This window comes from Priestia aryabhattai B8W22, from assembly GCF_000956595.1.
Taxonomy (GTDB): domain Bacteria; phylum Bacillota; class Bacilli; order Bacillales; family Bacillaceae_H; genus Priestia; species Priestia aryabhattai.
In genome coordinates this window covers 230,686-276,959 of the sequence record NZ_JYOO01000002.1, presented here as the reverse complement: position 1 = coordinate 276,959, position 46,274 = coordinate 230,686, and the positions used below count along the sequence as shown (strand labels likewise).

Below are 46,274 nucleotides of genomic sequence, written 5' to 3'. Positions count from 1 at the left end.
ATGGCCAAATGATAGGAGGCTGCGTATATTCTTGTTTCATAAACTGAGAGCGCAGAGGCTCTTGAAACGGCATACTATAAACATGTGTGGCTTTAATATCGGTATCAATTTCTTTTAGTTTACATTGCGATACAGTGGATACAATAGGAAGGGACAGCTTTTTCTTAATTGTTTTTAAATAGGCTTGTCCTGTCTTTGACATTCCCAATAAGCGAATATAAGGGTCAGCTTGCTGCATCTCACTTTTTGTTGTATTGGTTAAAAGGTGAACGCACATGCGCTGTAAACGGGTTCTCGTATATCGCTTCGTTTTAACATTTGTTAAAAAATCTTCAAATGAAGTAGATGAAGAAATATAAGATAGCAGCCGGTGTTCAATACCTTCTTCTATTTCATAAATACGCTGTAAGTCATAAAGTGGAGTAGTTAATAATTTGTATTTCAAAAATGGGAAATAGTGCTCCCAATGATGAAACTGTCCGTGTGCTTGTTTGTAAGCTGCTAATTCGTTTGCTGTACTAACTGGCATATGCTTGCTCAGGTCCCCATGGCTGCTGGTGTCAAAAATAGCTTTACGTATGCTTGTGGCACTTGAAATAAAAGAGGAAGACAGTGAATCATCGTGATAATGTGATTGAATTCGAGTGATTGTATATGGTTTAATAGATGCATGCTGTTTTTTAATGGCAGCTACATAGCTCATTCCAAGCACATTATTTGGCTGAGATAGATCAATAGGAGCCTCCGTAAAAAGCTGTAAGAAAGCATTGGAAGCTGCTTTTGGATAACTGTTTCCTTTTTTCATCTCTTGTTGAATTAAAGCGGATAGTTCTGATTCATGAGCTTCGAGCAAATCAGAGGTGCGGGTAAATGAGTCAATATTGCCATTTTCGCTCCCAAAGCATACAAAGTCAGCGTGAAGAGATTCTAAAATAGAAATAGCGCCGCTTGCGAATGTTTCAGCTTTTTGAGTAGAAAAAGCATAAGGTAATTCAACGACTAAGTCTGCACCAGCGGCTAAAGCCATTCTTGTGCGGGACCATTTCGATACAAGAGCAGGTTCTCCGCGCTGCAAAAAATGCCCGCTCATCACAGCAATCACACAATCTGCTCCGGTTTGTTGTTTCGCTTGCTGCAAATGATAAGCATGTCCGTTATGAAAAGGATTATATTCGACAATTATTCCAACTGCTTGCATAATGTCTCCTTTTAATTTATTATTTTTAGTCTAGCTCTTTGTTTTAAAAACATTTTTTTATGAAAGTAAGAAATTTTTACAAAAAAGCATATTTAAGTACATTATAGTGTAAAGAAAAAATATTGACAAATAATCTTGTGAAAGCTATAATAACCTTTGTTGCCTTGAGGTGATTAACAATGAAATGGACAATACATCAATTGTATCAGTTGCAAAATAAAGGTCTAACATTTGACGAAGTGATTGACGGCAAGGAGTTTATGAATGCTGATCCTCAAATTCGTAGAATGTCAGATGTAAACGTGAAAGGAAGAGCCGACATTAGCTCTTCGAAAGTAACGTTTCACCTTAAAATTTCAGGAGAAATGACGTTACCTTGTGCTCGTACATTAGTTGACGTTCCGTATCCGTTTGAAATTAACGCAACCGAAACGTTTTTATTGAATGTGAATGCTGATTATGAAGAAGATGCTGAAGTACGTGTTGTAGAGGGAGAAACGGTTGATTTACAACCTTTGATTCAAGAGTTAATTATTGTTGAAATTCCTCTGCAGGTATTTAGTGAAAATCAGCAAGCGGCAGGAGCAGCTCCACAGTCAGGAAAAGACTGGGAAGTTGTTACCGAAGAAGAACAGCAGGAAAAAGTAGATCCCCGCTTAGCCGTACTCGAAAATTTCTTTAAAGACAAAAAGAAATAAAAATGCGAAGATCCGGCTTTCGGGCCTTCATATGATTTTAAAATTCTTTTAAGGAGGTGGGAATAATGGCTGTACCTTTTAGAAGAACATCTAAAATGAAGAAAAGAACGCGTCGTACGCACTTTAAATTACAAGTTCCTGGTATGGTAGAGTGCCCAAATTGTGGTGAAATGAAACTATCACACCGCGTATGTAAAGCTTGTGGTACTTACAAAGGAAATGACGTAGTAAGCAAATAATTGCTTATTTAAATAAAAGACCCTTTTAAAGGGTCTTTTATTTTTTTGCCTTTTTTCCTTCTCTGCCCTTTGGAAGAGAAGGATTTTTCTTATAGAACAAGAACTCTTTTTAAATAAACAATTACTGTTATAAAAGGATTCATACCTTGTCTATAAGGAGGAAAAAGCATGAAAAAAAGCGAGCTGTTTACTACAAGCCAAGGCATTGCTACATTTGTGATTAATCGTCCTGAAAAGCGTAATGCTATTGATTATGATGTGATGAATGAACTGCAGCAAGCTGTAGAGTATGTGAAACATAATCAGTTAGTAAAAGCTTTTGTAATTACAGGTGCTGGTTCAGACGCATTTTGCAGTGGAGGAGATTTAAGCGTATTTCATGAGCTAAAGACTTCGAAAGAGGCGTCTCAAATGTTAACGAAAATGGGGAAAATTCTTTATGAGATCTTAACGCTCCCAAAACCAACAGTTGCCCTTTTGAATGGAACATCGGTTGGGGGAGGATGTGAGCTTGCGATTGCATGTGATTTCCGTATAAGTGCAACACATAGTGAAATGGGCTTTATTCAAGGGAATTTAGGAATTACAACAGGCTGGGGAGGAGGAACCATTCTTCTGGAAAAGCTGCGTTATCAAGAAGCGATGGAAATGATCTACAGTGCTCAGCTGTATGGAGTAGAACGAGCAAAGCAAATTGGGTTTCTTTCCTATGTCACGTCGTTTAAAGAGCTAACTATGAGGTGTGAGGAGTGGTTAGCGCCTATTACTCATAAATCGACCCAAGTATTGCAAGCTTACAAAGAAATCGCTATTGAAAAATGGGAGCAAAGCCGGGTTTGGAATCGAATGGAACAAGAAATTCATCGCTGTTCGATTTTGTGGGAGTCTCCTGAACATGAAGAAGCGGTTCAAAAGGTCATCGTTAAAAAAACATAGTTATGAACTGCATTTCCATAGCAATATAGTTAATAAGCGAAAGATGAAAGAATCACGGGTTTCCCATTTTGCTTCGAAGTATATGAAAGATTTTCTTGATTGAGAAGAGGAACAATAGTCTATCTTATCTAGTAGGTGCATATTCATTTAATAAGTACGGATAAGGAGGGATAGAAAAATGACTTCTTCTCGTCAAGATGCATGGACTCATGATGAAGATTTATTACTCGCAGAAATTGTACTGCGTCATATACGTGAAGGTGGCACTCAGCTAGCTGCATTTGAAGAAGTGGGGAAGAAACTTACACGAACATCAGCAGCTTGTGGCTTCCGCTGGAATTCTTTTGTGCGCAAACAATACAAAACTGGTATTGACCTTGCGAAAAAACAGAGAAAAGAATTAAAAGCAAGAACTGTTTCAAAAGACGACGAGCAGCCTGCACGCTTATCATATATGGAAGCAGAGAAACATATTTCGCTTAATGAAGTAATTAAGTATTTAGAAAATGTAGATCAAGGGCAAAAACACTCGTCGGAGCTTCTCGAAGCTAATGAAGAACTGCAGCAAAAGATTGAACGTTTACAAGAGAAAGTAACGATTTTGGAAAAAGAAAAAAAAGCTTTGCAAAACAACTTGTTAATTGTGGAAGATGATTATAAAGCTCTTATTGAAATTATGGAGAGGGCTCGTAAAATGGTTGTATTAAAAGAGGATGAAAAAAGTAGAAAAGTGAAATTTCAAGTGGATAAAAATTTAAATTTAGAAAAAGTTCAAAAGTAAAGCGATAGCTTGAATGCTTCCTACTTCATGTTAATTATATATACCACATAGATATAAAATAAACAGCTGAAAATCAGCTGTTTATTTTTGTTCGCTTACACCGTTTGGTAGCCAAATAAGAGGGTTTTCTCCCAAATCGCGATCGATATCATACGTTACAGGTACGAACCCCATTTTTGACCAAAAATCACTCGATTTTACTCGCGGGCTTGTTTTGATAGGTAATTGAAAGGACTTGGCATATTCAACGAGCGTTTGGCCTAATCCTTTGCGCTGAAAATCGCTGAGCACTTCAAGTTTCCACACTTCAATATACGTTTGAGGCGGCTCGAAATATTGATCGTACTGTTTGTTTCGCTTATAGAGACTCATGCGAGCCACTAAGCTATTTCCAAAATAAATGCCGTAAAACGGAGAATTTATTTCATTATCGGAAATCTTAGCATGTAATTCTTCTAGCATTGAAAGTTCTTGAATGCCATATTCTTTGAATTTCTTGAACTCTTCTAGCGTTTTAAAATTAATTTTTAAATGCTTCACTTCGTAATTCATCCCATATCCCCCTTGTTATGTCTCCTTGCTAGATGAACGAACCAAGCCAGTTCGTTCATCTAATATTATATAACAAAAATACAAAATATTCTGTTTTCAGGATTGGTGAACGAATAGTCAATGCGTATAAAGAAAAATGAATTCTTTCGGTTAAATATGAAGAATACATTACTATAAGCATCACTTTTTAGAAAGGAAGCAAAAGGGAAGCAGAATTCAGATAGAAAGCGTTTTCAAAAAATGTAGAGGAGTTTTAAAATTATTGTAGAATTATATGGGGGAAAGTAGAAATTTGAGGAAAGGGGAGAGAAAGGTGAAAAAAATACTGATTGCAAATCGAGGAGAAATTGCTCTTCGTATTATTCATACATGCAAACAAATGGGCATTGAAACGGTGGCTGTCTATTCTGATGCAGATGCAGAGCTTCCGTATGTTCAAGCGGCTACGAAGGCACGTCGAATTGGAGAACCTCCTGTGCAAAAGTCATATTTGAATGTAGAAGAGCTGCTGCGAATTAGTCATGAAGAAAAAGTAGACGCCATTCATCCTGGATATGGATTTTTATCGGAAAATAGTGCATTTGCTAAAAGAGCGATTGATGAAGGCTTTTGCTTTATCGGTCCTTCTCCCGAAATCATTTCGATAATGGGCGACAAAATTGCTGCCCGCGCTGCGATGAAAGAAGCGGGTGTACCGGTTGTTCCAGGCAGCGAAGGAGACGTCACTTCCGTTGAAGAGGCTTGTAAAGTAGCAGGTATGATTGGATACCCGGTTATGCTAAAAGCAAGCGGAGGAGGCGGAGGAATTGGAATGGTGCGCTGTGATAACGAAGATGCAGTGAAACAAGTATATGCCTCAACAAAAGCAAGAGCAAAAGCATATTTTGGTCATGAAGGAATGTTTATTGAAAAGCTGATCGTAAACGCAAGACATATCGAAGTGCAGGTGTTTGGAGATCAGCATGGTAATATTGTTCATCTTTTTGAACGAGATTGTTCTGTACAAAGAAGAAATCAAAAAGTGATTGAAGAAGCCCCGGCGCTTTCTTTAAAAGAAAATACGCGACAAGCTATGCAAAATCAAGCCGTTCAAGCGGCTAAAGCAATCGGCTATTATAACGCAGGTACGGTAGAGTTTATCGTGGACGAAGAAGAAAATTTTTATTTTCTTGAAATGAACACGCGGCTTCAAGTTGAGCATCCGATCACCGAGCAAATTGCAGGAGTCGATTTAGTTAAGTGGCAAATCTTAGCGGCTCGCGGTGAGAAGCTTCCCCGTGTACAAGAGGAAATAGCAGCTAATAACTACGCGATCGAATTTCGAATTTATGCAGAAGATCCGTTTACTTTTTTACCGGCTCCCGGAAAAATTACGGGTTATCACTTACCCGAACGAACTTATGCACGAGTAGATAGCGGTTACAGAAATATGAATGCGGTTACACCTTTTTATGATCCAATGATTGCAAAAGTTATCATTACTGGTCGTACGCGTTCAAATGCAATTGAACTAGCTAAATCATATTTTACAGAAGCTGTCGTAGAGGGAATCAAAACGAATATTCCTCTATTTAAGCAGTTGTTAAATGAAGAGTTATATGAAAAAGGCGCCTATAACACATCGTTATTATCAACCGTATTAAACAAAGGAGGAGCACCGCAATGAGTGAAATCAAAGCGACAATGGCAGGCATGGTATTTAATGTGTTTGTTCAGCAAGGTGCAAGTGTAGCTAAAGGAGAAGTTGTTGTTGTATTAGAATCTATGAAAATGGAAATTCCTATTGAAAGCGATCAAGCCGGTATTGCAGAGACTGTCCATATAGCGGTGGGGGATTTTGTGAACGAAGGCGACGTTTTGGTGACTATTTCATAACTCATAAAGGAGAGATATCATGATACATACAGGTGAATCTCAGAAAAAATATGATGAAAATCGTCAAAAAGTAGAGCGTGGCAACGCGGAAAAATATAAAGAGAAACTTGCAAAACAACAGAAGCTTTTTGTAAGAGATCGTCTAGCCCTTTTATTTGATGACGGGAAATATGAAGAAGACGGCATGTTTGCAAATAATAAAGCCGAAGGGTTGCCGGCAGACGGTGTTGTAACCGCAATTGGAAAAGTAAACGGTGAAACGGTTTGTGTAATGGCTAATGACTCTACTGTAAAAGCAGGGTCTTGGGGGGCCAGAACAGTAGAGAAAATTATTCGGATTCAAGAAGTAGCGGAAAAACTGCATGTGCCTTTGCTGTACCTAGTGGATTCTGCTGGAGCACGTATTACGGATCAATTAGATATGTTTCCAAACCGCAGAGGAGCTGGACGGATCTTTCACAATCAAGTAAAACTTTCCGGCGTCATTCCTCAAATTTGTTTGCTTTTCGGTCCGTCAGCAGCTGGAGGGGCTTATATCCCTGCATTTTGTGATATTGTTGTGATGGTAGATGGAAACGCTTCTATGTACTTAGGTTCGCCGCGTATGGCCGAAGCCGTTATTGGAGAAAAAGTTACGCTAGAGGAAATGGGAGGAGCACATATGCACTGCAGCGTTAGCGGGTGCGGGGATGTGTTAGCTTATTCAGAAGAAGAAGCTATTTCGTATGCCAAATCTTATTTAACGTACTTTCCGCAAAACTATCAAGAGAAGCCTAAAGTACAAAAAGCTAAAGAGCCCAAGCAGACAAAAGCGTTAGTAGAACTCATTCCGGAGAATCAAAATGTTCCGTTTGATATCTATGAAGCAATTGATACCCTTATTGACGAAGGGAGCTTCTTTGAAGTGAAAAAACTGTTTGCCGCCGAACTGGTAACAGGGCTTGCACGAATAGATGGAAAAGTAGTAGGGATTATTGCCAATCAGCCGAAGGTCAAAGGAGGAGTGCTGTTTGTAGATTCAGCAGATAAAGGCGCAAAATTTATTCAACTGTGCGATGCCTTCCATATTCCTTTGCTATTTTTAGCAGACGTACCTGGATTTATGATTGGAACCAAAGTAGAAAGAGCAGGCATCATTAGACATGGAGCAAAATTGATTGCAGCGATGAGTTCAGCTACAGTTCCTAAAATTTCCGTAGTCATGCGTAAAGCTTATGGCGCAGGGCTTTACGCTATGGCTGGTCCAGCTTTTGAACCGGATTGCTGCCTTGCATTGCCTACTGCTCAAATTGCCGTAATGGGTCCTGAAGCAGCGGTAAATGCCGTCTATTCTAATAAAATTAATGAAATTGAAGATCCGAAAGAGCGGTTTATGTTTGTTAAACAGAAACAGCAAGAGTATAAAGAACACATCGATATCTATACGCTGGCGTCTGAACTTATTATTGATGACATCGTTCCTGCTAACGAACTGCGTCGAACTTTAATTGACCGCTTTCGATTATATGAAACAAAGAATGTGACCTTTAGCCGTCGTAAACATCCGGTGTATCCCGTATAATAGAAAAAAACGGGATCACTCTAAATAATTTACAATAAGCCCGGTGATTTTTAATCACGCGGGCTATATGAATAGGTAAAATTTAAAGAATGCATTTAATTCAAAGCATTTTTTTGCTAAAATGAAACTCAATAATAGAAAGAGGAACAAAAAATACGATGAAAACTATAGGTATTATTGGAGGCGGATCATTAGGTCTGTTGTTTAGCGCGTATTTATCAGATTGTTATGATGTAACCTTGTACACGAAAACACAAGCTCAAGCAAAGTGTATTAACGAAAATGGAATTACCTTACATAGACAAGGGGAACATCACACGAAAAAAGTCAGTGCTATCCCTCTGGAAAAAAACATAAAAGAAGCAGATTTAATCATTATCACTGTAAAACAGTATCATTTAAAAGAGATGATCCCTTTTATTAAAACCCTTACTATACATACTCCCCTTTTGTTTATCCAAAACGGTATGAGCCATATTGAAATTCTCAAAAACCTCCCGCAACTTACTCTTTATTTGGGTACAGTTGAACACGGGGCAATGCGTACAAATATGGATAGCGTCCATCATACAGGAATAGGAGCAACCCGTATTGCTTCGTACAGAGGAGAAATGGAGTCTATCTTACCAATTGTGAATTTTCCTTGGATGATTGAAACAGATTGGTATGCGATGCTGGTGAAGAAATTAGTTGTAAATGCGCTCATCAATCCTCTTACAGCGCTGTATCGCGTGAAAAATGGGCAGCTGATTCACAACAGCTATTTTTATAAAATGATGCGTCTATTGTTTGAAGAGATTGCGGATGTATTAAAGCTAGATTCAGCTTTTAATTATTGGGAAAATGCGCTGGGGGTTTGTTCCCGCACGAGTACAAATCAATCTTCTATGCTAAAAGATATACAGGAGGGGCGGCAAACCGAGATTGATGCTATCTTAGGTTATATCCAAACACAAGCTGCTGAAAAAAGAACGTCGACGCCTATTGTTGACTTTTTATATGGGTCAATAAAAGGAATCGAAGAAGAAAAGGGTGAGTAACATGGGAAGTTTTATTGCTGGAGTTTTTGCGACGTTTGTCACTCTGCCGCTCGTCGGTTTTTTTATTCTATACATGCTTTTACGCAAACTGACGAAAAATAAAAGGAAATCTGTCCACATAGCAACGTACATTACTACGGTTTTTCTTATTTTGTCCGTGCATTATGCAGCTGTGGAAATTTTCGGGCACTCTTTTTTGTGGTTGATTGCGTTAGTCCTTTTAGTTGTAGCAATGATTATGATGTTTGTACATTGGAAAGTCAAACATGACTTAGAAATGAAGCTTATTGCGAAAGGGTTCTTTCGGATGAATTTCGTTTTGTTTCTTATTGCACATATTGTATTAAATATAGGTGGAATCGCTTTTCGTATTTCCTCTCTGTAAAGCATGTTACTAGACGTGAGCAGTTACATTATGGATAATGAAGCTATATGTAGAGAATATAAGTATTAGGAAAAGAAAGGAAGTTCTTTCATGGAGATTACAGACGTCTCTTTAAAGGCGGGAAACAAACTAACGAACGATTACATAAAAGGTGAAAAGCAAGCACTTTCCTTTTTTCATTATAATATACACGAAAAAGACGTATATGAAAAACGTTTAGCGGATGTTCAAAAGCAGTCTTATCCAAGAGAACAGCTTGCTGAGTATCTGCTTGATTTTAATAAGCGCTACGGAGCATCTTCTAAGACGATTGAAAATATTGAAAAGCTAAAAGATCCTAACAGCGTAGTAGTCGTTGGCGGTCAGCAAGCGGGGCTGCTTACAGGTCCTTTGTACACCATTCATAAAGTGATTTCAATTGTGCTGCTAGCTAAACAACAAGAGGAAGCTTTAAACGTGCCCGTGCTTCCGGTATTTTGGATTGCTGGAGAAGATCATGATTTTGCTGAGATCAACCATGTATACACAGAGCATAAAAACCAGCTTTTAAAGAAAACGTTAAAGCATTCTTTAAAGAAAAAGCAAATGGTTTCTCAAATTGAGCTAGACCATGAAGCCTGTAGAAGCTGGGTTCGTGATGTTTTTCAAACGTTTAACGAAACGGCGCATACAAATCAGGTGTTACGCTTTGTTTTAGAGGCGTTAGATAAATCACGTACCTATGTCGATTTCTTTGCTCATTTGGTTACCACAATGTTTGCAGAGTCAGGTCTTATTTTAATGGATGCAGCTTCTAGAGAAGTGCGCAGCATTGAATCTTCTTTCTTTGTGACGTTAATTGAACAAAATGACAAATTATCGTCAGCCGTTATGGAACAGCAAACAGAGATTCAAAAACAGTACAAACGAATGATTGAAGTGGGAGAAGAAACGGCCCATCTCTTTTATTCACACAACGAAAACAGAGTACTTTTAGAAAGAGATGCAGAGCAAGAGCAGTTTGTTGGAAAGCTAAATGAACTCGCGCTGTCTAAAGAAGAGCTGGTTCAAATTGCTAAACAAACGCCAGAGCTTCTTAGTAATAACGTTGTGACTAGACCCCTTATGCAGGAGTACTTACTTCCTACCCTTGCGTTTATTGCAGGTCCCGGGGAAGTAGCGTATTGGGCAGAGCTTGAAAAAGCATTTTCTTTATTTAGCTTTAAAATGCCTCCCGTGGTTCCGAGGTTATCCTATGCAATCGTAGAAAGACATATCGAGAAGTATATGGATGAACTTCAGTTAGACCTTTCCAACGTAATGAACGAAGGCGTAGATGCAGAGAGGGAGCACTGGCTTAAGACAGAAGTTCACAACCCGTACGAAATGTATTTTGAAAAAGCGAAAGAAGATTTTGAAAAAATTCATAAAACTCTTCGTGAAAATATTCAAAAAGAAGACAAAACATTTGATGAAGTCATGCTTAAAAATCGAGCGATTATTCAAAAGCAGTTTGAAACCATTCAAAAGATTGTCGAATCCAAACAGCTAACGAAGCACGATGTGAAGCATTCAAAATATGCTCAAATTGAACTTGCTCTTCGCCCCTACAATGCTCCACAAGAACGTATGTGGAATATTATGTATTATTTAAATGGCTATGGTATGCAATTTGTGTCAGATTTACTAAGTGCTGAAGTCGAATTAAATCACCAGTTAAAAGTCTGCTATGTCTAATAAAATCCTGCTGAAAAGCAGGATTTTTATTTTGGAAAAGAGAACAAGTTTACAAGGTGAATGTCAACCAATTGGATCCTTATAAGGTATTTATTTCTAATCACACAAAAAACCTTATATTCCTTACATTTTATTCTACGAATATGTCCTACTTTTAACAAAATGACACTATTTGTGACAAAAAGACAAAATTCTACTTAATTCTTATATAAATAGCTGAAATAATGTTGAACTTTGATATATAATATAAACGTGTATATATATCAAAGAAAAACACCGTTTTTTGCTTTTTGTATACATAACTAAGTAGTTTAGAAAGAAGTAGGTGTCATAATGTTTAATCACACAACTGTTTTGCTTAAAGAAGCAGCGGAAGGCTTAAATATTAAGCCGGATGGAGTATATGTCGACTGCACGCTTGGCGGAGCAGGTCATAGTGAATATATCGTAAAACAGCTATCAGAAAAAGGGAAATTAATTGCGTTTGATCAAGACGATGTTGCTCTTGAAAATGCAAAAGAAAAATTAGCCCCGTATCTAGACAGAGTTATTCTAATCAAAAGTAATTTTCGCTATTTAAAAGAGCAGCTAATGAAACATGGAATTGAAGAAGTAGATGGAGTATTGTTTGACCTAGGCGTCTCGTCTCCTCAGTTGGATACACCAGAGCGAGGGTTCAGCTTTCATCATGAGGCCCCGCTTGATATGCGCATGGATCAAAACTCAAAGTTTTCTGCGTACAACGTAGTAAATGAATGGCCTTATGAAAAACTTGTGAAAATCTTTTTCCAATACGGAGAAGAAAAGTTTTCGAAACAAATTGCCCGCAAAATTGAGGCATATCGAGAGTCTAAACCAATTGAAACAACGCTAGAGCTGGTTGATCTTATTAAAGATGGTATTCCAGCGCCAGCTAGACGAACGGGTGGACATCCGGCAAAACGGATTTTCCAGGCTATTCGAATTGCTGTAAATGATGAGCTGCAAGTATTTGAAGATGCAATTGAACAGGCTATGGATGTGATCAAAAAAGGTGGACGTGTAAGTGTTATTACCTTCCATTCACTTGAAGACCGGATTTGTAAAGTAGCGTTTAAAAATGCAAGCACGGTTCCGCAGCTTCCTCATGGACTGCCGGTTATTCCAGAAGAATTTAAGCCTAAAATGAAAGTCATTACAAGAAAACCTATTTTACCTTCAGAAGAAGAGGTAGAAGAAAATAAGCGAGCGCGTTCGGCAAAGCTTCGAATTGTTGAGAAATTAGTCTAATAAAAGGGTTTAAACAAAGAGGAGGGGACGAGAATGAACAATGTAGCATACAAAGTAAGAGAGCAAGATCAGCAGCAGAAGCAGCAAAAGACGGTACGTCAAGTTGTTCGAAAGACAAAAAGAAAAATCACGGTTGGTGAAAAAATTGTGTATTCTGGGTTTGTCGCACTCATGCTGTTTGGGTCTGTGCAAATCATTTCAAATCAATCTTCGCTTTATAGCATCAGTGAAGAAGTGCAATCACTCGATGGAAAGATTGACAAGCAAGAAGCAAAAAACAATGAGTTAAAATTACAGGTAACAGAGTTAAGTGCATACGATCGTATTTGGACAAAAGCAAAAGAACTTGGACTAAAATTGAATGAAAATAACGTAAAAGTCGTTAACGATTAATTGCGATGACTACGCCAAGAAAAAATAGCAATATTAGTACAGGAGCAGCAATATTAATTTTAATATTTGCATTGCTCTTTTTTGTATTAGCCATCAGGTTCTTTTACATCCAAACGACGGGCAAAGCAGACGGAGAAGCTTTAGCCGAAATTGCACAAAAACAGCATACGCGAACGTCTAAAATTGAAGGACAGCGCGGTACGATTTACGATCGAAATGGAGAAGCAATCGCCCAAGACACGGGTGCTTATACGGTTGTGGCGATTTTAGATAAAAAACAAACAAAAGACAAAGATCACCCGCAACACGTGGTAGACCCAGAAAAGACGGCTCAAAAATTAGCCCCATTGTTGAAGATGGATGAGTCTAAACTTGAAAAAATGATGTCTAAAGACGTCTTCCAAGTCGAACTTGGCCCAGGCGGACGTGACATTGATAACGTGCTAAAGCAAAAAATTGAGAAACTAAATCTCCCGGGCATCACGTTTTTACGCGATTCGAAGCGCTTCTATCCAAACGGTGTCTTCGCCTCAAGTATTTTAGGATACGCACAAAAAGATGATACGGGTAAAATCGTAGGGAAAATGGGAATTGAAAAAGTATTTGATAAGCAGCTTTCTGAAGAAGATGGATATGTAAAATACGAAGCTGCTAAAAATGGAATTAAGCTTCCGGATCCAAAAGAGTCAATTGTAGCTCCTAAAAACGGAGACAGCGTTACGCTTACGATTGATGAAAAAATTCAAACGTTTTTAGAGGATGCGATGACAGCTGCTGCTAAAGAATATAAACCAGAAGAGCTAATGGCAACAGTAGTGAATCCGAAAACCGGTGAAATTTTGGCCATGTCAAACCGCCCTTCATTTGACCCGAATATTCGCGATATCACTTCTTATCGTAATCCGTTTGTTGAAAACAGCTATGAACTTGGTTCAACGATGAAAATCTTTACGCTAGCAGCCGCGATTGATGCAGGCGTCTATAACGGTGAAGACCGCTATCAGTCGGGATCTTATAAAGTAACGAAAAACAGCGTTCCGATTAACGATCACAACGGCGGAGTCGGCTGGGGAGCTATTACATTTAATGAAGGAATTCAAAGGTCTTCAAATGTAGCGGTTGCCATTTTAGCCAACGAAAAATTAGGTACCGATCGTTTGTATAAATACTTAGACAAGTTTGGTTTTATGGATAAGACGGGAATTGACTTGCCGAACGAAGCTTCTAGCAAGTTAGTGACGAAGTACCCGAGAGACCGCGTAACCACTGCGTTTGGACAAGCGTCTGCTTTTACGCCTATTCAAGAAATTCAAGCGGCTACGGCAATTGCAAATGACGGCAAGATGATGAAGCCTTACGTGATTAAACAAGTAGTCGATGAAACAAATAAAAAAACGATTAAGAAAACAAAACCTACCGTAGTAGGCCAGCCTATTTCTAAAAAAGCAGCGAACGAAACGCTAGGTATTTTAGAAACCGTTGTTTCTTCTGATGACGGAACAGGAAAACCTTACGCGATTGAAGGATACGATGTCGCTGGAAAGACGGGAACAGCTCAAATTCCTGGTCCTAACGGAGGTTACCTGCATGGACACGGGAAAAATTTCATTTCCTTTATGGGCTTTGCACCTGCTAAAGATCCAAAGCTGCTTGTCTATGTAGCTGTTAAAAATCCAACTCTCACGCCTCAAGAAACGGGTACTGCGCCGCTTACGGCCGTATTTAATCCGGTGATGAAAAACAGCCTGCAGTATTTAGGAGTGGAGCCTCAAAAAACGGATGAAGACGGAAAAGAAACGAAAGAAAAGAAAGTGGATTCAGAAATCACGCTTAAATCTTACGTTAATGAATCAGTTAATAGTGCCGTGAAAGACTTAAAACAAAAAGGGCTTGTTCCTGTTGTAATAGGTAAAGGAGATACGGTAGAAAGCCAATCACCGACTTCTGATACCATTGTCGCTGGTCAACGCGTGTTCATTAAGACAAACGGAAAAGCCACAATGCCTGATCTAACAGGTTTTTCACATCGTGACGTTATTCGCTTTAGTGAATTTGTCAACGTTCGACCTAGCGCACTTGAAAATGGTTATGTTGTAAGTCAAAGTATTAAAGCAGGAGATCCGCTAAAAGCAGGAACGTACCTGAAAGTGGAACTTGAAACGCCTAAAGAATTTTCAAGCACGTTAAATAAGTTAAAAGAAACAGAAAAAAGTGAATCTGACAGTAAAAAAGACGATAAGCAACTTGACTAGAAAATAAGTTCTAGTGAATCCTGTACAAGCATATATTGGAACGAGCCGATTCAGAGGAGGTTCTAATATATGCGGGTATCAGGAGTCACAGTTCGTAAAAGGCTAGCCATTGTTTTGTTTGTCGGTTTTATTGTGTTTTTGATTATTGATACAAGGCTTGGATATGTACAGTTGCTGACTGGGGATACGCTAACTGAAAAAGCCAAAGACTTATGGAGTCGGAATATTCCTTTTGAACCAGAAAGAGGAAAGATACTAGATCGCAATGATGTGGCACTTGCTACAAATAAAAGTGCACCGACCGTTTTAGTTATGCCAAGACAAGTTGAGAATCCAGCTGTTACGGCTGAAAAGTTAGCAAAAGTGCTGGGAGCATCAAAAGAAAAAGTATATGAACAAATAACAAAAGCTTCTTCTAGCGTATATTTGCGTCCTGAAGGAAGAAAAATTTCACATGCGAAAGCAAATGAAGTACGAAATTTAAATTTAAAAGGCGTATATATAGCTGAGGATTCGAAGCGGTACTATCCGTTTGGGAGTTATTTGTCGCATGTATTAGGCTTTGCGGGAGTAGATAATCAAGGGTTAACGGGCCTTGAATTATATTATGATAAAGAGCTAAAAGGACAAAAAGGTTCAGTTAAATTGTATTCTGATGCTAAAGGTAAAAAGATGCCTAATATAGCCGATGACTACACAGCACCTGTGGACGGGCTCGATTTGAGATTGACCATTGATTCACGTGTGCAAACGATTATGGAGCGTGAGTTGGATAATGCTCAGACAGCTTATAATCCAGATGGTATGATTGCCATTGCCATGAATCCTAAAAACGGTGAAATTTTAGGTATGTCAAGCCGTCCGGGCTTTGATCCGACGGATTTTAAAAATGTGAAGCCTGAGGTGTATAATCGCAATCTTCCAATCTGGAGCGTATATGAGCCCGGATCAACGTTTAAGATTATTACACTGGCAGCTGCTCTTGAAGAAAAGAAAGTGGATTTACTAAAAGATCAATTTTACGATGATGGAGCCGCGGAAGTTGGAGGAGCGAGACTTCGCTGCTGGAAAAAAGGCGGACATGGACAGCAGTCTTTTTTAGAAGTTGTACAGAACTCATGTAACCCTGGTTTTGTGGAGCTTGGGGAACGTTTAGGAAAAGAGAAGTTGTTCAAATACATTAAAGAATTTGGCTTTGGTCAAAAAACAGGTATTGATTTACAAGGGGAAGCAAAAGGAATTTTGTTCCCGCTTGAGCGCGTAGGTCCGGTTGAACAAGCTACAACAGCTTTTGGGCAAGGGGTTGCTGTTACGCCTATTCAACAGGTAGCTGCTGTTTCCGCAGCCGTAAACGGTGGAACGCTTTATGAACCTTATATTGCAAAAGAGTGGGTGGATCCAACTACCGGAAAAGTTGTAAGCAGTCATAAGCCGGTTGCTAAGCGAAAAGTTATTTCCGAGGAAACGTCTAAGCAAGTGCGTTTTGCGCTTGAAAGTGTAGTAGCACAAGGAAGCGGAAAAGGAGCTTTTGTGGAAGGGTACCGCGTTGGTGGAAAGACGGGTACTGCGCAGAAAGCTCAAAATGGAAAGTATTTAAAAAACAATCACATCGTTTCTTTTATCGGTGTTGCACCAGCAGATAACCCTGAAATTGTCGTGTATGTTGCGGTTGATAATCCAAAAGGCACCATTCAGTTTGGTGGAGTTGTAGCAGCTCCGATTGTAGGTAAAATGATTGAAGACAGTTTGCGTGTGATGGACGTTAAACCGCGTAAAGGCCAAATCGAAAAAGAGTTAACGTGGCTGGACACACCAATGATAAAAGTACCAAATGTCGTAGGAATGTCAAAAAAAGAGTTACAAGAACAGCTACTTAATTTAAAATTAGATGTGAGTGGCGAAGGAGATAAAGTGGTCAAGCAGTCTCCTGCAGCCGGAACGAAAGTTAAAGAAGGCGAAACGGTTAGAATTTATATGGGAAAATAAAAAATCTCTATAAACCACTATTCTTCCTTGCATGATAATCAGCAGGTTACTCTGCGTGTGAACATGAAATCAACAAATAAGCCTAGGGGGTGTTCCCTCCGGGCTTCTTTTTCTGTAAAATGTAATAGGTTGGGTGCTAGAAAAAGAAGAATAGTTGCCATAGCGTCTTATAACAAACGTTTCACTTTACAAATAGAGAGGACATGGTAGGAATGGATTTACGAGAACTACTAACACATTTACATGATTTTGTTCAGCTTCCTGAACAGAATATTGATATTACGTCAATTGAAATGGATTCAAGAGAAGTTAAGCCCGGAGCATTGTTCATTTGTATAGACGGCTATACGGTTGATGGTCATAGCTTTGCACAGATGGCTGTGGAAAAAGGGGCAGTAGCAATCTTAGCAGAAAAGCCTGTGGATGTAGACGTGCCCGTTGTACGCGTGAAGAGTACAAAGCGAGCGATGGCAGTGCTAGCGGATGCTTTCTACAATCAGCCCACACAAAAAATGCATTTAATTGGTGTAACAGGCACAAACGGAAAAACAACCATTACACATTTGATTGAGCATATCTTTAAATCACAACATAAAAAGACGGGTTTAATTGGAACGATTGAAATTCGTATTGGTGATACGTCTTATGATGTGAAAAACACAACGCCTGAATCGCTGACTCTTCAAAAAACATTTAATCAAATGGTGGAGGAGAATGTAGAAGTAGCGATGATGGAAGTATCCTCTCACGCGCTTGACTTAGGACGCGTACACGGGTGCGACTTTGATGTGGCGGTATTTAGTAACTTAACGCAAGATCACCTGGACTATCATCATACAATGGAAGATTATCGTCGTGCGAAAGGGTTGCTATTTGCACAGTTAGGAAACGCTTATAACCATACTCGTCCTAAATTTGCTGTTCTCAATGCCGATGATGCGGCAACCGAGGAATATATTAAAAACACGGCTGCTACAGTGATTACGTATGGTATTGACCGTGAAAGTGATATTCGTGCAACAAATATTCAAATTACAAACAGCGGCACAACGTTTGACTTGACAACACCCACAGAAACGGTTCGTGTAGAAATGAAGCTTATTGGTAAATTCAGCGTCTACAACGTATTAGCGGCTACAGCTGCATGTTTAGTATCTGGTATCCCTCTGTCAGTTATTGTCGAGGAAATAAAAGTGTTAGAAGGTGTGTCTGGGCGTTTTGAAGTGGTTGATGCGGAGCAAGATTTTACGGTTATCGTTGATTATGCCCACACGCCGGACAGCTTAGAGAACGTGTTAAAAACTGTAAAAGAATTCGCAAAACGCAATATATATGTTATTGTTGGTTGTGGCGGAGATCGAGATCGTACAAAACGACCAATCATGGCTCGGATTGCAGCTGAATACAGTACACAAGCTATTTTGACATCTGATAATCCACGAAGTGAAGATCCATTGGCTATTTTGAAAGATATGGAAGAGGGTTTGGATACAGATAACTATGTGACGATTGCTGATCGTGCAGAAGCGATTCGCTATGCAGTGGAAGCAGCGCATGCAGATGATGTTATTGTCATTGCTGGAAAAGGGCATGAGACCTATCAAATTATTGGTAAAAAAGTATTCGATTTTGACGATCGAGAAGTAGCACGCAAAATGATTGAGGAGCGAAAGTAGTAATGAAATGGGTAGAGAACAAAATGAGTCGGAATGAGTTGGAAGTTAAGGAGGGGACATCGTGCTAGAACAATCAATTTTATTGACAATCGGCGTAGCCTTTTTGATTACGGTTGTATTGTCGCCGATTTTTATTCCCTTCTTAAGAAGATTAAAGTTTGGTCAAAGTATTCGTGATGAAGGCCCGAAATCTCACCAGAAAAAATCAGGTACACCTACAATGGGCGGTATCATGATTTTATTATCTATTATTGTGGCAACTCTTATTATGGTCAATCAGTATGCAGAACTTACATATAAGACGTTTCTATTATTATTTGTCACAATCGGATTTGGTTTATTAGGATTTTTAGATGATTTTATAAAAGTAGTGTTAAAGCGTAACCTTGGATTAACATCTAAACAAAAGTTTTTAGGTCAGGTTGTCATTTCAATTATTTTTTACTTTATTGCAAGACAGTTTGAGTTTTCAACTGAAGTGACGATTCCAGGAATTAAAGACCCAATCGATTTAGGTTGGTTTTATGTTGTTTTCCTTATCATCTGGCTTGTTGGTTTTTCAAATGCGGTTAACTTAACGGATGGATTAGACGGACTTGTATCTGGTACAAGTGCGATTGCTTTTGGTGCATTTGCAGTTCTTGCCTGGAATGCAGAGCAGTTTGAACTATCTATTTTCTCAGTTGCTGTAGTAGGAGCTGTGTTAGGATTTTTAGTTTTTAATGCCCATCCTGCAAAAGTATTTATGGGAGATACGGGTTCTTTAGCGCTAGGAGGAGCTATCGCTACGGTGGCTGTCTTAATGAAAATGGAATTCTTGCTTGTTATTATCGGTGGTGTGTTTGTCATTGAAACACTATCGGTTATTATTCAAGTCGCATCTTTCAAAACAACAGGAAAACGTGTGTTTAAAATGAGCCCGCTTCATCACCATTACGAGCTAAGCGGCTGGTCGGAATGGCGCGTAGTTATGACTTTTTGGGCTGTAGGACTATTATTTGCAATGCTTGGAATTTATATCGAGGTGTGGATTTAAATGAAATCAGTCAATACGTATCAAGGTAAACAAGTACTTATTTTAGGATTAGCCAAGAGCGGTTTCGCAGCCGCTCAGCTAGTTAAACAGCTTGGTGCTAAAGTAGTCGTTAATGATCAAAAACCGTACGAAGAGAACACAGCAGCACAGGAATTAGAAAAAACGGGCATTGAAGTTGTCTGTGGGCATCATCCGCTTGAACTTTTAGACAAAGCGGATGTTATTGTAAAAAACCCTGGCATTCCGTATTCAAATGTTCTATTGCAAGAAGCATTAAAGCGAAATATTCCGATTTTAACAGAGGTAGAATTAGCTTATGAAATTAGCGAAGCTCCTTTTATCGGAATTACGGGAAGCAATGGGAAGACAACAACAACAACGCTAATTTATAAAATGTTAGAAGAAGATCAAAAGCAGCCGTTGATTGCTGGAAATATTGGAACAGTAGCTTGTGAAGTGGCGCAAAAAGCAACAAAGGACAATGTCATTGTCACGGAGCTTTCTTCTTTTCAGCTGATGGGAATTGAAAAATTCCGTCCGAAAATCTCTTTATTATTGAATTTGTTTGATGCTCACTTAGACTATCATGGCACAAAAGAGGAATATATCAAAGCGAAAGCAAATCTCTTTAACAATCAAACAAGTGAAGATTTTGCCGTTATTAATGCAGATGATGAGCTAGTGATGAAAGCTAGTGCAGATATTAAAGCCACAAAAGTACCTTTTTCGGTTACAGCTCAAACGACAGAAGGAGCGTACATTAAAAACGAAACGATTTTCTTTAAAGATGAAGAAGTGATGTCGTTAAAAGATGTGGTGCTGCCAGGCAAACATAATCAAGAAAACATTTTAGCAGCTGTGTCCGTTGTGAAGCTGTACGGCTGTTCAAATGAAGCTATCTACCGCGTGCTCACAACGTTTGCTGGTGTTAAACACCGCGTTCAATACGTTACGACAATCAACAAACGCAAGTTTTATAATGACTCTAAAGCTACGAATATGCTTGCTACAAAAGTAGCTCTTTCCGCTTTTTCGCAGCCGACGATTCTACTTGCAGGCGGACTCGATCGCGGCAATGAGTTTGATGATTTAAAAGAAGAGTTTAAGAATGTGAAAGCTGTTATTACGTTTGGGGAAACGGCTCCTAAAATTGAACGCGTAGCCAAAGAAGAGGGAATACAAATTGTAAAACGTGTCGATAATGTTAAACAAGCAGTTTCAGAAGCATATGCTTGTTCAGATGAAGAAGATGTTATTTTATTATCTCCTGCTTGTGCAAGCTGGGATCAATTTAAAACTTTTGAAGAACGTGGTGACATCTTTATTGAATCTGTGCATAAACTGAAATAAGGGCTTGTCTAAACACCTAGAAAATACACTAGCCCTAATCTATTTTTAGAGGTGTGTGACAGTGTCGACAAAAAGGTCTACCCCAGATTTTTTTCTCATAATCGTTACGCTTTCCTTGCTAACCATCGGCCTTATCATGGTATACAGCGCAAGTGCGGTATGGGCTACATACAAGTTTAATGATTCTTTTTTCTTTGCTAAACGCCAGCTCTTATTTGCAGGGCTTGGAGTATGCGCGATGTTTGTCATCATGAATATTGATTATTGGATGTGGCGTACGTGGGCAAAGCCAATTGTAATCATTTGCTTTGTTATGCTGGTACTTGTATTGATTCCGGGAGTAGGGCTAGTACGGAATGGGTCGCAAAGTTGGATAGGAGTTGGAGCGTTTTCGATTCAGCCTTCAGAATTTATGAAGTTTGCTATGATTATATTTTTAGCGAAATATTTATCAGAAAACCAGAAGAAAATTACATCCTTTAGAAAAGGAATGTTACCGGCGTTATTACTGGTTTTCTTACCGTTTGGCATTATTATGATGCAGCCGGATTTAGGAACTGGAACGGTGCTTGTTGGAACTTGTTTAGTCATGATTTTTGTTTCAGGAGCAAAAGTAAGTCACTTTGCAGGTCTTGGGTTGCTTGGCGTTGCCGGTTTTGTAGGGCTTGTTTTATCAGCTCCTTATCGGATTAAACGCATCACCTCATTTTTAAATCCTTGGGAAGATCCGCTTGGAAGCGGGTTTCAAATCATTCAATCTCTTTATGCAATTGGGCCCGGGGGATTGCTTGGATTAGGGTTAGGGCAAAGTAGACAAAAGTTCTTTTATCTGCCGGAGCCTCAAACTGATTTTATTTTTGCTATTCTAGCAGAAGAGCTCGGTTTCATTGGCGGAACGCTTGTTCTGATTTTGTTTAGCTTATTGCTTTGGAGAGGAATTAAAGTAGCGCTCGGAGCACCTGATCTTTACGGAACGTTTTTAGCCTTAGGAATTATTTCAATGGTGGCGATTCAAGTCATGATTAATATAGGCGTGGTAACAGGTCTTATGCCTGTTACGGGAATTACGCTTCCATTTTTGAGTTACGGCGGATCGTCGCTCACGCTCATGCTGGCAGCAGTTGGAGTTTTGTTAAATGTTAGTAGATATTCTCGCTATTAATTGAAAAAAATTGTATAATGTCAAGTAGGCAATGGTCTACTGAAGTAAACCGTCATCTTAAATCCAAGTGCACGCCGGATTTTGTTGGCGGTTTATTTTCGATTTTTTACAGGTAGATGATATTTTTGTATGAAATGTTTTTAAAATGTAATGTTGTGATAACCAATTTTGAGTCCAACTATGGTATGATGTGTAAGGTTAAATATTTTATCTTAGTGATTAGGTGAACGTATGTGCACTTATGAGCGTAGCGTTTTTTTATGACTGTCAGCATGTGTTTAACTTCTAAATGAAAAACGATAAAAAAACAATCAAAATTACTTTATATAGCAGATGAACGTACATTCTATGGGTGAATGTCATACGATAAATAAAAATGATGAAATTGACAACAGAATAGAGTGCCTTCGTAGAAAAAAGGTATCTTACAAGGTGCTGCTGCTTAGTTATGAATCTGTTCTTATTATTCTTATGCATTAGAAGTAAGGGCGCATTGACATGAAAGTTTTATAACAGCAAAGAGGGTTTTAGGAGGTTCTTATGGAAGCGTTAGTAAAAGAGTTAGTCGAAGCGAATATTGGAAAGGTTCGTGAAAATGAACCGCTAGCAAAACATACAACAATGAAAATTGGTGGTCCAGCAGATGTGCTTGTAGAACCTGATTCTGTTGATCACTTAAAAGTTACAATGGATATTATTAAAAAACACGGCGTGAAATGGAGAGCGATTGGTCGGGGATCTAATCTTCTGGTTTCTGATAAGGGAATTGAAGGTGTGGTCATTAAGCTCGGAGCCGGATTAGATGATTTAACAGTAGATGGAGAGACGGTTACTGTAGGTGGGGGATACCCTAGCATCAAGCTTGCAACAGTTATTACAAAACAAGGTCTGTCAGGCTTGGAGTTTTCAAGTGGAATTCCTGGATCTGTCGGAGGCGCTGTTTATATGAATGCAGGTGCCCATGGTTCTGATATGTCTCATGTAGTCGAAAAAGCGCTGATTTTATTTGAAGATGGCACTCTGGAGTGGCTGACAAATGAAGAGCTTCAATTTTCGTATCGTCATTCAATTCTACAAAAAGACCGTCCTGGAGTATGTGTAGAAGCCGTGCTGCGTTTGAAAAAGGGAACGAAAGATGATATTGTGGCGGTCATGCAGAAAAATAAAGACTATCGCCGCGAAACACAGCCTTGGAATTTCCCTTGTGCAGGAAGTATTTTTAGAAATCCGCTTCCAAATTATGCAGGAGACTTAATTGAAAAGTCCAACTTAAAAGGTTTTTCAGTAGGCGGTGCGCAAATTAGTGAGCAGCATGCGAACTTCATTGTCAATACAGGAGATGCAACGGCTTCAGACGTGCTGAATTTAATTGCTCATGTCAAGAAAACAATTAAAGAGAAATTCGATATTGATATTCATACAGAAGTTGAGATTATCGGTCGCTAATTACTCAGCCCGCCGCTGTATGGTTATGCGTGAAAAGGTAGCTTTTATGTGTTTATTCTATGCTATAATGGGGATATTCTCATGAAGCAAAGATTGGAAATAAATAGATGGTAATTCCTCGTTTATTTTCTCAAATGGATAAGGGTGAAAAAAATGGAAAAAGGTAAGTTAATTGTTTTAGAAGATCGTGTACCGAAGCTGCAAGAACAGCGAAAGCAAAAAGCAAATAGACGGCTTATTTTGTATTTATCACTCTTTTTCATCCTTATTTTATTTATTGTATATTCTCAATCTTCTCTGAGTAATGTTTCTAACATTGAAGTACAAGGGAATAAACATGTAAGTGATAAGGATATTGTCAAAGCGAGTGGTCTGTCCAAAAAAACCAGCTACTGGAAAGCTGATGCTGATCAAATTCAAGAAAAAGTCGAAAAAAACCCTGAGGTAAAGGAAGCTGTCATTCACAAAACATTTCCTAATAAGGTCGTAATCGACGTAAAAGAGTACGCAAGAATTGCATATGTAACCTCGGGGAATAAATATTTCCCTGTGAATGAAAATGGAAAAGTTTTAAAAGAAGTAAGTGCTAAGAAAGTGTCATCCGACGCTCCGCTGCTAATTGACTGGAAAGACGGAGACGCTATACAAAGCATGGTTCAAGAATTAGCTAAAACGCCTAAGAGCATAAAAGGGGCTATTTCTGAGATTTACTATGCGCCGACAAAATCAGAACCTCTTCACATCGAGGTATTTATGAATGATACGCGTGAAGTAAGCGGGAAAATTAGCAACTTCTCTGATAAAATTGTTCATTACCCAGCTATTGCAAGTAAATTGAGTGATGATCAAAAAGGCATTATTGATTTAGAAGAAGGATATGCATTTAAACCTTATAAAAAGAGCAAGCAGTAATTATTTTTTATAAGTGTTAATTAAAGGAAATAGATGAGTTGAGACTGGCAAACTAGCCCTTGTACATTGTATAATCACATGCAAGTATTCTGCATACATATGATTTTCTTCTCCGGTGCTGTGAAATGGAAATGTAATATTTGTTCTAGGTAAGTTTCGCTTTTCTCAGTGTACATCTTAGTGTAGACTTGTAGTTAAATAGCTTTTTTTCAGTGAATTTTAGGCTTAAATCTAAAAAAAAGTCAAAACAAGAACGTTTTGTTCTTTGAAAGAGATAAAGTCTGTGAAAAACTTGAAAAAAATTGATTTTACAAAAGGGAAACAGATGTATTTGTTGAATATTTTCATATAATAAAAAATTAATATTGTTGTTCTTCTTAATTTATTTAAGATGACATGTGCAGAAAGAAAAAGGAGGTGCCAAAGAATGAACAGCAATGAAATATACGTTAGTTTAGACATCGGTACATCCAGTGTGAAAGTAATCATCGGAGAGATGAGTAACGATTCATTGAATATCATTGGTGTAGGGAATGTTAAATCACACGGACTAAAAAAAGGTTCTATCGTTGATATAGATGCAACAGTTCAATCTATTAGAAAAGCAGTAGAACAAGCTGAACGAATGGTAGGCATTACAATTAAAAAGGTTGTAGTGGGCATAAGCGGAAATCATGTATTTTTACAGGATTGTCACGGGGTAGTAGCCGTGTCAAGCGAAAATCGTGAAATTACAAACGAAGATATTCATCGAGTAATTGATGCTGCTCAAGTCATGTCTATCCCGCCAGATCGTGAAATCATTGATGTTATTCCAAAGCAATTTATTGTAGATGGCTTAGAAGGTATTAACGATCCTAGAGGTATGATTGGGGTACGTTTAGAAATGGAAGGCACAATCATAACAGGATCTAGAACGGTTTTACATAACTTATTACGCTGTGTAGAAAGAGCTGGTTTAGAAATCAGTGATATTTGTTTACAGCCTCTAGCCGCTGGTTCAATTGCATTATCTCGTGATGAAAAAAACTTAGGTGTCGCACTGGTAGATATCGGCGGAGGTTCAACAACGGTTGCGATCTTTGACCAAGGACATTTGAAAGTAACAAATGTACTAGCTGTTGGCGGAGAGCACATTACCAAAGATTTATCGATTGGCCTTCGCACATCGACTGAAGACGCGGAAAATATTAAGATAAAGCATGGACATGCTTTCTACGATCATGCTTCTGAAGAAGAAGTATTTAGTGTACCGATCATTGGAAGCGATCAGCATCAGCAGTTTAATCAGCTAGAAATCTCTGATATTATTGAAGCTAGATTAGAAGAGATTTTAGATATGATTACGCAGGAGGTAAATCGCCTAGGATACAAAGATATTCCAGGAGGATTTGTTTTAACAGGCGGAGTAGTAGCGATGCCTGGTATTCTTGAGCTAGCTCAAGTGATTTTAAAGAATAACGTGCGCATAGCAGTGCCTGATTATATTGGAGTACGTGAGCCGCATTATACAACAGGCGTAGGATTAATAAAATTTGCATACAAAAATGCTAAAATACAAGGCCGGGAAATTGGAGCGCCAGTTGTGGAAGAAGAGCCGATTGAGCAAGAAATGATCAAACCTAGCCCGAAACCACAGCAGCCGCAACAATCAGCTGAGCAGCCGAAAAAGAAAAATGACCAAAATTTAATGAAGAAGTTTTTTGGATACTTCTTTGATTAACGTTACGGATTGGTAATTTCGAAGAATTAGGAGGAACTATCATGTTGGAGTTTGATACAAGTGTAGACCAATTAGCGACGATTAAAGTAATCGGTGTCGGAGGCGGCGGTAACAACGCGGTTAACCGAATGATTGAACATGGCGTCCAAGGTGTAGAATTTATTGCAGTTAATACAGATGCACAAGCATTAAATTTATCAAAAGCTGAAACAAAAATGCAAATCGGCGCTAAATTAACAAGAGGATTAGGTGCAGGTGCTAATCCAGAAGTTGGTAAAAAAGCAGCTGAAGAAAGTAAGGAACAAATCCAAGAAGCACTAAAAGGTGCAGATATGGTTTTCGTAACAGCTGGTATGGGTGGAGGAACTGGAACTGGTGCAGCTCCAGTCATTGCCCAAATTGCTCGTGAGCTAGGAGCACTAACGGTAGGCGTTGTTACTCGTCCGTTTACGTTTGAAGGCCGTAAGCGTTCTACTCAAGCGGCAGGCGGCATTGCGTCAATGAAAGAAGCAGTAGATACGCTGATTGTTATTCCAAATGATCGCTTATTAGAAATCGTTGATAAAAACACGCCAATGCTAGAAGCGTTCCGTGAAGCGGATAACGTATTACGACAAGGTGTGCAAGGTATTTCAGATTTAATCGCAGTTCCTGGATTAATTAACTTAGACTTCGCTGACGTAAAAACAATTATGTCTAACAAAGGATCTGCACTTATGGGTATCGGTATTGCGACTGGTGAAAACCGCGCTGCTGAAGCAGCTAAAAAAGCTATTTCAAGTCCACTTCTTGAAACATCTATCGACGGAGCTCAAGGTGTATTAATGAACATTACAGGCGGTACGAACCTAAGTCTTTACGAAGTACAAGAAGCTGCAGATATCGTTGCTTCTGCTTCTGACCAAGAAGTGAACATGATCTTTGGATCTGTTATTAACGAAAACCTAAAAGACGAGATTGTTGTTACAGTTATTGCAACTGGCTTTAGTGACCAAGATTTATCACAGCCAAAACCAGGTCGTCCTTCGTTATCGGCGAATCGCATGCAGCAATCGACACAGCAACCGGCTCCGCAGCCGAAGCGTGAAGTAAAGCGTGAAGAACCTGTACAGCAAGAATATACGCGTCCATCTCAGCCACAGTCTGAAGATGCGCTAGATATTCCAACATTCTTACGAAACCGTAATCGTAGACGCTAAGAAAATAAAAAGCTAAGACCTCTGTTTTATACAGAGGTCTTTTTTTATGCAATGAATCTAGAAAACTCAAAAAGAATATAAAAAACATTCGACATGGTCAATATGATGCCTTCAAAGGGTTTGTGTTTTCTTCCTAAAAGTGGTGTGACAAATATCGAATGATTTCCTCAAAAATACTGCTTGTTTCTCGGCATGAACTGACAGACTTTCTAATAGGATGTACTATATACTAATTTTTAACAGAAAAATTCAGAAAGAATGGAGAGGTTATAAACATTGCCAATCTATTTAGATTTAATATGGATGCTGAATTTTGGGTTAGATACGATCTTACTAATGTTATGTGCTGTTGTACTTAAGCGGAATTACAAGTGGTGGCGGCTTTTGCTTGGCGGCTTTATCGGTTCACTGATTGTCCTTCTTATGTTTACGCCTTTTTCTCATCTTATGGTTCACCCTGCTATTAAAATTTTATTCTCTTTTTTTATGGTATTGATGACGTTTGGTTATAAACGACTGCGCTTTTTCTTTGAGAATTTATTAACGTTTTATTTTGCAACCTTTGTTGTTGGCGGAGGGTTAATGGGCGTTCACTTTTTATTTCAAGATCAGTTTCTTGTTCTTAATCAAATGGTTGATACGAAATCTCCACAGTTTGGTGATCCTATTAGCTGGATATTTGTTCTTATTGGCTTTCCGCTATTATCTTATTTTTCAAAAGCACGAGTTGATGATTTGCGAATGAAAAATATTACATTTGATCAGCTGGTAGATGTAGAAGTTATTTTAAACGAACAGATGCTGTCGATGAAAGGACTTATTGATAGTGGAAATCAGCTTGTAGATCCGCTGACGAAAACCCCGGTTATGATTGTTACAGCAGATTCTTTAAAAGAAATATTGCCTGAAGGCTTAATGGAATTAAGCAAAAATGTCCAATCCTTTTCACACAGCGAAGATATTGATCAAGAGTGGTATTCAAAAGTCCGCTTTGTCCCTTATCGAAGCGTGGGCCAAGCCAATCAGCTGCTGCTTGCTCTAAAGCCAGATATGGTAAGGCTGGTGCATCAGTCCAACACGATTGAAGTCACTAAAGTATTAGTAGGTATTAGTCATACAACGCTTTCAGTGGAGAAGCAATATGAATGTATTGTTCATCCGAAGCTTATCGTTATTGGAGAAGTAAGTTCCGCATCGTAAAAGGTGTGAACAAATAAAGGAGGATACAGAATGGCTACATATCGAATTCGATTTCAATTATGGTGGTACAAATTATTAATTAAACTTAAGCTGAAAACAGATGAAGTGTACTATATAGGAGGAAGTGAGGCTCTTCCACCACCTTTAACAAAAGATGAAGAAGAAGTGCTCTTGAAAAAACTTCCATCAGGAGATGAAGCAGCACGTTCACTGTTGATTGAGCGTAATTTGCGACTTGTTGTTTATATTGCCCGAAAGTTTGAAAATACGGGAATCAATATTGAGGATTTAATTAGCATCGGCACCATCGGTTTAATTAAAGCAGTAAACACGTTTAATCCTGAAAAGAAAATTAAGCTAGCGACGTACGCCTCTCGCTGTATTGAAAATGAAATTTTAATGTATTTGCGCCGCAACAATAAAATTCGATCTGAAGTTTCATTTGATGAGCCGTTAAATATTGATTGGGATGGAAACGAATTGTTATTATCTGACGTGATGGGAACCGAAGAAGATATCATTACAAAAGACCTAGAAGCGAATGTAGATCGAAAACTTTTGTTGAAAGCACTGCACCAATTAAATGATCGTGAAAAGCAAATTATGGAGCTGCGCTTTGGGCTAGCCGGCGGAGAAGAAAAAACGCAAAAAGATGTAGCTGATATGCTAGGCATTTCTCAGTCTTATATTTCAAGGCTCGAAAAACGAATTATTAAACGGCTGCGAAAAGAATTTAATAAAATGGTTTAAGTAAAAAAGCTGATAGCATAAGGGCTGAGAAGCACCTTATACTATCAGCTTTTTTAGTGGAGAATTGTCAGAATTGTAAAAGTGCATATTTTTTCCTCCGGAGGAGATACTGAATTCAGAACATCATCTCCTGTTAGGAGGGAAAGAGTTGACAAGAAATAAAGTAGAAATTTGTGGAGTAGATACTTCGAAACTTCCCGTATTAAAAAATGAAGAAATGCGAAAGTTGTTTAAACAAATGCAGGCTGGAGATGGAACAGCAAGAGAAAAGCTAGTAAGCGGAAATTTACGTCTCGTACTCAGCGTGATTCAACGTTTTAACAATCGTGGAGAATTTGTTGATGACTTATTTCAGGTTGGGTGTATTGGATTAATGAAATCCATTGACAATTTTGATTTAAGTCAAAACGTGAAGTTTTCTACATATGCTGTCCCAATGATTATAGGGGAAATTCGCCGCTATTTACGTGACAATAATCCAATCCGTGTTTCTCGTTCCCTTCGTGATATTGCTTATAAAGCTCTTCAAGTTCGTGAAAGGCTTATGAGTGAAACATCCAAGGAACCTACAGCTGAGGAAATTTCAAAAGTCCTAGAAGTGCCGCATGAAGAAATTGTGTTTGCTTTAGATGCTATCCAAGATCCGGTTTCTCTATTTGAACCTATTTACAATGATGGTGGAGACCCAATCTATGTCATGGATCAGCTAAGCGATGAACGCAACCGTGATTCAACTTGGATTGAAGAAATTGCTTTGCAAGAAGGTATGAGAAGATTGAACGAGCGAGAAAAACTCATTTTACGAAAGCGCTTCTTTCAAGGTAAAACACAGATGGAAGTTGCTGAAGAAATTGGTATTTCTCAAGCGCAGGTTTCACGTTTAGAAAAAGCTGCTATTAAACAGATGAATAAAAATATTCAAAGTTAACAAAAGCTCTCTAGACTGGCAGCCGCTCGCGTTCATACTATCAATACCATTCACTTTATTTGATGTTCAACTTAATAAGCATCGTGTCTATAAAAACGGACACGGTGCTTATTTTGTATGTATCAATGAATACATGACCAAAAGATATTCATATCAGATTTCCTATTGCTGTAAGGACCTCTAGCTACTTGTTGAGAATGTCTCTTGATGAAAAGCTGTGTAATTGGTGAACAAAATGCTTATAGAAAGAGAATGGGAGAGAAAAAATAAGCTTTTCCTTCATGAAATGAAAATTTGAAAATATATATAGGCTAAGCAATAAAGTTGGCTATAGGAGGAGAGAGCATGTTAAAGATTTCAGAATTTCAGCTGAAAGATGTAGTAAATGTAGCTGATGGCAAAAAACTTGGAAATGTAGGGGATATTGATATTGACTTAACAACGGGAAAAATACAGGCCGTCATTATCGGAGGCTCTCGTGTATTGGGCTTCTTTGGAAAAGATGATGAAATTGTGATACCGTGGAAAAACATTGTGAAAATTGGTTCTGACGTCATTTTAGTACGTTATAAAGACGCATTTCAGCCTGAAGAGAATTAGTTTTTTGTCAACAGCACCTAGCAATCTGTGGTACAATATGTGAGAACAAATGAAACAAGGGATGTGTCACATACATGAATCCTGAGCCATTTAAAAAAAGCCATCACGAGTCGTTTATGTGGCTGAGCCCTTGGGTAGAAAAGAATGATATACTTGTTGCTGGTTTCACCACAAAAAATGGTGGCGTGAGTAAACCTCCATTTGCTTCTTTTAACCTAGGGCTTCACGTAAACGATAACGTAGAAGATGTTATTACAAATAGAAAAATTTTAGCAGCCGAACTAGACATGTCTTTTGAAAGCTTTGTATGTGCTGAACAAGTACATGAAGCAACTGTTCAAAAAGTAACAAAAGCCGACTGTACAAAAGGACTCTACAAGTATGAAGAGGGCATAAAAGCAGCGGATGGCATTTATACAAATGAATCTAATATTTTGTTAGCTTTATGTTATGCAGATTGTGTTCCGCTGTACTTCTATGCGCCTGATTACCATTTAGTTGGTCTTGCTCATGCTGGGTGGAAGGGAACAGTAAAAGATATTGCAGGAAATATGATTCGACGGTGGGTAGAGCAAGAAAATGTTCCGGTTGAAGATATTTACGTGGCGATTGGCCCTTCGATTGAAGATTGCTGTTATGTTGTCGATAACCGCGTCATTACACAAGTAAACGAAGTAGTGGGCCAAAATGGATATCAAGAAGTAAGCCCTGGACAATACGCGCTTAATTTAAAAAAAGTCAATAAGCTGCTGATTCAAAACGCAGGCGTATTGCCCGAACGAATTTTAACATCGTCGTATTGTACAAGCTGTGAAGATGACCTGTTCTTCTCACATCGCCGCGACCAAGGGAAAACAGGACGCATGTTTAACTTCATAGGCTTTAAGGAGGAGTAATTACATAGTGACAGCTAGCGTAAGTGAAAATCTAGAAGCAGTTCAACAAACAATTGCTGAAGCGTGTAAAAAAGTTAATCGAAATCGAGAAGATGTAGAGCTGATTGCTGTAACCAAATATGTTTCCACAAAACGAGCAGCAGAAGCAGTGGATGCAGGCATTTTACATCTTGGAGAAAACAGGGATGAAGGTCTTCTAGAAAAGTATGAATCAATCGGTGAGAAAGCGACCTGGCATTTTATCGGAAGCTTACAAACAAGAAAAGTAAAAAATGTGATTGATAAAGTTGACTATATTCATTCACTAGACCGATTATCTTTAGCAAAAGAAATTGATAAACGTGCAGGACATCGTATAAAATGTTTTGTACAAGTTAATGTTGCCGAAGAACAATCAAAGCATGGCCTTGCTGTGGAAGAGGTAATTCCATTTATTCAATCTCTTGAAACATTTACAAATATCCAAGTAGTTGGATTAATGACTATGGCTCCTCACACAGATGACGAGTCCTTGCTTCGCAGCTGTTTTCAAGGTCTAAAGAAATTGCAGAATCGCATACAAGAACTAAACCTCCCGTATGCACCTTGCACGGAGCTATCAATGGGAATGTCAAACGATTATGCAATTGCAATTGAAGAAGGAGCAACATTCATTCGACTAGGAACCACGTTAGTTGGGAATGAACGTTAAGGAGGTGTAGTTCAAGATGAGTATGAAAAATCGCTTTAGAAGTTTTTTTGCTCTTGATGACGATACTGAATATGTAGAAGAACACTACGAACAAGAAGAGTCGGTAGAAGAGCCTGTACAGCAGTCGAGACCAGCGAAAGCTAGTCAGCAGCCAAATCAGCAGCAAAACGTGATTAGCTTGCAAAGCGTTCAAAAATCATCAAAAATGATGCTTTGCGAACCTCGCGTCTATGCCGAAGCACAAGAAATTACGGATCATTTAAAGAATCGTAAAGTCGTAGTTGTTAATTTACAGCGCATTCAACGAGATCAAGCAGTAAGAATTGTCGACTTTTTAAGTGGTACAGTTTATGCTTTAGGCGGGGACATTCAAAAAATTGGAACCGACATCTTTTTATGTACACCTGATAATGTAGACGTAAGCGGAAGCATTTCAGATATGATGGGAGAACATGATACAACAAACGTAAAGAGGTGGTAGTTTTTGGACATCGTTTTTGGGATTCTCGCAAAATTGATTGGGCTTTACTCATGGGCACTGATTATTTACATTTTGATGTCTTGGGTACCCGATGTAAGAGCATCTAAGTTTGGTCAGCTGCTTGGCAGTATTTGTGAGCCTTACTTAGAGCCTTTTCGTAAAATCATTCCGCCTATTGGCATGATTGATATTTCACCTCTTGTTGCAATCTTTTTACTACGATTTGCAGAAAGAGGCGTGTATTCACTTAATAATGTGATGGGGTTTATTTAAAAAAGGAATCGCTGGATTCCTTTTTTACATACCGATAGTAGGAGTAATAATATGTCTATTTATGAACATTTTAGGCAAGAAGAACATGGGTTTATTGATCAAGTTCTTCAGTGGAAAGAAGATGTCCTACATCAATACAGCCCAAAATTAACGGACTTTTTAGATCCAAGAGAGCAGCAGATTGTGACGGCTATTGTCGGGACTGAAGGAGAGGTTCAAGTTTCATTTGATGGTGGACAACCGTTTGCTGAACGCAAGCGTGCGCTGCTATATCCGGATTACTATGTGCCTGGAAGCGAAGATTTTCAGTTGCATATGTACGAACTGAATTATCCTAAAAAGTTTGTGACGATTGAACATCCTCAAGTTCTTGGTTCGGCGATGTCTTTAGGACTGCGCCGTTCAAAATTTGGCGATATTTTGGTCGCGGGAGACGATATTCAGCTTGTAGCCGCAGAGGAAATTTCTTCTTATATTGAGATGAATTTAACATCAATTGGAAAAGCCAAAGTTTCACTTTCTTCTATTCAAAGAGAGCAGCTGCATGTGGTAAAAGAAGAGCTGATTGAACACGTTTATACAGTTTCTTCAATGAGGCTTGATGTTTTTGCTGTCGACCATTCACAATTTATCAAGACAAAAAGTCCAGCCGTTTATTGCAAATGGAGCGGTAAAAGTAAATTTTAAAGTCATTGAACAGCCTTCTTTTGAATGTCATGAAGGTGATATTTTGTCGCTTCGTGGTCACGGCAGAAGTCGTATCGTTTCACTTGAAGGCAAAACCAAAAAAGAAAAAATGGCGAATTGTTGTAGGAAAGCAGAAATAAAGAAATCTACTAGCAGGAAATTTTAAAAATATGTCGAATAAACCATTACTAATGATGTAATGAGACAACACGGAGGTGGCCTAGATGCCTTTAACCCCTTTGGATATTCATAACAAAGAGTTTAATCGCGGGTTTCGCGGATATGATGAAGATGAAGTGAATGAGTTTCTTGACCAAGTAATTAAAGACTATGAGCTGGTAATGCGTGATAAAAAGGAGTTAGAAGGAAGAGTATCTGAATTAACAGATCGTCTTGGACATTTTACTAACATCGAGGAAACGTTAAATAAATCAATTTTAATTGCTCAAGAAGCAGCCGAAGATGTGAAGCGAAACGCTGAAAAAGAAGCGAAGCTTATTATAAAAGAAGCAGAAAAAAATGCGGACCGTATTATTAATGAAGCACTGTCTAAGTCTCGTAAAATTGCGATGGACATTGAGGAGACGAAAAAGCAGTCTAAAGTATTTAGAACTCGTTTCAAAATGTTAATCGAAGCGCAGCTTGAAATGTTAAACAGCGATGACTGGGATCAGCTGATGGATTATGAGATGCCAGCGCTAGAAGAAAAAATTGACTAGTCAAGACATCATCTTGACTTCTCACGTTTTGTTGTCATATAATTTGGTAACAGATGAAATTTCATATCAAACAGTACGGAGACAGGGACAGTAGCTTTTTTAGTTTGTCAAAGCGAATCGAGGATGGTGAGAGCTCGATAACAAACAAAGAAGTGAAAATCACCCTAGAGTACCATTGCTGAACCGATGATAGTAAGCAATGGCGGTTTATTCACGTTACGAATGCAAAGAGGATTTGCGTGCAGCAAATCTACTAGGGTGGTACCGCGGGAGGCCTTCTCGTCCCTTTTTGGGATGAGGAGGTCTTTTTGTTATGGTGCAAAAAGATATGAAATTTACGTTTTTTTTTTGGAGGGTAAAACATGGAATATAAAGATACATTATTGATGCCAAAAACTGAATTTCCAATGCGTGGAAATTTACCGAACCGCGAGCCTAAAATGCAAGAACAGTGGGCTGAAATGAACATTTATGAAAAAGTACAAAAACGTACGGAAGGCCGTCCGCTATTCGTCCTGCATGATGGACCTCCATATGCGAATGGCGATATTCACATGGGACATGCCTTAAATAAAATTTTAAAAGATTTTATCGTTCGCTATAAGTCGATGTCAGGCTTCTGCGCACCTTACGTGCCAGGCTGGGATACACACGGTTTGCCAATTGAAACAGCTTTAACAAAAAATAAAAAAGTAAACCGCAAAGAAATGACGGTAGCTGAGTTCCGTAAGCTTTGCGAACAGTATGCTTGGGAACAAGTAAACGGCCAGCGTGAGCAGTTCAAGCGTTTGGGTGTACGCGGAGATTGGGATAATCCATATGTAACGCTTCAGCCACAGTACGAAGCTCAGCAAATCAAAGTATTTGGCGATATGGCGAAAAAAGGCTATATCTACAAAGGATTAAAACCTGTGTACTGGTCCCCTTCAAGTGAATCTGCTTTAGCGGAAGCGGAAATTGAATACTATGACAAGCGTTCAGCTTCTATTTACGTAGCGTTCAATGTGAAAGATGGTAAAGGTGTGCTTGAACAAGATGAAAAATTCATCATTTGGACGACAACACCATGGACAATGCCAGCTAACCAAGGGATTGCTGTTAATCCTGAGCTTCAGTACAGCGTAGTTGAAGCAGATGGAGCAAAATATGTAGTGGCAACTGAACTTATTGAAACAGTTGCTAAAGAAATTGAATGGGCTGACTATAAGACAATTCGTACAGTAAAAGGTTCAGAACTTGAACGCGTGGTAGCTGAACATCCAATCTACAAGCGTGATTCTTTAGTTGTTCTTGGCGATCACGTAACAACTGATGCTGGTACTGGCTGTGTTCATACAGCACCGGGACACGGGGAAGACGACTTTATCGTTGGTCAAAAATACGGTTTGGAAGTTCTTTGTCCAGTTGATAGTAAGGGTCATATGACGAATGAAGCACCAGGATTTGAAGGATTATTCTATGATAAAGCGAATAAGCCGATTACAGACAAACTAGAAGAAAAAGGCGCGCTGTTAAAATTAAGTTTCATTACCCACTCATATCCACATGACTGGCGTACAAAGAAACCAACAATTTTCCGTGCAACAGCACAGTGGTTTGCGTCTATTAAAGATTTCCGTGAAGATTTATTAAAAGCAGTAGAAAAAACAGAATGGGTGCCTACTTGGGGTGAAACGCGACTTTATAACATGGTGCGTGACCGCGGAGACTGGTGTATTTCCCGTCAACGTGCATGGGGCGTTCCGATTCCAGTATTTTATGCTGAAAATGATGAGCCAATCATTACGGACGAGACAATTGAACACGTATCAAATCTATTTAGAGAACATGGATCAAACGTATGGTTTGAGCGTGAAGCAAAAGACTTGCTTCCAGAAGGCTTTACTCATGAAGGAAGCCCAAATGGCCGTTTCACAAAAGAAACAGACATCATGGACGTATGGTTTGACTCTGGTTCTTCACATCAAGCTGTTCTTGAAGAGCGTGAAGACTTACAGCGTCCGGCTGATTTGTATTTAGAAGGTTCTGACCAATACCGCGGCTGGTTTAATTCAAGTCTTTCTACAAGTGTAGCTGTAACAGGTGAAGCACCTTATAAAGGCGTACTTAGCCACGGATTTGCTTTAGACGGTGAAGGGCGCAAAATGAGTAAGTCATTAGGAAATGTTGTAATTCCAGAAAAAGTAATGAAACAACTAGGTGCAGATATTTTACGTCTATGGGTAGCTTCTGTAGATTACCAAGCTGATGTTCGTGTATCTGATAACATTTTAAAACAAGTAGCAGAAGTATACCGTAAAATCCGCAACACGTTCCGTTTCTTACTAGGAAACCTAGCGGACTTTAATCCAACAACTGACGCTGTAGCCGTTGAAGACCTTCGTGAAGTAGACCGCTACATGCTTGTGAAGCTGAACAAATTAATTGATAAAGTGAAGAAATCTTATGATTCATATGAATTCTCAAGCATTTATCACGCAGTGCATAATTTCTGTACAATTGATATGAGTTCATTCTACTTAGACTTTGCAAAAGATGTATTGTACATTGAAGCAGAAAATAATGTAGAGCGTCGCAGCATTCAAACGGTCCTTTATGAAACGTTATTATCGTTAACGAAATTAGTGTCTCCAATTCTTTCTCATACAGCAGACGAAGTATGGGTTCACATTCCAAATGTAACGGAAGAAAGCGCGCAGCTAGTTGATATGCCAGAGGTTCAAGAAATTGAAGGAGCAGATCAATTAGTAGAGAAATGGGATGCGTTCATGGAGCTTCGCGATGAAGTCTTAAAAGCGCTAGAACAAGCTCGTAATGAAAAAGTAATCGGTAAGTCTTTAGAAGCAAAATTAACGCTGTATCCAACAGCAGATACGAAAGAGCTGTTAGCATCTATTTCTGAAAATGTAGGTCAACTCTTCATCGTTTCAGATCTCGAGGTAGCAGAAGGTGAAGCGCCTGCTGAAGCACAAAAATTCAGCTATGCTTCAATTGTTGTAAGTAAAGCTGAAGGTGAGAAGTGTGAGCGCTGCTGGGTAGTATCACCAACAGTTGGCGAAGATCAAGATCACCCGACTTTATGTACACGCTGTGCGGATGTTGTAAAAAATCACTACGTTCAGCAGTAAGTAACAAAAGCACGTCCTTTTTGGGCGTGTTTTTTGCTGTACGAAATTCCCAAATACAATGGTATAAAGCATTTAAAGCCTTAGGAAAAACTTGTGTTGTAGATTCGATGGAAAACTCGGTAAACCTAACATCATTAATACTTCATCTTATCAGCACAGGAGGCGTTTGCATGTATGAAAATTATCTTTCCATTGGACAGGAATTAGCTCTTATCAAAGAAGAATTACAAGATCGCCTAGTGAGATATGCTACAGAACAATCTGGTTATATAGATGAAAAGGAACGTTACGTAATAGAAATGATTAAAGCGGATTTAAAAGATGTAGAACACGCGTTAGCAAAGCTTGACGTTGGTGCGTTTGGAATTGATGAACTAACTGGCGAAGTGATGTCTATTCATAAATTAAAAGTAATGCCTACAGCCCGCACAAATGAAGATTTATTTGTTTTATGGTGAGAAGCGAGAAAAAAAATGAATTATGTGCTAAAATGCTTTAGTATGGATTCGTTTGATTTTATTGCGGGAGGAAAACGTTTGTGTTTTATTATCTTATCGCTTTAGCTGTTATACTTATTGATCAGGTAACAAAATGGATGATTGTAAAAGAAATGTATTATGGACAAAGCATCACCGTAATTGAAAACTTTCTTTACATTACCTCTCATCGTAACAGAGGAGCCGCGTGGGGGATCTTACAAGGACAGATGTGGTTCTTTTATCTTATTACGGTGGTTGTGGTAGTCGGTTTAATAATTTATATTCAAAAGCTCAAAAAACAAGATAAATGGTTCGGTATTGCGCTAGCATTAATGTTAGGTGGCGCCATTGGAAACTTTATTGATCGAGTGGTCCGTAAAGAAGTAGTTGATTTCGTAAACACATACATCTTTACGTATGATTTTCCGATTTTTAACGTAGCTGATTCGGCACTTGTCGTCGGAGTAATAATCATGTTTATTATGACGCTGTTTGAAGGGAAAATGAAGAAGGAGTACAAAGAATGAATGTAATTGAAACAGTTATAAATGAAGAACAAGCGGGAGAACGTATTGATAAAGTACTTTCGACTGTAAATGCAGAATGGTCACGTTCACAAGTGCAGCAGTGGATCAAAGAAGGTCATGCAAAAGTGAACGATAAAACCGTTAAAGGAAACTATAAATGTAAAACAGGAGACGCTATTATTATTGAAGTGCCTGAACTAGAAGAGCTTGATGTGGTAGCGGAAGAAATGGACTTAGATATTTATTATGAAGATCAAGATGTGCTTGTTGTAAATAAACCTCGCGGCATGGTTGTACATCCAGCTCCAGGTCATCATAGCGGCACGCTTGTAAACGGCCTAATGGCTCACTGTAAAGATTTGTCCGGCATTAACGGCGTTATGCGCCCGGGTATCGTTCATCGAATTGATAAAGATACGTCAGGTTTACTTATGATTGCAAAAAATGATTTAGCTCATGAATCACTAGTTAGTCAGCTTGTAGCTAAAACAGTGACGCGTCGTTATAAAGCTATCGTTCACGGAGTAATTGCGCACGATCACGGTACAATTGATGCGCCAATCGGCCGAGATAAGCAAGATCGTCAAAGCATGACGGTGACTGATGAAAACAGCCGTGATGCAGTGACGCACTTTACTGTATTGCAGCGTTTTAAAGATTTTTCACTAGTCGAATGTAAGCTAGAAACGGGGCGAACACACCAAATTCGCGTTCATATGAAGTATATTGGCTTTCCGCTTGCTGGAGATCCGAAGTACGGACCGAAAAAAACGCTTCCGATTGACGGACAAGCGCTTCATGCAGGTGTATTAGGCTTTATTCACCCTCGTACAAATGAATATATGGAATTTGAAGCACCGGCTCCAAAAGAGTTTAATGAGATGCTAGAGCTTATTGAAAAAAGAAGTTGACAACTGCCATAAGTGATGGCATACTTGTATTAACTTAATAAGAACCTTTAAGAACAGTCCAGAGAGGCTGAGAAGGAAACGGTGCAGAAAAGGCATGTTTATAGCCTTTTTGAAGAAATATGTCTAAAACCAAATCCTCTTGCCTCAAGGCAAGAGGATTTTTTTATGTCAACAACTTGAGGTGAAAAACAGTGAACGTAAAAGCTACCGTACTTGACGAACAGGCTATCCGCCGCGCTTTAACTCGAATTGCACATGAGATTATTGAAAAGAATAAAGGAATCGAAAATTGTGTGCTAGTGGGGATTAAAACGCGAGGTATTTATATCGCAAAACGTTTAGCAGAACGAATTGCACAAATTGAAGGAAACACATTGCCAGTCGGAGAACTAGACATCACGCTTTACCGGGATGATTTATCGAAAGTGACAAGCAATGACGAGCCTCTCGTAAAAGGATCAGATATTCCGACAGATATTGCAAATAAGAACGTCATCTTAGTAGACGATGTGTTATATACGGGCCGTACGGTTCGAGCAGCACTTGATGCACTGATTGATATCGGTCGACCGGAACTCATTCAGCTGGCTGTTTTAGTGGATAGAGGACACCGCGAGCTGCCGATTCGAGCAGACTATGTTGGTAAAAACGTACCGACAGCTAAAAGTGAAAAAATTGCGGTGCATTTGATGGAAGTAGACGAAAAAGACCACGTGTCTATTTACGAAAAATAAATTATATACCCTTTTAAATAGTAGTCCCGTGAGGCTGCAAAAGGGGGGTCACTATACAAGGAAAACTATACTGCGGTATAGCGTCTTCCTTGTATGCTGAAAACCTCTTTGCCTCTGCGTAAAGAGGTTTTTTAATAGTGATAGGAGGAAAAACATATGAGTCAACAACGAGATTTTGTACTTGATATACATGATAAACCAAAAGCAGTAAATTGGTTAACATTGAGTCTGCAGCATTTGTTTGCAATGTTTGGGTCGACGGTGCTAGTGCCGTTCCTAGTGGGATTCAGCCCGGCAATTGCTTTGATTTCAAGCGGGGTAGGAACGCTTGCTTTCCTGCTCATTACAAGAGGTCAAATTCCTTCTTACCTTGGTTCATCGTTCGCGTTCATCACGCCAATCATTTTCGCAAAAGCTTCGTTTGGACCTGAAGAAACGATGGTTGGCTGTTTCTTAGCCGGACTTGTGTATGGAATCGTTGCTTTGATTATAAAAGGAACAGGAATTAATTGGATTATGAAGCTGCTTCCTCCGGTTGTAGTAGGACCAGTTATTATGGTTATAGGCTTAGGATTAGCTAATACAGCAGTAGGCATGGCTATGAACGATGCAAAAGGAAATTACAGCTTAACTTACCTGATGGTTGCGCTTGTGACACTAGCGATAACAGTGGCTTGCTCAATCTTCTTTAAAAACATTATCAGTCTGATTCCGGTACTGATGGGAATTATCGGCGGATACATCTTCGCTTATACACAAGGATTGGTAGACTTTTCAAAGGTAGTGAAAGCAGAGTGGATTGAAATACCTCACTTCTACGTGCCGTTCGTCACATACACGCCCTCCATTTCATTAGGGATTGTGCTTATCATGGTACCTGTAGCAGTCGTAACACTCTCAGAACATATCGGACACATTCTTGTCTTAAATAAGATTGTGGATCGAAACTATATTGAAAAGCCAGGGCTGCACAGATCGATTTTAGGAGACGGAGTAGCCACTATGCTTGCTGCGCTGATCGGCGGACCTCCAAATACAACATACGGTGAGAACATCGGAGTGTTAGCCATCACAAAGGTGCTTAGCGTATTTGTAATAGCAGGAGCAGCAGTCTTCGCGATTTTGTTCGGGTTTGTCGGCAAAATTAACGCTCTTATTTCAAGTATACCAACGCCGGTCATGGGCGGGATTTCAATTCTCTTATTCGGAATCATTGCTTCATCAGGCTTGCGTATGATGGTGGATGCAAAGGTAGACCTTGGATCAAAACGAAACTTAATGATTGCTTCGATTATCTTAGTGTTAGGAATCGGAGGAGCACACTTAGATATCTCGGAACATGTAAAGATTGATAGCATGGCCCTGTCTGCTATCATGGGAGTTCTGCTGAATCTAGTTCTGCCGAAAGAGAAGATAAAAGAAGCAGAAAACGTTCAACAAACGTCAGCACGAAAAATTTCATAGAACGCCTTTTAATTGAAGTCCAGAGAGGTTTCTAAGGGTGTGTAAAAAGCGCGTTATAGACGAAGCTTGTTTTCTTACACCCTTTCTAAGTTAGAAAGGGTGTTTTTTATAAAGAAATGCGAGGAAAGCAAAAATGGAGGGAATCGATATGAAACATTTAGTGACAGTCTCAACACTAGAAACAAATGAAATTCTAGAGATTTTAGACAGCGCTGAAAACTATCGAACGAATAAACAAGGATGGAAACCGGAAGAGAAAATGTTTGTTGCCAACTTATTTTTTGAAGCGAGCACGCGTACTCGATGCAGCTTTGAAATGGCAGAACAGCAGCTAGGATTAACAACAATTCCGTTTGAAGTAACAACTTCAAGCGTCCAAAAAGGAGAAACGCTTTATGACACGATTGAAACATTAGCTTCAATCGGCGTTCAGTCAGTTGTTATTCGCCACCCGCAAGATCGTTATTATGAAGCACTGCAGGAAAAAGTATCGATTCCCATCATTAATGCAGGAGACGGATGCGGTCAGCATCCAACTCAGTGTCTGCTTGATCTACTGACGATTCGCCAAGAGTTCGGCTCGTTTAAAGGATTAAAAGTCGCAATAGTCGGAGATTTGCGACATAGCCGCGTAGCGAGATCGAATGCTGAAATGCTGACAAAACTAGGGGCGACCGTATATTTTGCGGGACCTGAAGAATGGAAAGATGAAGAGAACAGACACGGTACATATCTTGATATCGATGAAGCAATCGAAACGGTCGATGTTGTGATGCTACTGCGTATTCAATTTGAAAGGCATGAAGAGAACACTTCAGAGCTTGCACAAAACTACCATAGCCGCTTCGGATTAACCGTTGAACGAGAGCGAAAAATGAAATCACATAGCATTATTCTTCATCCAGCTCCTGTGAACAGAGGAGTCGAAATTGCAGATGAGCTCGTTGAATGTGAACGCTCAAGAATTTTTAAACAAATGCAAAATGGCGTGTACATTCGCATGGCAGTATTAGCAAGAGCGCTACAACCAATTGAAAGGGGACTTAATAATGACAACAATTATCAAAAATGCTACATGGTTAAATGAAGGGAAAATTGAAAAAGTCGAACTGAAAATTGAAAATGGTGTAATTGCTGAAATAGCTTCACACATTGACGTACAGAATGAAGAAGTCATTGATGCAGGCGGGAACTTCTTATCACCGGGTTTAATCGATGTTCACGTTCACTTGCGTGAGCCAGGAGGAGAAAAGAAAGAAACGATTGAAACAGGTACTCTAGCAGCTGCAAAGGGCGGTTTTACAGCAATTGCTGCAATGCCCAATACTCGTCCAGTTCCTGATACTGTTGAACAAATGGAGTGGGTAAACAAGCGCATTGAAGAAACAGCACATGTGCGCGTATTGCCGTACGCATCAATTACTACTCGTCAATTGGGAAAAGAACTAACGGACTTTGAAGGCTTAAAAGAAGCGGGAGCATTTGCTTTTACAGATGATGGAGTAGGGGTTCAGTCGACAGGAATGATGCTAGAAGCGATGAAAAAAGCCGCTTCATTGAACAAAGCAATCGTTGCACACTGTGAAGATAATGATTTAATTAACAAAGGCTGCGTACACGACGGGAAATTCGCAAAAGAACATGGACTAAACGGTATCCCTTCTATCTGCGAAGCCGTTCAAATTGCACGAGATGTCCTGCTTGCTGAAGCAGCAAACTGTCACTATCATGTGTGTCACGTAAGTACAAAGGAATCCATTCGCGCCATTCGTGATGCGAAAAAAGCAGGGATTCGCGTAACCGCAGAAGTAACGCCTCATCATCTGTTACTAAATGAAGAAGATATCCCGGGACTTGATTCGAATTTCAAAATGAATCCGCCCCTTCGAGGAAAAGATGATCAACAGGCATTAATTGAAGCTTTATTAGACGGAACGCTTGATTTTATCGCCACTGATCACGCACCGCACACAGCGGACGAAAAAGCAGAAGGCATGGAGCTTGCGCCTTTTGGGATTGTGGGACTTGAAACAGCTTTCCCGCTTCTTTATACAAACTTGGTATTAAAAGAAGTGATGACGCTAGAGCAGCTAGTATCGTATTTAACAAACAAGCCGGCTGAAACATTCAATCTTCCTTATGGCACGATTGAAGTGGGGAAAACAGCGGATTTAACCATCATTGATCTTGAAACAGAAAAAGCAATTAATCCAGAAGAATTTGTATCCAAAGGTAAAAACACGCCGTTTGCTAACTGGGTATGCAAAGGTTGGCCGGTAATGACATTAGTAGAAGGTAAACGAGTATGGGAGGATGTTAAAGCATGCAACGTCAACTAATTTTAGAAGATGGAACAGTATTTATCGGAAAAGGATTCGGCAGCGACAAAGAAATGACAGGAGAAGTTGTTTTCAACACGGGAATGACAGGATATCAAGAAATTCTATCTGATCCATCATACTGTGCACAAATTGTGACATTAACATATCCTTTAATCGGAAACTACGGTATTAACCGCGATGACTTTGAGTCGATTGAACCAGCTGTACACGGTTTGATTGTAAAAGAAATTTGTGATGCTCCTTCAAACTTCAGAAGTGAACTATCAGTAGATGAATTTTTAAAACAAAAAGATATTCCAGGATTAGCTGGAATCGACACGCGAAAATTAACGCGAAAAATTCGTCAGCACGGTGCGCTTCGCGGACGCGTGTGCAGCATGGAAGTCAATGTAGAAGAAGTGGTAGCACAGCTTCAAAATCATGAACTTCCGACGGATTCAGTTAAAAAAGTATCAACGGTGAAGCCGTACCCAAGCCCAGGCAGAGGTAAAAAAGTGGTACTCGTTGACTTTGGAATGAAACACGGAATTTTACGTGAATTAACAGCTCGTCAATGCGACGTGATTGTGGTTCCTTATAACGTAACTGCGCAAGAAATTCTTCAATTAAATCCAGATGGCATCATGTTAAGCAACGGACCTGGAGACCCAAAAGATGTACCTGAAGCAATCGAGATGATTCAAGGGGTTTTAGGGAAGGTTCCGCTTTTTGGAATTTGTTTAGGACATCAGCTGTTTGCCCTAGCATGCGGAGCAGATACAGAAAAAATGAAATTTGGTCATCGTGGATCCAACCATCCTGTAAAGGATCTAAAAACTAATAAAGTAGCTCTTACATCTCAAAACCACGGCTATACAGTGTGTGAGCCATCTCTTGTCAACACGCCATTAGAAGTGACACACGTTGCGCTTAACGATGGAACAGTTGAAGGAGTAAAGCACAAAGAATATCCGGCATTTACGGTTCAATATCACCCTGAAGCATCACCGGGACCTGAAGATGCAAACGGATTGTTCAACGAATTTATGGATCTTATGAAAAACAATCAGAAAGTAGGTAATTGCTAATGCCAAAACGTCAAGATATTAACACAATTCTCGTAATCGGATCAGGACCAATCGTCATCGGACAGGCGGCAGAGTTTGACTATGCAGGAGCGCAAGCATGTATTGCGTTAAAAGAAGAAGGATACAAAGTTATTCTTGTAAACTCCAATCCTGCAACAATCATGACAGATTCAGAAATGGCAGACAAAGTATATATTGAACCTCTAACGGTTGAATTTGTAAGCTCAATTATTCGTAAAGAACGCCCGGATGCACTGCTTCCAACGCTTGGCGGTCAAACGGGGCTGAACTTAGCGGTAGAATTACATGAAACAGGCATTTTAGAAGAATTTAATGTAGAAATTCTCGGGACAAAATTATCGGCGATTGAACAAGCTGAAGACCGTGAGCAGTTCCGTTCATTAATGAATGAACTAAATCAGCCTGTCCCAGCAAGTGAAATCATTCATTCGCTAGACGAAGCATATGCGTTTGTTGAACAAGTAAACTATCCGGTAATTGTGCGTCCTGCTTATACGCTTGGCGGTACGGGAGGCGGAATTTGTGACAACGAGCAAGAGCTGATTGAAATTGTAACAAGTGGATTAAAACACAGTCCTGTAACACAGTGCTTACTTGAGAAAAGCATTGCAGGCTTTAAAGAAATTGAATATGAAGTAATGCGCGATGCAAACGATAATGCGATCGTAGTATGTAATATGGAAAACTTTGACCCGGTCGGTATTCATACGGGAGATTCAATTGTTGTAGCACCAAGCCAAACGCTAAGCGACCGTGAGTATCAGCTGCTTAGAAATGCGTCACTAACAATTATCCGAGCGCTTAAAATCGAAGGCGGATGTAACGTTCAGCTAGCACTAGATCCAGAAAGCTTCCAGTATTACGTAATTGAAGTAAACCCTCGTGTAAGCCGCTCATCGGCTTTAGCATCAAAAGCAACAGGGTATCCAATTGCAAAATTAGCAGCAAAAATTGCGGTAGGCTTAACATTAGATGAAATGATGAACCCGGT

At 39.2% G+C, this 46,274-nt stretch carries 43 protein-coding genes, 1 pseudogene and 1 other annotated feature (1 of these 45 running past the window's edge); of the genes and pseudogenes, 42 read left to right on the top strand and 2 right to left on the bottom strand.

The annotated features are described in order from the left end of the window. The coding region (locus N178_RS02695) for a nucleotidyltransferase (RefSeq protein WP_045290237.1) at positions 1-1,198 on the bottom strand (1,198 nt) is incomplete at its 3' end. A gap of 179 nt (positions 1,199-1,377) precedes the next feature. On the opposite strand from N178_RS02695, the gene N178_RS02690 reads away from it, so the two are divergent. From N178_RS02690 to N178_RS02675, 4 genes are all read left to right on the top strand, one after another. Beyond that, positions 1,378-1,896: a YceD family protein gene (locus tag N178_RS02690; RefSeq protein WP_045290236.1), complete on the top strand. Its 519-nt coding sequence runs from the start codon at positions 1,378-1,380 to the stop codon at positions 1,894-1,896. Positions 1,897-1,961: 65 nt separating this feature from the next. Then, a complete protein-coding gene (rpmF, locus tag N178_RS02685) occupies positions 1,962-2,135 on the top strand; it encodes a 50S ribosomal protein L32 (RefSeq protein WP_013058976.1) in 174 nt (57 codons plus the stop codon). Positions 2,136-2,303: 168 nt separating this feature from the next. Continuing rightward, positions 2,304-3,071 carry an enoyl-CoA hydratase/isomerase family protein gene (locus tag N178_RS02680; protein ID WP_045290233.1) on the top strand — a complete coding sequence of 256 codons (768 nt, stop codon included), beginning with the start codon at positions 2,304-2,306 and terminating at the stop codon, positions 3,069-3,071. A gap of 178 nt (positions 3,072-3,249) precedes the next feature. After that, on the top strand, positions 3,250-3,852 hold the full coding sequence (locus tag N178_RS02675) for an RsfA family transcriptional regulator (protein WP_028411482.1): 603 nt from the start codon (positions 3,250-3,252) through the stop codon (positions 3,850-3,852). A gap of 81 nt (positions 3,853-3,933) precedes the next feature. Here N178_RS02675 and N178_RS02670 read toward each other — a convergent pair whose 3' ends face one another. After that, positions 3,934-4,404: an N-acetyltransferase gene (locus N178_RS02670; RefSeq protein ID WP_013058973.1), complete on the bottom strand. Its 471-nt coding sequence runs from the start codon at positions 4,402-4,404 to the stop codon at positions 3,934-3,936. Between the two features lie 313 nt (positions 4,405-4,717). Between N178_RS02670 and N178_RS02665 the strand changes: the two genes are divergently transcribed. The 38 genes and pseudogenes from N178_RS02665 to carB form a co-directional block, all read left to right on the top strand. After that, entirely contained in the window at positions 4,718-6,070 is a 1,353-nt protein-coding gene (locus N178_RS02665) for an acetyl-CoA carboxylase biotin carboxylase subunit (RefSeq protein ID WP_045290231.1), read from the top strand. Then, entirely contained in the window at positions 6,067-6,279 is a 213-nt protein-coding gene (locus tag N178_RS02660) for a biotin/lipoyl-containing protein (RefSeq protein ID WP_013058971.1), read from the top strand. Before N178_RS02665 ends, N178_RS02660 begins: the two co-directional genes overlap by 4 nt. Before the next feature lie 19 nt (positions 6,280-6,298). Then, a complete protein-coding gene (locus N178_RS02655; RefSeq protein WP_045290229.1) occupies positions 6,299-7,840 on the top strand; it encodes an acyl-CoA carboxylase subunit beta in 1,542 nt (513 codons plus the stop codon). A 158-nt stretch (positions 7,841-7,998) separates the two neighbouring features. Next, a complete protein-coding gene (locus N178_RS02650) occupies positions 7,999-8,880 on the top strand; it encodes a 2-dehydropantoate 2-reductase (protein ID WP_045290228.1) in 882 nt (293 codons plus the stop codon). A gap of 1 nt (position 8,881) precedes the next feature. Continuing rightward, positions 8,882-9,265 (top strand): DUF3397 domain-containing protein, encoded by a 384-nt coding sequence (locus N178_RS02645; RefSeq protein WP_013058968.1) that lies wholly within the window; start codon positions 8,882-8,884, stop codon positions 9,263-9,265. A gap of 90 nt (positions 9,266-9,355) precedes the next feature. Next, positions 9,356-10,981: a bacillithiol biosynthesis cysteine-adding enzyme BshC gene (gene bshC, locus N178_RS02640; protein ID WP_045290226.1), complete on the top strand. Its 1,626-nt coding sequence runs from the start codon at positions 9,356-9,358 to the stop codon at positions 10,979-10,981. Positions 10,982-11,314: 333 nt separating this feature from the next. Further along, positions 11,315-12,250 carry a 16S rRNA (cytosine(1402)-N(4))-methyltransferase RsmH gene (rsmH, locus tag N178_RS02635; protein WP_028411477.1) on the top strand — a complete coding sequence of 312 codons (936 nt, stop codon included), beginning with the start codon at positions 11,315-11,317 and terminating at the stop codon, positions 12,248-12,250. 33 nt (positions 12,251-12,283) lie between these two features. Then, on the top strand, positions 12,284-12,643 hold the full coding sequence (ftsL, locus tag N178_RS02630) for a cell division protein FtsL (RefSeq protein ID WP_013058965.1): 360 nt from the start codon (positions 12,284-12,286) through the stop codon (positions 12,641-12,643). A 5-nt stretch (positions 12,644-12,648) separates the two neighbouring features. Continuing rightward, positions 12,649-14,895: a penicillin-binding protein gene (locus N178_RS02625; RefSeq protein ID WP_045290223.1), complete on the top strand. Its 2,247-nt coding sequence runs from the start codon at positions 12,649-12,651 to the stop codon at positions 14,893-14,895. Positions 14,896-14,964: 69 nt separating this feature from the next. After that, positions 14,965-16,881, top strand: coding sequence for a stage V sporulation protein D (locus N178_RS02620; protein WP_013084856.1), 1,917 nt, complete (start codon positions 14,965-14,967; stop codon positions 16,879-16,881). Positions 16,882-17,093: 212 nt separating this feature from the next. Continuing rightward, a complete protein-coding gene (locus N178_RS02615; RefSeq protein WP_045290221.1) occupies positions 17,094-18,557 on the top strand; it encodes a UDP-N-acetylmuramoyl-L-alanyl-D-glutamate--2,6-diaminopimelate ligase in 1,464 nt (487 codons plus the stop codon). Between the two features lie 61 nt (positions 18,558-18,618). Then, on the top strand, positions 18,619-19,593 hold the full coding sequence (gene mraY, locus N178_RS02610) for a phospho-N-acetylmuramoyl-pentapeptide-transferase (RefSeq protein ID WP_013058961.1): 975 nt from the start codon (positions 18,619-18,621) through the stop codon (positions 19,591-19,593). Continuing rightward, the gene (murD, locus tag N178_RS02605; protein WP_045290219.1) at positions 19,594-20,943 is read left to right on the top strand and encodes a UDP-N-acetylmuramoyl-L-alanine--D-glutamate ligase; all 1,350 of its coding nucleotides are present in this window, start codon (positions 19,594-19,596) and stop codon (positions 20,941-20,943) included. A gap of 61 nt (positions 20,944-21,004) precedes the next feature. After that, positions 21,005-22,105 carry a stage V sporulation protein E gene (gene spoVE / locus N178_RS02600; protein ID WP_045290217.1) on the top strand — a complete coding sequence of 367 codons (1,101 nt, stop codon included), beginning with the start codon at positions 21,005-21,007 and terminating at the stop codon, positions 22,103-22,105. 540 nt (positions 22,106-22,645) lie between these two features. Then, a complete protein-coding gene (gene murB, locus N178_RS02595; RefSeq protein ID WP_013058958.1) occupies positions 22,646-23,551 on the top strand; it encodes a UDP-N-acetylmuramate dehydrogenase in 906 nt (301 codons plus the stop codon). 153 nt (positions 23,552-23,704) lie between these two features. Then, positions 23,705-24,463, top strand: coding sequence for a cell division protein FtsQ/DivIB (locus tag N178_RS02590; protein WP_016765445.1), 759 nt, complete (start codon positions 23,705-23,707; stop codon positions 24,461-24,463). 427 nt (positions 24,464-24,890) lie between these two features. Next, a complete protein-coding gene (gene ftsA / locus N178_RS02585) occupies positions 24,891-26,186 on the top strand; it encodes a cell division protein FtsA (protein WP_013058956.1) in 1,296 nt (431 codons plus the stop codon). Between the two features lie 41 nt (positions 26,187-26,227). Continuing rightward, positions 26,228-27,385 carry a cell division protein FtsZ gene (ftsZ, locus tag N178_RS02580; protein WP_013058955.1) on the top strand — a complete coding sequence of 386 codons (1,158 nt, stop codon included), beginning with the start codon at positions 26,228-26,230 and terminating at the stop codon, positions 27,383-27,385. A 276-nt stretch (positions 27,386-27,661) separates the two neighbouring features. Beyond that, the gene (spoIIGA, locus tag N178_RS02575) at positions 27,662-28,585 is read left to right on the top strand and encodes a sigma-E processing peptidase SpoIIGA (protein ID WP_045290215.1); all 924 of its coding nucleotides are present in this window, start codon (positions 27,662-27,664) and stop codon (positions 28,583-28,585) included. Positions 28,586-28,615: 30 nt separating this feature from the next. After that, a complete protein-coding gene (sigE, locus tag N178_RS02570; protein WP_013058953.1) occupies positions 28,616-29,335 on the top strand; it encodes an RNA polymerase sporulation sigma factor SigE in 720 nt (239 codons plus the stop codon). A 148-nt stretch (positions 29,336-29,483) separates the two neighbouring features. Continuing rightward, on the top strand, positions 29,484-30,263 hold the full coding sequence (gene sigG / locus N178_RS02565; RefSeq protein ID WP_013058952.1) for an RNA polymerase sporulation sigma factor SigG: 780 nt from the start codon (positions 29,484-29,486) through the stop codon (positions 30,261-30,263). 345 nt (positions 30,264-30,608) lie between these two features. After that, entirely contained in the window at positions 30,609-30,863 is a 255-nt protein-coding gene (locus tag N178_RS02560; protein ID WP_013058951.1) for a YlmC/YmxH family sporulation protein, read from the top strand. 74 nt (positions 30,864-30,937) lie between these two features. Next, positions 30,938-31,759, top strand: a complete 822-nt coding sequence (gene pgeF, locus N178_RS02555; RefSeq protein WP_045290213.1) for a peptidoglycan editing factor PgeF — start codon at positions 30,938-30,940, stop codon at positions 31,757-31,759. 7 nt (positions 31,760-31,766) lie between these two features. Then, on the top strand, positions 31,767-32,450 hold the full coding sequence (locus N178_RS02550; RefSeq protein WP_045290212.1) for a YggS family pyridoxal phosphate-dependent enzyme: 684 nt from the start codon (positions 31,767-31,769) through the stop codon (positions 32,448-32,450). Between the two features lie 16 nt (positions 32,451-32,466). Further along, entirely contained in the window at positions 32,467-32,931 is a 465-nt protein-coding gene (locus N178_RS02545; RefSeq protein WP_045290211.1) for a cell division protein SepF, read from the top strand. A 3-nt stretch (positions 32,932-32,934) separates the two neighbouring features. Beyond that, positions 32,935-33,204: a YggT family protein gene (locus N178_RS02540; protein ID WP_028411469.1), complete on the top strand. Its 270-nt coding sequence runs from the start codon at positions 32,935-32,937 to the stop codon at positions 33,202-33,204. A 51-nt stretch (positions 33,205-33,255) separates the two neighbouring features. Further along, positions 33,256-34,031: pseudogene (locus tag N178_RS02535) on the top strand (YlmH family RNA-binding protein). Positions 34,032-34,115: 84 nt separating this feature from the next. Continuing rightward, complete coding sequence (locus tag N178_RS02530; RefSeq protein WP_013058945.1) at positions 34,116-34,610, top strand: DivIVA domain-containing protein; 495 nt, start codon at positions 34,116-34,118, stop codon at positions 34,608-34,610. A 69-nt stretch (positions 34,611-34,679) separates the two neighbouring features. Next, positions 34,680-34,900: a binding site (T-box leader), on the top strand. Positions 34,901-34,972: 72 nt separating this feature from the next. Beyond that, positions 34,973-37,738, top strand: a complete 2,766-nt coding sequence (gene ileS, locus N178_RS02525) for an isoleucine--tRNA ligase (RefSeq protein WP_045290210.1) — start codon at positions 34,973-34,975, stop codon at positions 37,736-37,738. A gap of 170 nt (positions 37,739-37,908) precedes the next feature. Beyond that, positions 37,909-38,196, top strand: a complete 288-nt coding sequence (locus N178_RS02520; RefSeq protein WP_013058943.1) for a conjugal transfer protein TraR — start codon at positions 37,909-37,911, stop codon at positions 38,194-38,196. 80 nt (positions 38,197-38,276) lie between these two features. After that, a complete protein-coding gene (lspA, locus tag N178_RS02515) occupies positions 38,277-38,744 on the top strand; it encodes a signal peptidase II (RefSeq protein ID WP_045290209.1) in 468 nt (155 codons plus the stop codon). Continuing rightward, positions 38,741-39,655, top strand: coding sequence for an RluA family pseudouridine synthase (locus N178_RS02510; RefSeq protein ID WP_045290208.1), 915 nt, complete (start codon positions 38,741-38,743; stop codon positions 39,653-39,655). The genes lspA and N178_RS02510 overlap by 4 nt, the downstream gene beginning before the upstream one ends. 191 nt (positions 39,656-39,846) lie before the next feature. After that, positions 39,847-40,389, top strand: a complete 543-nt coding sequence (gene pyrR / locus N178_RS02505) for a bifunctional pyr operon transcriptional regulator/uracil phosphoribosyltransferase PyrR (RefSeq protein ID WP_013058940.1) — start codon at positions 39,847-39,849, stop codon at positions 40,387-40,389. Between the two features lie 156 nt (positions 40,390-40,545). Next, positions 40,546-41,853: a uracil-xanthine permease family protein gene (locus N178_RS02500; protein ID WP_045290206.1), complete on the top strand. Its 1,308-nt coding sequence runs from the start codon at positions 40,546-40,548 to the stop codon at positions 41,851-41,853. A gap of 148 nt (positions 41,854-42,001) precedes the next feature. Continuing rightward, positions 42,002-42,940 (top strand): aspartate carbamoyltransferase catalytic subunit, encoded by a 939-nt coding sequence (locus tag N178_RS02495; RefSeq protein ID WP_013058938.1) that lies wholly within the window; start codon positions 42,002-42,004, stop codon positions 42,938-42,940. Continuing rightward, complete coding sequence (locus N178_RS02490; RefSeq protein ID WP_045290205.1) at positions 42,903-44,192, top strand: dihydroorotase; 1,290 nt, start codon at positions 42,903-42,905, stop codon at positions 44,190-44,192. The genes N178_RS02495 and N178_RS02490 overlap by 38 nt, the downstream gene beginning before the upstream one ends. After that, positions 44,177-45,262 (top strand): carbamoyl phosphate synthase small subunit, encoded by a 1,086-nt coding sequence (locus tag N178_RS02485; RefSeq protein WP_028411464.1) that lies wholly within the window; start codon positions 44,177-44,179, stop codon positions 45,260-45,262. The genes N178_RS02490 and N178_RS02485 overlap by 16 nt, the downstream gene beginning before the upstream one ends. Continuing rightward, positions 45,262-46,274, top strand: partial view of a carbamoyl-phosphate synthase large subunit gene (gene carB / locus N178_RS02480; protein WP_045290203.1) — the 5' portion only. 2,200 nt of this gene lie beyond the right edge of the window; 1,013 of the gene's 3,213 nt are visible here — the first part of the coding sequence; it begins with the start codon at positions 45,262-45,264; its stop codon lies beyond the right edge, outside the window. Before N178_RS02485 ends, carB begins: the two co-directional genes overlap by 1 nt.

Bases quoted from the DNA above. Each gene is read 5' to 3' on its own strand.
- N178_RS02690 (WP_045290236.1), top strand. From the start codon at position 1,378: ATGAAATGGACAATACATCAATTGTATCAGTTGCAAAATAAAGGTCTA.
- rpmF (WP_013058976.1), top strand. From the start codon at position 1,962: ATGGCTGTACCTTTTAGAAGAACATCTAAAATGAAGAAAAGAACGCGT.
- N178_RS02680 (WP_045290233.1), top strand. From the start codon at position 2,304: ATGAAAAAAAGCGAGCTGTTTACTACAAGCCAAGGCATTGCTACATTT.
- N178_RS02675 (WP_028411482.1), top strand. From the start codon at position 3,250: ATGACTTCTTCTCGTCAAGATGCATGGACTCATGATGAAGATTTATTA.
- N178_RS02670 (WP_013058973.1), bottom strand. From the start codon at position 4,404: ATGAATTACGAAGTGAAGCATTTAAAAATTAATTTTAAAACGCTAGAA.
- N178_RS02660 (WP_013058971.1), top strand. From the start codon at position 6,067: ATGAGTGAAATCAAAGCGACAATGGCAGGCATGGTATTTAATGTGTTT.
- N178_RS02655 (WP_045290229.1), top strand. From the start codon at position 6,299: ATGATACATACAGGTGAATCTCAGAAAAAATATGATGAAAATCGTCAA.
- N178_RS02650 (WP_045290228.1), top strand. From the start codon at position 7,999: ATGAAAACTATAGGTATTATTGGAGGCGGATCATTAGGTCTGTTGTTT.
- N178_RS02645 (WP_013058968.1), top strand. From the start codon at position 8,882: ATGGGAAGTTTTATTGCTGGAGTTTTTGCGACGTTTGTCACTCTGCCG.
- bshC (WP_045290226.1), top strand. From the start codon at position 9,356: ATGGAGATTACAGACGTCTCTTTAAAGGCGGGAAACAAACTAACGAAC.
- rsmH (WP_028411477.1), top strand. From the start codon at position 11,315: ATGTTTAATCACACAACTGTTTTGCTTAAAGAAGCAGCGGAAGGCTTA.
- ftsL (WP_013058965.1), top strand. From the start codon at position 12,284: ATGAACAATGTAGCATACAAAGTAAGAGAGCAAGATCAGCAGCAGAAG.
- N178_RS02625 (WP_045290223.1), top strand. From the start codon at position 12,649: ATGACTACGCCAAGAAAAAATAGCAATATTAGTACAGGAGCAGCAATA.
- N178_RS02620 (WP_013084856.1), top strand. From the start codon at position 14,965: ATGCGGGTATCAGGAGTCACAGTTCGTAAAAGGCTAGCCATTGTTTTG.
- N178_RS02615 (WP_045290221.1), top strand. From the start codon at position 17,094: ATGGATTTACGAGAACTACTAACACATTTACATGATTTTGTTCAGCTT.
- murD (WP_045290219.1), top strand. From the start codon at position 19,594: ATGAAATCAGTCAATACGTATCAAGGTAAACAAGTACTTATTTTAGGA.
- murB (WP_013058958.1), top strand. From the start codon at position 22,646: ATGGAAGCGTTAGTAAAAGAGTTAGTCGAAGCGAATATTGGAAAGGTT.
- N178_RS02590 (WP_016765445.1), top strand. From the start codon at position 23,705: ATGGAAAAAGGTAAGTTAATTGTTTTAGAAGATCGTGTACCGAAGCTG.
- ftsA (WP_013058956.1), top strand. From the start codon at position 24,891: ATGAACAGCAATGAAATATACGTTAGTTTAGACATCGGTACATCCAGT.
- ftsZ (WP_013058955.1), top strand. From the start codon at position 26,228: ATGTTGGAGTTTGATACAAGTGTAGACCAATTAGCGACGATTAAAGTA.
- sigE (WP_013058953.1), top strand. From the start codon at position 28,616: ATGGCTACATATCGAATTCGATTTCAATTATGGTGGTACAAATTATTA.
- N178_RS02560 (WP_013058951.1), top strand. From the start codon at position 30,609: ATGTTAAAGATTTCAGAATTTCAGCTGAAAGATGTAGTAAATGTAGCT.
- pgeF (WP_045290213.1), top strand. From the start codon at position 30,938: ATGAATCCTGAGCCATTTAAAAAAAGCCATCACGAGTCGTTTATGTGG.
- N178_RS02545 (WP_045290211.1), top strand. From the start codon at position 32,467: ATGAGTATGAAAAATCGCTTTAGAAGTTTTTTTGCTCTTGATGACGAT.
- N178_RS02530 (WP_013058945.1), top strand. From the start codon at position 34,116: ATGCCTTTAACCCCTTTGGATATTCATAACAAAGAGTTTAATCGCGGG.
- ileS (WP_045290210.1), top strand. From the start codon at position 34,973: ATGGAATATAAAGATACATTATTGATGCCAAAAACTGAATTTCCAATG.
- N178_RS02520 (WP_013058943.1), top strand. From the start codon at position 37,909: ATGTATGAAAATTATCTTTCCATTGGACAGGAATTAGCTCTTATCAAA.
- N178_RS02510 (WP_045290208.1), top strand. From the start codon at position 38,741: ATGAATGTAATTGAAACAGTTATAAATGAAGAACAAGCGGGAGAACGT.
- N178_RS02500 (WP_045290206.1), top strand. From the start codon at position 40,546: ATGAGTCAACAACGAGATTTTGTACTTGATATACATGATAAACCAAAA.
- N178_RS02495 (WP_013058938.1), top strand. From the start codon at position 42,002: ATGAAACATTTAGTGACAGTCTCAACACTAGAAACAAATGAAATTCTA.
- N178_RS02490 (WP_045290205.1), top strand. From the start codon at position 42,903: ATGACAACAATTATCAAAAATGCTACATGGTTAAATGAAGGGAAAATT.
- N178_RS02485 (WP_028411464.1), top strand. From the start codon at position 44,177: ATGCAACGTCAACTAATTTTAGAAGATGGAACAGTATTTATCGGAAAA.